This window comes from Chloroflexota bacterium, assembly GCA_016197225.1.
Classification (GTDB): Bacteria; Chloroflexota; Anaerolineae; order Anaerolineales; family VGOW01; genus VGOW01.
Genome location: JACPWC010000126.1, coordinates 1 through 57671 on the forward strand (window position 1 = coordinate 1; position 57671 = coordinate 57671).

Consider the following 57671-nt stretch of genomic DNA (forward strand, 5'->3'; position numbering starts at 1 on the left):
TATGCTATGATGAACATCGGAAGCCTCCAGGAATAGGTTTGGACACACCACTACCTTACTCCTGAGGCTTCCTTTATTGTAAATTGTTAAGTCGGGCTGGCGCTTGTCGCGCTAACCATTTCTTGGACACGAACTAGTTACAGCTTCGTTCAGCGCCGCTTCTTCGCTCTCGCTCACAGTGCGCGGATCAAACACAACCAGATCACCTTCGACGCGGGCGATGATAGGCGTCGCCAGACCCGCGAGGTCTTTAAGACCTCGCGGGTCTCTGAGGCGAGCCAGAAATTTGTTGGGCGATGACACAGATACAGCCGCCAGCTTGGTGGGAAGCGTCTCGCCGGGCAAACTGCCGCCGCCGACGGTGGATTGGCCGTCAATCACGGTTCCCCCCCAGGTGGCGGCCCAACGTTCGGCCCGAGTTTCAATCTCACTCAACGGCATCGAAACCATGCGCCAGATCGGAATCTTGCGCGCCGCTTCGTCTTTGAGGTAATGCAGGAGCGTGGCCGAGAGCGCGGCCAGTATCAACTTGTCGGCGCGGACAGCGCGGGCGAGCGGATGCTTTTTGAGTTTTTCGACGAGCGCCTTTCCGCCAACGATGACGCCCGCCTGCGGCCCGCCCAACAGTTTGTCACCGCTGAAGATAATGATGCCTGCGCCGCCCTTCACACTCTCTTGCACCGTTGGCTCGTGAGCCAGGCCGAAGGTTGCGGTGTCGAGCAATGCGCCCGAACCGAGGTCGTCAATGACGGGCAGATCGTGTTGGCGGGCAATCGCCGTCAGTTCATCCAGCGTTGGCTCGGTGGTGAAGCCGATGATTTTGAAGTTGGAGTGATGGGCGCGCAGGATGGCGGCGGTCTTGGGCGTGATCGCGTCGCTGATGTCGTGAGGATGAGTGCGATTGGTGGTGCCGACTTCCACGAGTTTGGCCCCGGACTGTTTCATCACCTCCGGCACCCGGAATCCGCCGCCGATTTCGACGAGTTGCCCTCGCGAAACGATCACCTCTTTGTTTTTGGCCAGCGCGGTGAGCGCAAGCAAGAGGGCGCAGGCGGCGTTGTTGACGACGAGGGCGGCTTCTGCGCCCGTGAGCCGCGTGAGCAGAGTTTCGGCATGAACACTGCGACTGCCGCGCGCGCCTTTGGTCAAATCGTATTCGAGGGTCGAATAATGTTGAGCGACGGCGGCGATGGCCGCCGTCGCTTCATCCGAGAGAAGCGAGCGCCCGAGGTTGGTGTGGAGGATGACGCCGGTGGCGTTAATGACGGGGCGCAGGCTGGGCGCAGCCAGGCTGGCGAGTTGAATCCGGGCCGTTCCCAGAATCCGATCGGGATCAGGAGTCGGTTGACCGGATCGAACGGCGGCGCGGGCCGAGTCCAATGATTCGCGAAGCGCGTCCACCACCAGAGGCCGTCCGTAGTCGTTGATGAGGTCAGTCGAAGATTGAAGCAGGCTCTCGACGCTGGGCAGGTCTCTAAGAGCCATCGGGCCTCCAGCGGCTTCGGGCGCGCAAGAGGAGGAAGATTTCGATGGCGACGAGGGCGGCGGCGAGGAGGAGGGCGGTGGCCCAGTTGAGGACGCGGCCCAACTGCAGCCAGGCGCACGTTGCCCCGAACAACCCGACCCAGATGGACTGGCGCAGAAGCACGCTTTCGGGCGGCAAGGTTTTGCCAAAGCGCAAATTGAGGTAGCGGGCGAACGGGATGGCCGTGCCGGTGAGGGCTGTGAACCAGACGGCGAAGAACAGCCAGCGCGGGCCGACGGTTGGGATGGTGAAGTTGGTGAGGTAGATCACGCCCGCCCAGCCGGCGAGGGCCAGAAACCAGGCGGCGAGGGTGAGGCTGAGGGAGGGTGAAGCCGGGGAGTCTTTCATTGGTGGTATTATACTTGCTTGAGAATATTGTATGGCAACCACTTCAAAGCTGAATCTTGAAAACATCCGCAGGAAGATCAGGCGTGGCAAGTTTACGGTTTATAAACACGCAGTTGAAGAAGCCATGAAAGACGGCTTGACAGGAGAATGACCTTTTATATGTAGCGCTCAATGGCGAAGTAATTGAAGATTACTCTGAGCGGCAACGTTGTTTATTGTTCGCCATTACGCCCAACGACCTGCCTGTTCACGTTGTGATAGATTACAGGCCCGAAGAGTTGGAGATAGTGACAATTTATATCCCGGACAAGCGTGAATGGATCAGTTTCAAACGGCGCAAAAAGCCTGTTAGAAAGCGAAGAAAATCATGAAAACACATACATGCCCTAAATGCGGTTCGGTTACTCGTTTACGAAAGACCACACTTAATTTTGAGCGCGAGGGCTTTCACGTTCGTATTGAAGGAGTCGCCGCCTATCGCTGTGTGGCCTGCGGCCACGAAACATTGCCCGGCCCGGTGGCGGTGGCAGTGATGAATCTATTCGACCAGGTCTTCAAAGCAACAAACGCCCTTCGCAAAGCGGGGGCGTTGCCTGCGCCGGACATTCGTTTGCGATTCCCGGCAAAAAGGGCTACGGCTTGAAGCTGTAGATGTCTCTCCTCACCTTCTCCTCTCTCTCCAAATCCTACGGCCCGCACGACATCTTCCGCGACCTGAGCGGGGCGGTGCCGCACGAGTCACGCGTTGGCATTGTCGGGCCGAACGGCATCGGCAAGACGACTCTGCTGAGACTCTTCGCCGGGCTGGAAGACCCGTCGGGCGGAGGCCTGCACCGGGCGCGCGGCCTGCGGGTGGGCTACTTGCCGCAAGAGGCCGTGACCGGCTTGCTCGAAGACGACAACACCCTCTGGCAGGAAATGCTCACCGCCTTTGCCAACTTGTTGGCTGATGAGGCCGAACTGCGAACTCTGGAGGCCGATATGGTCGACCCAGCCAAATTCGATTCGGCAATGGAAAAGTACGGCCACTTGCAGGAACAGTTCGAGCATGGCGGCGGCTACACTTACGAGACTCGCGTCAAGCAGGCCCTCGACGGCCTCGGTTTCGCCGCCGACGATTATGGGCGGCCCATTCAACAATTCTCCGGCGGGCAGAAGACGCGGGCGCTGTTGGCCCGCCTCCTGCTCGAAAATCCCGACCTGCTCATCCTCGACGAGCCGACCAACCATCTCGACATCGCCGCCGTGGAGTGGCTGGAGAAGTTTCTAAGCGAGTGGCCCGGCTCAGCCCTCATCGTTTCGCACGACCGCTACTTCCTCGACGAAGCGGTGAACAAAATCTGGGAGATCAGCCCGGCGCGCATTGACGAATACAACGGCAACTACAGCGCCTACATTCAGCAGAGAGCCGAACGGCGCGAGCGGCAGTTGTTCGAGTACGAAGCCCAACAAGCCTTCATCGCTAAAGAGGAAGATTATATTCGCCGCAACATTGCCGGGCAGAACACGGCCCAGGCCAAAGGCCGACGGCGGCGGTTGGAACGGCTGAAAGCCACCGAAGACGCAGTCGTTGACCGCCCGCGCGAACTCGATACACTCAAGCTGAAGCTTGACACCAGTTTGCGCTCCGGTGACCGGGTGCTGGAAACGCATGGCGTCGTCATCGGCTATCACGACGACGGCAAGCCGCTGTTCGCCGCGCCCGACCTGCTGTTGTGGCGGGGCGAAGTGGCCGCCCTCATCGGCCCGAACGGAACAGGCAAGACCACGTTCCTCAAAACTCTGCTCAACCCGCTTCGCGTGCCGCCGCTCAAAGGCAAAGTCCGGCTCGGCTCAAGTTTGAAGATCGGCTACTTCGCCCAGGCCCACGAGGGCCTGCAAATGGAGCGCACACCGATTGAGGAGATTCAGTCCGTGCGCGAGATGCCGGTCGGCGCGGCCCGCGATTATCTGGCTAAGTTTCTGTTCACCGGCGACGATGTGTTCAAGAAGGTGGCGGTGTTGTCGGGCGGGGAGCGGGGGCGGGTGGCCCTGGCGAAGCTGGCCCTGGAAGGCGCAAACTTCCTCCTGCTCGACGAGCCGACCAATCATCTCGACATTCCCTCGCAGGAAATTCTCGAGGCGGTGCTGGCCGACTTTGAAGGCACGATCTTACTCGTCTCGCACGACCGCTTCTTGATTGACGCCCTGGCGACGCAAATCTGGTCGCTGGAGGCCGGGCGGCTGGAGACGTTCAAGGGGAGTTATCGGGAGTTTGTGGAGTTTAGAAGCCGGAAGTCGGAGGTCGAAAGTCAGGAGACAAAAGACGACCGACGAAAGACGAAGGACGACAAAAAGAGAGCGGCGGTCGCCAATCGTCCATCGCCTGAAGAGCGTCGTCGGGCGCAGAAGACTGAGGAGTTGGAGCTAATCATCGAGTCGCTCGAAAAGCGGCTGGCCGAGCTTTCGGCGGAACTGGAAGCTGCCGGGGCCGATGTGGCTAAAGTGCGAACGCTGGGCGAAGAATACGCGCAGGTGGAAAGCGACCTGGCGGCCCGGCTGGCAGATTGGGAACGACTCTTGCAAGCAGTGTAAATGTTATAATCTTCCCCTGTTCTATGGAAACACGTCGCACCACTTCTAATCGCGCTCGCGTCGCGCCGCGTAAGCGCAGGCGTCCGACTCTGCCGCGCTGGGCGTTCGCCGCCCTGGCCGCGCTCTTCCTGCTCGCCACCGGCGTCTCAGCCCTCCTCATTTTCACCACCGTCCGCGACTTCGTCGTCGCTCTCGGCCCGTCCGGGCCGAACCTCAACCTCCCAGCGGGCACAACTGTCGCCAACGTTACCCCCGGCCCAAATGGGCCGGGTGGCGGCGGCCAGCCAGTGGTCATTCCGCCAATTCAGGCGCAACAATGGAACGGCACGGATCGCGTCACCGTGCTGGTGATGGGCATTGACCAGCGCGCCGGGGAAACCGACACTGCTTATCGAACCGACTCGATGCTACTCCTCACCCTCGATCCGGTGGGCCGCACCGCCGGCATGTTGTCCATCCCCCGCGACCTGTACGTGGAAATCCCCGGCTTCCCCGACCGCGACAAGATCACCACCGCCAACTTCAAGGGCGACGCTTATCACCTGCCCGGCGGCGGGGCGCAGTTGGCGGTAGACACCGTCCAACTCAACCTCGGCATCCGGGTGGACTTTTACGTCCGCGTCAACTTCACCGCCTTTGAATCGCTCGTCAATCAAATCGGCGGCATTGACATCAACAACCCGCAAGAGATCAACGACCCGGAATACCCCGACTGTTGTTTCGGGTACGACCCCTTCTACCTGCCCGCCGGGCAACAGCACCTCAACGGGGCCACCGCCCTCAAGTTTGCCCGCACCCGCCACACCACCGGCGACGACTTTGGCCGGGCCGAACGCCAGCAGATCGTCGTCATGGCCGTGCGCGACAAACTGCTCAGCGCCGACAACCTGCCGGCGCTAATCGCCAACGCGCCGCAGTTGCTGGCCACGCTCCAGGGTAGCTACACCACCAACCTGTCGCCCGAGCAAATGCTCAGCCTGGCCTTGCTGGCCAAAGACATCCCGCGCGAGAGCATCACCTCAGCCGTGATTGATCAGCAGTACATCGCCGACTTTTACACCACGGCTGACAACCAGCAAGTGTTGATTCTCAACATCGAAAAGTTCCGCGAATTGCGCGACACGATGTTCTACACACCCCTGCCGCCGCAGTTGAGCGTGCCGAACGCCTCCGGCTTGCTGGCCAACGAAGCGGCCAGGGTGGAAGTGCAAAACGGCTCGCTCACACCCGGCCTGGCCGCTTCGGCCTCTGATTACCTCATCGCTCAAGGGGTGAACGTCGTTCAGGTGGGCAACGCCGATCGTTCGGATTACGCCTCGACGATCATCATTGACTACACCGGCAAGCCCTACACGGCCAAGTGGCTGGCCGACACCTTCCACGTCTCGCCCTCCAGCATCCTCTCCGGCAACAACCCCGGCAGCCAGGTGGACGTGCGCCTCATCCTCGGCGCGGATTTTGTTTTGCCAGGCACTCCCTGACAATATCCAATACGCAATACACAATACCCAAGAGCATTCTGTTGGGTATTTGGTATTTGATATTGTGTATTGCTTAGGGTCTCGGCGTGCGCGAGGGCGTGAGGGTAAGTGTCTCCGTCGGCGGCGTGGTGGAGGTGGGCGTGTCGGATGGGGTGGGCGTCTCTGACGGGGTGAGGGTGATCGTCGGCGTCAGGGTGATCATGCCGGTTGGCACATACTGGCGGCTCACCACTTCGGCAAAGCCGCCCATCAGGCCCAGGTCGCGTTGATTGAGAATGACGCGCACGCCGGCCCCATTGCCGGTCGTCACTTCCACCACCGACTTGCCCGCAAAGTCCTGCCGGTCATCCGGCAGCAACAATCCCTCGAACGTCAGCGCCCCATCCACCACCACCCGCACAAACGTCCGCTGCGTGATCTCCAACGTGAGTTGAACGTCCGAGAAGCTCACCACCGGCGGCGGCGGCGTAAGTGTGGCGGTGATGTTGGCGATGAGGGTGGGCGTGGGGGTGTCGGTGGGGCCGATGAGTTCGGCGGTGGGCGTCGTCTGCGACGGGTTGGTAAAGTTGGCGATGAGGCGCGAGCCGCCCCAGGCAAAGAAGCCAACGATGACGACCAGGACGAACAGCCCGATGAGAATATCGGGGGTGAAGAGCCGCCGGGCGCGGCGGGCGGCGGCGAAGGGCGAGGCCGGTGTGGCTGAGGCGGCTTCCCCGGCTGGTTTTTGAATCTTTCTCCCGCCCGGCAGAATGGCCGGCAATCCCAACCGCCGGGCCGGTTTCAACGCCTCGTCCAATTGGGTGAGCGTCTGTTCGGGATTGAGGCCCAGGTGCCCGGCATAGTTGCGCAGGAAGCCTCGGGCCTGTAGCGGCGAGGGCAACGAATTGATGTCACCCGATTCAAGCGCCGCCAAATACCTGGCCCGGATCCGGGTGGCCCGTTCCACTTCTTCGAGCGTCCAGCCGCGAGCTTCGCGGGCGGCACGCAGGGTTGCGCCCAGTGCTTCAAGCATGGCAAGAGGGTAGACGAATTTTGCCCAACCCGCAAATCTGGTTAACCACAGAGACACAGAAAGCACAGAGAGAAAAAAGCAATGTTATCTCTGTGAACTCTGTGTCTCTGTGGCGCAGGGCAATTTGGTAAATTGCCCAACGGGCTTACTCGGCGGTAGGCGCTTCTTCTTCTGCCGGGGCAGGGGGTTCCGCTTCAAGCGCGGCTTCGACAACTGGGGCCGGGGCCGGAGCGGCGGGCGCTTCGGGAGCCTGGCCTTCGCGGTGGATGATCACGGTGACGTTGGGAACCAGGTCGGCGGTGAGGCGCACCGGCACTTTGAACGTGCCCAGTTCGCGCAGAGGCTGGTGGCCGACGTTGCGGCGGTCAACCTTCTCGCCGCTCTCTTTTTCAATGGCTTCGGCGATCATCTGGGTGGTGATGGAGCCGTAGAGTTTGCCGGTCTCGCCGGCTTTGGCCGGGAAGCGCAGGCTGAGGCCGTTGAGCTTTTCGGCCAGCCCGCCCAGTTCGGTGTTCAATGCTTCGCGGCGCTTGGCGGCGGCGGCCCGCAGAGTCTCAGACTTAGTCAGCGCCCCGGCGGTGGCCAGCGCCGCCAGGCCGCGCGGAATTAAGTAGTTGCGGCCATAGCCGTCGGCTACTTTTTTCACGTCCCCGGCGTGGCCGAGTTTATATACGTCTTTGAGAAGTAAGACCTTCATGGAGTCAAGCCCTTTCATTGCTTGGAGAGAATTTTCGGGCGAAGGGTACAACGCCCTGATTGGCAGGCCGGAATTCTACCACATTTTTGATTCGGTCGGCTAATTATTAATTATTAGGCGGCAATTCAAAGATGGCGGTGAAGTGGAAAGCGCTGCCCAGCCCTGGCTCGCTTTCCACCCACAAGTGACCGCCAAACTTTTTCACCAGTTTCTCCGAGATGGCCAATCCCAGCCCGGTGCCGCCGTACTTGCGGGTGGTGTGGCCATCGGCCTGAACGAATGGCGCAAAGATGAGGGCCTGCTTGTCTTTAGGGACGCCAATGCCGGTGTCTTTCACCACAAAATGGAGAACGATCTTGGCGGCAGATTCCCGTTCTACTTGAGCCTGCAGAGTCACTTCGCCCCGTTCGGTGAACTTGATGGCGTTATCCAGCAGGTTGAGCAGAACCTGCCGCAGGCGCGTCGGGTCGCCTACGAGGATCGGAGGCGTGTTGGCGTTTAGCGAATGTGAGAAGCGCAGGTTCCTGGCCGCGGCCCGCGAGGCCAGGGTGCTCATCACCTGCTCAAGCAGGGCGGGCAATTCAAATTTTGTATGCGCCAGCGTCAGCCGGTCGGCCTCGATACTGGACAGATCGAGAATGTTGTTGAGAAGCTCGAGGAGGGTTTCGCCGGAGGCATGAACTTGTTGCAGGCTCTCGCGCTGTTCAGGGTTCAGGTCGGTGTCGAGGATCAGTTCGGTGAGGCCAAGCACAGCCGTGAGCGGGGTGCGAATTTCGTGGCTGGTGTTGGCCAGAAATTCGCTCTTGGCGCGGTTGGCGGCCTGGGCGGCCACGGCCAGTTCGTTGGCGTTGAGCAGAGCACGCTCGAGGTCGGCGTTGGCGATGGCCAGCGCGGCCTCAGTTTGTTTGCGTTCGGTGATGTCCTCTTGCACCGCCAGAAAGTGAGTGATCGCGCCAGAAGCGTCCAGGATGGAGGAAATGGAGGCCAGTTCCCAATACAGTTCGCCGTTCTTCTTCTTGTTGTGAATCTCCCCCCGCCACTCGCCCCCGGCGGCGATCGTGTCCCATAGCTGTTTGTAAACTTCTGGCGGGGTCCGGCCCGACTTCAGAATGCGTGGATTCAAGCCCTGAACCTCCTCGAAGGTGTAGCCCGTCACGTGGGCGAATCGGGGGTTGACGTACTCAATGTTCCCAGCCGTGTCGGTGATTATCACCGAGGCCGGGCTTTGTTCGACGGCCCTGGATAATTTGCGAAGCTGTTCCTCGGCCTGCTTGCGCTCGGTGACGTCGCGATAGTTAAGGACGACACCGGCCACGCGCGGGTTGTCGGCAAGGTTGTGGCCGATCACTTCAAGATTTCGCCATTGCCCATTCTTGTGCTGAATGCGAATTTCCACCGTTTCAATTACGCCTGAAACCTGAAGGTTTTGGGCAAAGACAAGGGCAACCGGAAGGTCGTCGGGATGGATGAGGCTGGGCGCAAGCACATGTTGGCCCACATAGTCGGCAGGTGAGTATCCAAGTATCCGCTCAAAAGACGGACTCTGGTAGCGGATAACGCCTTCCTTGTCCACAATGGTGATGCCCTCGGCCGCATTTTCAATAAGCGCCCGGAAGTATTCCTCGCGGTGTTCCAGAGATTCAAACAGCCGGGCATTGACAATGGCGACTGCCGCCTGATCAGCAAACAAACTCACTAATTCCAGATCGGCCAGGCCGAATCGATTTGGGCGATTGTCATTGGTGGTGATCACCCCCAACACTTTCCCCTGCCACTTGATCGGCAGGGCCAGCACGGCCCGGAAAGGCGCTTGCTCATAAACGGCGGCCCGGCCTTCCCACTCATGATAGTCGCCGATGATCATCGGCTCGCCGGTTTGGGCCACCTTGCCGGAGAGTCCTTCGCCCAGACGCAGGCGATAGCCGGTGTAGTCACGATCGTTGTTATAGCTCACCACCAGTTCCAGGGTTTGCTCGTCGGGTAAAAGGAGATAGAAGCCGCCCATGGGCGCTTCCAACAGCCGCGCGGCGCGTTCGGTAATCGTCCGTAGCAAGGCCGGCAGGTCAAGTTGCGCGCTCAGGGCCAGACTGGTTTCGTGCAGGGCCGTAAGCGCCGCGACGCGCTGGCGGTTGGCCTCGAACAGCCGGACGTTCTCAATAGCCACTGCCGCTTGATCGGCAAACAGGCTGACCAGTTCCACATCCGCCGGGCTGAAACGATCCGGGCGATGATCCATGATGTTGATCACGCCCAACACCTTCCCCTGCCACTTGATGGGCACGCCGACCGCCGCCCGAATTGGCCCCGCCGCATAAGCGCCTACCCGGCCGGGCCACATCTGATAATCGCCCACTACCAGCGGGTTGCCGCTCTGAGCCACCTGGCCCGAAAGCCCCTCGCCCAGCCGCAGGGGGGTTGGCGCAATGTCAGGCTGAGGGTTATAACCGACGATTGGCGCCAATGTCTGCCCGTCGGGCTGAAGCATTTTTAGCTCTCCCATCGGCGCTTCCAACATCATCGCGGCGCGCTCGATAATCGTCCGCAATAAAGCCGGCAAGTCGAGTTGCGCGCTCAGGGCCAGGCTGGTTTCGTGCAGGGCTGTAAGCGCCGCGACGCGCTGGCGGTTGGCCTCGAACAAGCGCGCATTCTGAATCGCCACGCCCGCCTGCCGCCCGACCAGCTGGGCCATGGCCAGATCGCGCCGAATGAAACGCCGGTCCGGGTTCAGGTAAAACAGCCCCAACACGCCCAGGCAGGCCTCGCCGACGACGACGGGAACGCCGATGAAGGCGCGTATCCCGGCTGTCACCCAGTCTGGCAAGGCTTGCGGGTGCGCTCTGTAGTCGTCGAGCAACACCGGCTCACCGCTCAGGACAATTTGCCAGGCGATGCCTTTGCCCCTGGCCAGCGGTTGCAGGGTAAGCGATTCACGGAGGTTGAAGATAAAAGGAAAGGTGATCGTTTGGCCGTCGCCTGTGACCAGGGCCATCGCCCCGGCCTCGGCCCCAATCAGTTCGGCGGCCAGGCGCACGACGGTTGAAAGGACGGTCGAAAGCTCCAGCGCGCCGCTGATCAGGCGCGCTACTTCGTTGAGGCGTTGCTCCCGGGCCAGAATCTCGGCCACCTCGGCGTTGTAGTGAGCCAGCGATTCCTCCATTTGGCGGCGCGCAGTAATATCGAACACGTAACCGTCGTAGTGCGTGCCCGTCTCATCTCGAGTCACAAGCGTGAAATCGCCAACCCACCTGACTTCTCCATCAGCGCGGATGATGCGGTAGACCTGGCTGAACGATGGCGCGTCGGAAGCGTTATTAGCTCTCACCTCCAGCGCAATCCGATCCAAGTCGTCAGGATGGATCAGTCTGGCATAGGGAAGCCGGCCACTGGTGAAGTCTTCTGCCTGGTAGCCCCACTGCTCGGCCACATTCGGCGAGATGTATTTCACCGGCCAGTTTTCGTTAGCCGACCAACTTACCACGACAACCGGCCCATGCTCAAACAGCTTTTGTTCCCGTTTCAGCGCCGCCTCCGTCTGCCGGCGTTCGGCAACGTCTGCCTGCAACACGGCGTTGACGCGGGCCAACTCGGCCGTCCGCTCCCTTACCCGGCTCTCCAACTCGTCGCCCGCGCGGCGCAATGCCTCCTCGGCGCGCTGGCGTTCGGCGATCTGTTCTTTGAGAGCTTCGCGTTCGGAAATCAACTCGCGGGATTGCTGTCTCACCAGGCGGAGCAGGTCGCTCAGCCAACCGGTGACGACTCCGATCATCAATCCGGCCAGGATGCCGGGCCAGAGCCGGATCATTATTTCCGGGCCGGATTGCCCGGCCAGGTTGAATAACAGGCTGGTCAATGGAATGTTTAGCAATGCGGCCCAAAGTCCGCCACGCAGGCCAAAGAGCCAGGCCGTCACCACCACCGGCACTGTCACCAGCGTGGAGGCCGCATCGCCCGCAACAGAAAACGCTGGCGCAAATGCCAGCGTATATAAAACCCAGGCGCTCACCGCAAGTATCAGACGCATACGGAATAACAGAACTCTGGAGGGTGGAGAGCCGGGTTTCATACGTGCGTCATCCTTTGGACAAAACGGCTCTACCAGATTTAACGTGAAAAATTTTTTAGAGCATGGACGCTTTGCGTCCGCGCCCATTTCCCGCTAAAAACGGGAGAACTGATTTTAATTTTAGCACACCGGGAAGCGCCACAGCCGTCACGATTCTTGCGCGTGTGCAGGCAAAGGTTGATGCTGTCGGTTATTCTGACAGGCACTTAGCCTGTCAGCCGCTCGACCACATGATATAACTCTGAGGCTTTCACCGGCTTGGCGAGATAATCGTCCATGCCAGCCTGCAAGCACCGTTCGCGGTCACCGCTCATGGCAAAGGCGGTGAGGGCCAGAATGGGCACGTGCCCGCCGACGACCTGCTCGTGGGCGCGGATGGCGGCAGTGGCGGCCAAACCGTCCATGTCGGGCATTTGCAAGTCCATCAGAATCAGGTGAAAGGTTTCTTCAGCCGCTCGTTCCAGGGCCTCCCGGCCGGTGCCGACCAGCGTCACCTGCCAGCCGCGTTTTTTTAGTATGCTACTAAGAACGATCTGATTGGCCGGGTTGTCTTCCACCAATAAAATATTGAGGGGATATTCTTTGATTGGGCCGGCTTCCTCGACAGGCGCTTTTTCAACAGCCTCCGGTTGGCCGGGCCAGGCCGGCAACGCGAACAGGGCCGTGAAGTGGAATGTGCTACCTTCGCCGGCCCGGCTTTCCACCCACAGCAGGCCGCCAAATTCTTCTACCAGCCGTTGCGAGATCGTCAACCCCAGCCCGGTGCCGCCGAACTGGCGAGCAATGTGGCCGTCGGCTTGAGTGAACGGCTCAAAGATGATGGCTTGCTTGTCCTCCGGAATGCCAATGCCGGTATCACGAACGGTAAAGCGCAATGTAACTTCGTCGGCGGTCCGGGCTTCCACCCGCGTGCGTAAGGAGACTTCGCCGCGTTCGGTGAACTTGATGGCGTTATCCAGCAGGTTGAGCAGAACCTGCCGCAGGCGAACCGGGTCTCCCACCAGAACCCGAGGGGTGTCTACACCCAACGAGTAATTGAAATCCAATTGCTTGGCGGCGGCGCGGGCGGCCAGGGTGGTCGTCGCCTGTTGAATGAGGGCCGGCAATTCAAATTCCACCTTATCCAATTCCAACCGGTCGGCTTCGATCTTGGACAGATCGAGGATGTTGTTGATCAATTCCAACAGCGCCCGGCCCGAAGTGTAGACTTGCCCCAGCCAGGCTCGCTGTTCAGCCGTCAATTCGCTGGCCAGCGCCAGCTCGGTGAGGCCCAGCACGGCGGTGAGCGGGGTGCGAATCTCGTGGCTCATGTTGGCCAAAAACTCGCTCTTGGCCCGGTTGGCGGACTGAGCGGCCACGGCCAGTTCGTTGGCGTTGAGCAAAGCCCGCTCCAGGTCGGCGTTGACGATGGCCAGCGCCGCTTCGGTCTTTTTGCGTTCGGTAATATTTTCTTTCACGGCCAGATAATGGGTGATCCGGCCCTGCTCATTCTTGATCGGCGAAACGGAGGCTAATTCCCAGAACAGTTCGCCCCCCTTCTTCTTGTTGCAAAACTCGCCCCGCCACTCGCCGCCGGCAGTGATCGTGTCCCACAACTGCTTGTAGTCCGCCTCAGGCGCATGGTCCGCTTTGAGAATACGCGGGTTCTGGCCGATGGCCTCTTCGCTGGTGTAGCCGGTGACTTCGGTGAAACGGGAATTGACATATTCGATATTGCCCTCTTTGTCGGTGATGACAATGGAGACCGGGCTTTGCTCCACGGCGCGCGACAACTGGCGCAGTTGGACTTCGGCCTGCTTCCGCTCGGTGATATCTTGCGCCAGAGCGATCAGGACCTCCTGGCCGAAATAGGAGCCTTTGTACAAACGGACTTCTTTGGGGAAGGCCTCGCCGTTGCGACGCCGGCCCCAGAATTCAAAAAGCTGTGGTTCGCCGGCAAAAGCGCGCTTAAACAACTCAATTATTCTTTCCGGGTCATTCTTGCCGGGAGCCGACAAGAATTCGGGCGTCTTGCCGATGAAAAATTCTCTGGGATAGCCATACATTTCAACCGCGCCCTGATTCACGTCCAGGAAGCGCCCGTTCCAGTCTTGGATGTAAACGGCTTCGGCGACGCTGTCGAAGAGGCCGCGATAGCTGGCTTCGCTCTCGCGCAAGGCCTCTTCCACTTTCTTGCGTCCGGTAATGTCTTGCATGACACCAATGGAGCTTTTGGGCTTTCCGGCCTCGCCTAAAGCCAGCGAGGCCCGGTTGCGGATCCAAACCGCGCGGCCATCGCGGGTGAACACCCGGTACTCCAAGTCCAGCGAACGTTGTTCAGCATCATTTTGCCTGACGTTTGCCAGAACATGGTCCCGATCGTCCGGGTGAATCTGTTTGAGCCACAACTTCTGGTCGGTCAGCCACTCCTCGGGCGTGAACCCGAGAATCTTTTCTACTTGAGGACTGATGTAAGTGGTGCGGTTGACCTCGCCAAACTCGACGATATAAATGATGGCCGGCATTTGCTCGACCAGGGTTCGGTATTTCAGTTCTGCCTCGCGCAGGGCTTCCTCGGCGCGCTTGCGTTGTGTAATGTCTCGGACAATGGTCAAAACCAGGCCCGACTCGCCGAGAGGCGCGGCGGCAATTTCCACCGGGATTCGCCTGCCGTCGCGATGCGCATCCAGGCCTTCAAAGGGTTGCCCGGCTCTGGATCGCGCCACCTGCTCTGGAACTACAGTGGCGAGTGGCCGCCTGGCTTCCGGCGCCTGCAGGTCTGGCACCTTCAAGGCCAGCAGTTCCTCCCGGCTGTAGCCGTGCATATCGCAGGCGCGTTGATTCACGTCAATAATATCGCCCTGCAGGTTCTCCAGATAAATGGCGTCGCCGGCTTGCTCAAACAACTGCCGATAGCGAATTTCGCTATCCTTCAAGGCCGCCTCAGCCTTTTTGCGCCCGGTGATGTCCTCGATTGAGACGAGCACCTTAGACAGGTTTTGTTCGTGGCCCGGCATCACCGACCAGCGCAGGTTGATGTCAATTCGATTGCCCGCCAGATCAAGATTGACGCCCTCACCGGCAAATTCCGTCCGGCCCTCAGCCAGGGCCATTAGCTCTTCGACAAATATAGATTGGGTCTCGGCGACAAAAACGCGGCCAGCCTGGGCCAGGAGAGTCTCCTTCGTGTCGGCCTGATACAGTTTCACCGCAGTTCGATTCACGTCCACAACCCGAATGCAAGACATGGCCTGGGCAACCTCTGCCGGGTGTTCGCTCAAATAGGCCTTGAGATCAACGCCGCTTTGCGCCCGGAAAACATCCAGGTATTGATTGACGGCAGAGAAATCCTCTTCCCACAGAGCCACCGGCGAATCTTCAAAAAGGCCGCGATAGCGTTCTTCATGATTGCGCAACGTTTCTTCGGCCCGCTTGCGCGCAATCGTAAATGCGATCTGACCGGCAATGGTCTCAGCCAACTGCAAATCTGCTTCGGTGAACTGGCGCGGGTTGTTGTAGTACAACATGAACTTGCCCAGCAACTGTCCCTGGTGCGCCAGCGGGAAGAAGCCCAGGGCGCGCACACCTTCGGCCAGGATGACGTTGCGAAGGCGGCCCAGGCTGGCGTCTGCTTCAACATCGGGAACGAGAATGGGGCGGGCGTTCTGCTCGTCAACCTTCCAGGGCGAGTGGCCATCCACCGCCTGCCGATAAGCGTCCGACAAACCGGCCCAGGCTCGGAAGCGCGCCACCCCTTCCGAATCAAACAACAAAATTGAGGCGCGATCCACATTGAGGACTCTCTGCAAAGCGCACAATGCTTCTTGATAAATCTCCTCTTCGGATTCAGCCTGGCTGACGAGGGTGGTCATCGTGTGAACAGCGCCCAGTTGATCGAGGCGCTTCTGCAGAGTTTCTTCTACTCGTTTGCGTTCGGCCAGTTCGGTTCGCAGTTGGTCGCTGATGTTCGCCAGTTCGGCGGCGCGCCGGCGCTCGGCGGCGTATAGCCGCGCGTTTTCAATGGCAGTGGCGGCCTGGCCGGCGAAAACAGAAAAGGCCGGCACACTGTCTTCTGTTAAATAAGCTCCCCACACTGCCAGCAGGCCTATCACTTCTTCGTTGACGATCATGGGCAGATAAATGGAAGGGGACTGGGGCGCAACGTTGAACAGGCGAATGCTTTGCTCCAGGGCCGGGCGCGGAAGGTGGCTGAGCGCGGCGGCGACAAACGACACCGTGTCTGGCATGAACAAAGGCCGCCTGTGGGCCGGCGTCTCCTCTGCCGGCCAGTTCTCGCGCGGCACTCGATAGCCATAAATTTTGAACCCCAACAGTTTTTCAGCCGCTTCGACCCTCTCCGGTTGAATGGATGTGTAACGCACGATCAAGGTGTCAGCATCCGGCTCCGCCAACGCAATCGCGCAGAACACATCCAGTCGCTTGAGTTCGTCGCCCAGCGCAACCATTGCCTGATCCGGATCCGAGGTGGCGGCGATTCGGGCTGTAGCCTGGCTGAGGGCGGCGATGAAGTGGTTGGCTTTTTCCAGTTCGCGAGTCCGTTCCTGCACCCGGGTTTCGAGGTTGGCGTTCATTTCAGTCAGGGCCAAAGTGGTCGCCGACAGTTCTTCCCCCAGCATATTCAGCCCGGCAATGATGCCGTCCAGTTCGTCGTTTTGGTTAGAGGGCGCGCCCCGGGCCTGTAACCGACCGGCGGCAAGTTGCATGATCTGTTCAAAGATGGATTCGATGCGGGGATCCGGCGCGGGCAAGGCGGTTAATTTCATGGCAAAAACTCCTTGAGCCACGCCAGGGCCTCTTCTTCAGAGGCGAACAGGGCAATCGGAATTGATGGCCGATTGAGGCCGATAAAAAAGTTGCCAATGATCCGGCTGACTGGCGAACCCACCAGCAAGGCGCTGGCTTGCCTGAAGTCTTGAAATTCCGGATAAGAAGATTGCAATCGCGCTTCGCGATCCACGGCCCTAACCAGGCGGATGTCGGCCAGCACCGGGGGTTGGCCGTCATAGCTTTGAACAGCCAGCACCATCTCTTTGGCGTCTTTCAAAGTGATGTGCGCGTTGGGAAGTATCTCCAGCCGGACGATACTGTCTTCTTCCTGCCAGACACGGGCTTTGGAAGTATGAATGACCTTGCTTTCCATAAACGCTCCCTCTGATGCTTCAAATGGCAGAGCATCTGTCAGCCATTTGGGAGAATTGCGATAGGCCACTGGCAACAAGAGCGAAACTGTTCCGTTTTATAATGCTCGATTCTCGCTCACTGACTAAGACTTTACCAGTAATAAAGGTCAGATTTCAATGCGTACTATGTCACTGGGCTTATCCGAATTCTAGCACCTGACAGGCCCGGCAAGTTTTATGTTCTCCTTCGTGGCAAAGAATCCCGTTCAGGCCGGAAGGCCCAAAATTATTCCGGGCGCGGCGGCCCCTGTTTAATTCGCTTGAGAATAACCTTCAGCCCTTTTGCGCTTCGCGGCGCGCCCCACATCGCCTCAATCCACCACGTCGCCCCGGCCTTCGCCCACTCGCGGACGATGACTGTCGCCTTCCCGGGATCGTCGCCCGGCGTTTCGCCCTCCATCACAATTTCAAATCGCCCTTTCGCTTTGCGATTGGCCTTCACGTAAGCCTTCATCTCACGAATGTCGTCGAGCGCGGGCGGGCGGTGCTTGCCCTCGTCGGTCATCACGTTTGGCAATAAGCCATCATAGCGCAAAACACGTTGCATTGACTTCAAGCGCGGCCATGCGCCCACGACCCAAATTGGAATGCGCGGCTTTTGCCTGGGATGCGGCGGCACGGCAAATGTAGCCGGCTTGATTTTGTAATGCTTGCCTTCGTAGCTAAATGGCTGGCCACGCCACAGGCCGGTGATGATGTCCAGCCCTTCGTCGAGCAGTTCGGCCCGAGTCTTGCGGTCAGTCACTTCGCCGAATGACTCGAAGCCGGTATCGGTCGCGCCCAGCCCGACGGCCAGAATGACGCGGCCTTTCGAGAGATTATCGAGCGTGGCCGTCTTGCTGGCCAACTCCCAGGGCCGCATTCGCGACACGGGTGTGATCATCGTGCCTAGCCGGATGCGCTCGGTGCGCATGGCCGCCGCCGTGAGCGACACCCAGGCCTCAATGCCCCACACCGGCTCCCACACAAAGAAGCCGTCCCAACCTGCTTGCTCGGCCTCGTAAGCAAAGTCTGCCGCGGTGCGGGCGTCGCCGTAAGGAAGAACAAAGCCGAATTTCATGCGAAGCCTCCTTCAAAGACTCAATCGCCCCGACTCAGCGCCGGGGCGATTGTTTTGATTCTAACATCTGAAGGACGAGTTGCAAGGGAATTGTGGCGGCCATTACACCTCAGGCGTCGTCAGAAGCCAGGCCCAGGAGAAAATCGCGCAGGGTTTCATGGCGGTCGAGGGCGGCCTGCAACAAGGCGCGGTTGCCCATATTGAGTGAGCGGGCATATTCCAGGTGCGCCTTAATGCCGTCGCGAAGCGTGCTCAGTTCGCGGGCGGTTTGACGATCCATGTGGCGCAAAATCTCATCGAAAGAGATATGGTCAGAGGCCAGGTTATGCTCAGCCGCCCAGGCCGAGGCCGCCTCGTCGCGCGCGTTCTCCAGCGCGGCCAGGTCGGCCAACTGTTCCTCTTTCTCACGAATTACGTCAGCCAGCGCGGCCAGGTCGTCGTCTTGCAAGGCGCTCCGTTCGCGGTCGGCCAGGGCGGCGATCACTTGCGTGGCGCGCAGTTCGGCAGTGAGAGCTTCTTCGAGGGCGGCAAAGGTTGGGTCGGTCATGCGTCGAGAATGAGAGCCAGGCCGGTGAGGAGGGCGACCGTCATGCCGCCAATTTGCGCCCACTCAGGCTTCCCGCGACTGGGAGCCGGAGGCCGGTGTCTCTTCTTTCTCTTTCGGTTTCAACGTGTTGAGCAACCACAAAAATAAATTGGCGAGCAGGTAGATGGCAACCCAGCCCAGCAGGCCAATGGCAAACAGCGCCGTCGCGGCTCGCGTCCCGGCAGCGAACGGCTTCAGGCCGTTAAGCAGGCTGATGACAAAAATAATGAGGGCGAACAAGATGGCCCCCAGCTCGACCAGATAGCGCACGGCGTCGAGCAACCACGGCACAGGCAGGTAAAGCTCTTTGGTCGGCACCGTGTTCTTTTCCGGTTCGGATTGTTTAGCCATAACATCACCTCAACAGTCATTCGCCCCGCTTCCCGGCAGAGGCCGGTTTTATATTCCAAAGCACACGCGGCCCGGAGCGAAATCTGAGTTGGTGAGCCGCGTTCCACCAGTAAGGCGTCCATGGCTCGTAGCGTGAGTTGCCAACTCGCGCTACATTCGGAAGCGATCAGGAGCGATGGAAACCGGCATGTTGCCAGTCTACAACGCGGGCGCAGTTTAATCAGTAAATTGGCCGTGAAGGAGAGGTAAAGAAAAAATGAAGAGTTGGGGCAAACGCCGGGGGAACCGGAGGTGGCGGCGGCCCGGTTGACTCTACATCTTGCGCGCTAACGGCAGGCGGATGTGAAACGTCGTGCCCTGCCCGGCCCGGCTCTCGAACGAAATCTCGCCCTGATGGTTCTGCACGATGGACTGGCAAACCGACAGGCCCAGGCCGTTGCCGCGTTCGCGGCCTTTGGTAGTGAAGAACGGGGTGAAGATGTTCATCCGATCGGCTTCGGGGATGCCGCGCCCGTTATCGCTGATTTCGACTTCGACAGCGCCGCCGTTCTGGCCGACGCGCGAGGTCAGGGTAATGATGCCGGGCCGGTCATCAATCAGCGCGTCGCGGGCGTTCATCAGCAGGTTGATCCATATCTCTTCCAGTTGGTGGCTGTTGGCCGGCGTCTGGGGCAGGTCGGGCGCAAGGGTCACCTGCAAATCCACACCGCCGCGTGTGAGGTGCGCGCCCACCAGGTCGAGAGCCTCGACGATGCTGGCGTTGATATCAGCCGGAGCATACTGGTCATCGTCGGGGCGCGAGAAGTTGAGGAGACGTTGCACAACGCGCTGGGCGCGCCACCCGGCCTGAAAGATGGCCGCCGCCGAGGCATACGCCGGCGAATCGGGGCTGACGAATTTAAGAAGCAGTTGGGCGTCGGCGATGACGGTGGTGAGCGGGTTGTTGATCTGGTGGGCCACGCCGGCGGCCAGTTCGCCGACGGCGGTGAGACGGGCGGCCCGCACCAGGTGCATTTGCGCGTCGCGCAGGGCGTTGATCGAGCGTTGCAAACTATCGAACAGAGTGGCGTTGTCAATGGCAATGGCCGCCTGCGCCGCCAGCGCCTGCAAAAAGGAATCCATCATCTTGCCCTCGAGGTCGAGCGGCGTGCGATGGAAGATTTCGAGCACGCCCTCCAACTGGCCTTTGGCAATGAGGGGCACGCTGTAATAAGTGACGAAGCCTTCTTCAGCCAGCAAGGGCGCGCGCTCCAGGTCGCCGACGGCTTCGAGCAGATTGGGGATGTTGACCACGCTCTGCTGCAGGGCCGCGCGCCCGGCGTAGCCTTCGCCGAGTTGCAGGCGCGTGTGCTGAAGGGCGGCGGTACGAAAGCCGCGCGCGGCGGCATATTCCAGCGTTTGCGTTTGCGAGTTGAGCAGGAGAATGTCGGCGGCGTCTACGGTGAAATGGGTCGCCACCTGATCGAGAATGGCGTCGAGGGTCGTTCGCAGATCGAGGCTGGCCGTGATCGTCATGTCTATCTTGCGCAACGATTGAAGTTGCTTGAGGTGCCGGTCGGCCTCCTGAAACAGCCGGGCATTGTCGAGCACAATCGAGGCCAGTTGAGCGAACCGCTCCAGAATTTCAATCTCGCTGTTGGAGAAGTTGCGCCCTTCTTCCAGATGCGACACGCCCAGCACCCCCACCACCTGGGCGCCGGATTTCAAGGGCCAGCCGACGATAGAATGGAGGCCGTTTTCAACAAACTCACTTGGATGCTCCGGCCAGGCGGCGTAATCGTCCAGGATCAACGGCTGGCCGGATTGCCAGACCTTGCCCGCCAGTCCTTCGCCCAGTTTCATGCGGCGGCCAATGTGGCCGGCGTGGACGCCGATGGCAAACTTGACTTCGATCTCGTCCTTGTTGCCGCTACTCAAATAGATAAAGCCGTTTTCGGTGTTCATCAACTGCGCCGCGCGCGCCAAAATGGCCTCCAGCAGGTCCCACATCTCCAGCCGGTTCATCAGCCCCAGCGTTGTCTCGTAAAGCGCGGTCTGATATTCATTTTGCCGGCGGAGCGCCTCTTCAATCCGGCGGCGCTCGCCAAGCTCGCGTTGAACGGAGGTGTAAAGCTGGGCGTTGCGCAAGGCCAGCGCCGCCGACCCGGCAAAAGCCGCCATCACTCGCCGGGCGCGCTCGTCGAAGGCCTCAAGTTCGGGACTCTCAAGATTGAGGACGCCAATGACTTTTTCGCCGATGCACAATGGTATTGCCAGTTCAGAACGGATCGCCGGGTCACCCGGCAAATAGTGGGGGGCCGCCGTCACGTCCGGGGCGTAGATCATTTCGCCGGCGCGGGCGGCGGCGGCGACGAGGCCCGGGCCGTTCAACGGCAGTGTTGTTGGCGCGCTACCCGGCGCGCCAATCGAGGCCAATACTTCAAGGGCCGTCTTGTCGCTGTTGAAAAGTAAAATGCCGCAATAGTCGAAAGAAAACTCTTTGTGGACGGCGTGGACAATCTGCCGGGCCAGGTTGGGCACATCGCCGCCCAGCGCAATCAACTGAGTCGAGGCGCGGTAGAGCGAAGCCAACTCATCAATGTTCCGGTCCATCTCGGCCTCTGTCTTCTTCAGAGTCGAGCGCACAGCCCGGGCAAGGCGGGGCGCTGGCCGGGCCGATTTGACGACGTAGTCGTCCAGGCCGGCCTTCATCGCCTCGACGGCGAACTCTTCACTGCCCGCGCCGGTGAACACAATGACGGAACACTGAGGCCAGCGGGCTTTGGCCGCTTGCAGAACTTGCAAGCCGTCGAGCTGGCCGGCGCCGTGATCGGTGATGACCAGATCAAAGCCCCCGTTCATCAACGCCCGGTTCAACCCTTCCTGCCCGGCAATCTGTTCCAGGTGCAGGCCCGGAAATTCCCGGCCCAGGGCATCGGCCACCAGAGACCGATCTTGTGCGTTGCCGTCAACGTGGAGGATACGCAGGGGAGACGACATGATTCGAAACGTCAGGCGGAGATGGTGTAACCATGCCCCGGCACGGTGACGATGTAAGCCGGGTTGCCGGGATCGGCCTCGATCTTTTCACGGACGTTCTTGACGTGGACGCGCACCAGATCCGGTGAGCCGGCGTCGAAGGGATAATCCCACACGTCGTGCAAAAGCTTGGCCGGCGAGAACACTTCACCGGTGTGCGTCATCAGGAAGTACAGCAAGTCGAACTGCACCGGCGTGAGGGCGGCTGAACCACGCGGCGAGGTGGCCGTGAACGATTTGCAATCCAGGGCCAGTTCGCGCACCACGATCCGGCTGGGCGGCGCGTCGGTGGCCTGTTTGGAGAGGCCGCGCCGCAGGATGGCGCGAATGCGGAGAATCAGCTCGTCCACATTGAAGGGCTTGGTCAGGTAGTCGTCGGCCCCGGTCCGCAAGCCCATCACTTTGTCTTCGATTTTGCTTCGCGCAGTGAGGAACAGCACCGGCAGGTCGGCCAGGATCGGGTCGGCGCGCAGTTGACGGCAAACCTCCAGGCCATCCATGCCCGGCATGAGCACGTCCAGCACCACCAGGTCGGGCCGGTGGCGGCGGGCCGCGCCCAACCCTTCAACCCCGGAGGTGGCCACAGTGACGCTGAAGTCGTGGGCGCGCAAGGTGCGCTCAATAGAGCCGGCCACAATCTCCTCATCATCCACAACCAGAATATGCGATTTGCCAGGATCACTGTTCATAAGTTCCTCCGTTCTCTGATTTGCGAACCAGCGGCAACTTCACCAAGAACGTTGTGCCCCGGCCCGGTTTTGAATTAAAGGCGATGTGTCCGCCATGATTTTGAACCACCGACTGGCAAACCGACAGTCCCAGCCCATTGCCTCGCTCCTCGCCTTTGGTGGTGAAGAACGGGGTAAATATTTGATCGAGGTTGGCTTCGCTGATCCCGCGCCCGTTGTCGGCCACTTGCACTTCAACGGTTTCCCGGTCGTCACCCAGCCGAGACATCAGCGTAATGAGGCCCGGACGATTTTCGGCCAGCGCGTCACGCGCATTCATCAGCAAGTTAATCCAAACCTCTTCAAGCTGGTGGCTACTGGCCGGAACGTAAGGCAGGTCGGGCGCAAGGTTGATCTGCAATTCAATGCCGCCGCGCTGAATGTGAGCGCCGATCAAGTCCAGGGAGTCGATGATGGTTTCGTTGACGCTGGTCGGGATAAACTGGCCTTCGTCGGGGCGGGAGAAATTGAGCAGGCGCTGAATCACGCGTTGGGCGCGCCACCCGGCCTGGTAGATGGCCGAGGCCGAAGCATGGCCGGGATGAGCGGGGCTAATGGATTTGAGGAGAAGTTGCGCGTCAGCGATGATGGTGGTGAGGGGGTTGTTGATCTGGTGAGCAATGCCGGCGGCCAGCTCGCCCACCGCCGTCAGGCGGGCCACCCGCACCAGTTGCGCCTGCGCCGTTTGCAAGGCCTCCAGCGACCGTTGCAAATCTTGAAAGAGCCGCGCATTCTCCGCCCCCATTTCCTTGCGACGGGTGATGTTGCGAACAAAGAATTGCGTGAAGGCGGGATGATTCGGGCCGCGCGCGGCCACCAGGCGGGCGCTCACTTCCACCGGCAGGGTGGAGCCGTCGCGGCGACGATAGACGGCTTCGTAAAAGAGCGATCCTTCGGCGGCCAGGTTTTCGCACAACGCCCGGACATCTTCCGTCTGTTCGGAGGCCAACAACCGGGCCATGGATTGACCGGCAAGCTCTTTGAGCGAAAAATCGAGCCAGCGGCAAAGCGCCGGGTTCGCATCCAGGATCGCGCCCTGGCCGTCGCACACCAAGATGCCGTCGCTGGCCTGCTCGAACAGATCGCGATGACGGCGTTCGGCCTCGGCCAGCGCCCGCTTTAACCTGGCTCGTTCGATCACCCGGGTGAGGACTTCGGGCAAGGTGTCGAGGTAGTTGCCGGTTTTGATAACATAGTCGGCGGCCCCGGCCTGCACGGTTTTAGCCGCCACCCGTTCGTCGCCTCGCCCGGTGATCATGATCGCCGGAGTCTTGATTCCCTGATCGGTCAGCTTTTCGAGAATTTCCAAGCCGTTGCCGTCAGGCAGATTGTAATCGAGAAGGAGCGCGTCATAGTCCTCAGCCGCCACTTGACTCCAAAAATCGGAGACGTGGGCCACGGTGTCAACTTTGTAGCCGCCCTTCATCTCCAGGTATTCCTGGGTAAGCTGGGCGACATCGGGGCTGTCTTCGACAAGCAACAGACGGGTAGGTTGCATAGAGTTTATGGTTGGCCTAAGTTCTGCTGATATTCTTCTGAATTTCCAAATCTGTGCGGCGATTGTAGCACGCCTGATTTTTCAAAGCCGTAAAGAAAACGTAAAGAAGCCGTATAGCGGGAATAAAGAATAAAGGGTGCATAAAAGATACCTCACCCTGGCAGTTTGAAATATAGGGGAAAAGTAACTGGCGGCACGGGCGACAGACAAACAAAAAAGCCTTCATCAGAAGGCTTCTGGTGGGCGATATAGGACTTGAACCTACGACCTCTTCAATGTGAATGAAGCGCTCTAACCAACTGAGCTAATCGCCCGGAGTGGCGGCATTATAGCCGAAACCTGAAGGGTCTTCAAGACCCTTCAGGTTTGCCTTTTGTACATGATAGAATTTTGACCATGACGGCAACCCCTGTTTCCGATCACCTCCAAAGCATCCTCGACACCCTGCCTAACAAGCCCGGCTGTTATCTGATGAAGGACAGCGCCGGCGAGATCATTTATGTGGGCAAGGCGGTGAACCTGCGCAACCGCGTCCGGTCGTACTTTCACGGCCAGGTGGATTCGGCCAAGACGGCCCAACTCGTCCGCCGCATCGCCGACATCGAAACCATCGTCGTCAACTCCGAACTCGAGGCCCTCATCCTCGAGATGACCCTCATCAAAAAGCACCGGCCCAAATACAACGTCCGGCTGAAAGACGACAAACGCTACCCTTACGTCAAAGTTCACTGGGCCGACCCCTTCCCCAAAGTGACGGTGACTCGCCGCATGGATCAGGACGGCTCGCGTTACTTCGGGCCGTATACCTCGGTGTGGGCCGTCCATCAGACCCTGGGCCTTCTGCGAAAAATTTTCCCTTACCTCACCTGCGACCGGGTCATCACCGGCAAAGACCCGCGCGCCTGTTTGTACTACGACATCAAACTGTGTTGCGCGCCCTGCATCGGCGTCGCCTCTCAGGACGAATACCGGGCGATGATTGACGACCTGTGCAAGTTCCTGCAGGGCCGCACCGAGCCGGTGGTCAAACGTCTGAAGGCCGAAATGATGCAGGCCTCCGACAACCTGGAGTTCGAGAAGGCGGCGGCCATCCGCGACCAGCTGCTGGCAATCGAGCGCGTGGTCGAAAAGCAAAAAGTGATCTCCAGCGAGCAAGTCGACTCGGACGTGATCGCTTTCGCCCGCGACAAGGGCGACACCTGCGGCCAGATTTTCTTCATCCGCTCCGGCAAGCTGATCGGGCGCGAAACATTCATGCTGGAAGGCGCGGAGGACGAAGACCCGCAAAACATCGTCGCCCAGTTCATCACCCAGTTCTACGAAGAAGCCGCCTTTGTGCCCCAGGAAGTGCTCCTGCCCAACGACATCGCCGAAGTCGAGATCGTCTCCCAGTGGTTGCGGAACAAGCGCGGCGAAAAAGTAACGCTGGCCGTGCCGAGGCGCGGCGCGAAACATGATCTGGTGGAACTGGCCGCCGAGAACGCCGCCGAGGCCCTCAAGCAGTTCCAGACCCAGCGCGAGAGCGACGTGTCTAAACTGGTCGAAGGCATAGCCGAACTGCAAGCCGCCCTCGGCCTGCCCCGGCCTCCGGCCCGCATCGAGTGTTTCGACATTTCGCACACCCAGGGCGTGCAAACCGTGGCCAGCATGGTCGTCTTCACCCAGGGCGCGCCTGATAAAAAGCACTACCGCTCGTTCAACATCCGCTCGGTGAGCGGCCCCGACGATTTTATGAGCATGACTGAAGCCCTCACCCGCCGCTTCCAGCGTTGGAAGGACATGCAGGAATTAAAACTCGCGCCGGGCAAAAAGCCGGACGAGTCTTTCACCTTGTTGCCCGACTTGTTGTTAATTGACGGCGGCAAGGGGCAGTTGGGAATGGCGATTGACGTGTTGAAGGAATTCGGCCTGACCGACCGGGTTCCGGTGGCCTCGTTGGCCAAACAACGAGAAGAAATCTTCCTTCCCGGCCAGTCCAACTCCATCATGCTGCCGCGCAGTTCGCAGGGCCTGTTTCTGGTTCAGCGGGTGCGCGACGAAGCCCACCGTTTCGCCATCACCCATCACCGCCAGCGGCGCGACAAGGCCGGCGTGGCCTCGCGGCTGGACTCGATTCCGGGCATTGGGCCGGGCCGCCGCAAGGCCCTGTTGAAAAAGTTTGGCGACGTTGAGGGCATTCGCGAGGCCAGCGTTGAAGCCCTGCGAAGCGTGCCAGGGATCAGTGAAGAAATAGCACGGGCGCTCAAAAACAATCTGTAATTCGAGAGTCTTTAAGATGACACAGCGCGAGGCTCAATGAGCCTCGCGCTGTTGTTTTTGTCCACACCGCGCCCGGTTTGGGGGGGGCCTGACACGGTATGAAGGAGAGGAGGGAAATGCAATTGTTATTTTAGCCAACCGCCTGAGCCTGGCATGAAAACCAGATAAGCAGTCGGTGAGCAGAGCCGAGTCAACGGCTTGAACGTATTCAACGAATTTTTGTAGCCGACAAATTACGAAAGCCCTTGAAGTTCCTGTTGCCACAGAAGCTCAATCACGCGCTCGACGCCCGATTTGAGGTGACGGCGAAAGGTGCTGAAGGGCAAGTCAAGCAGTTCGGCGGCCTGCTCCTGGGTCGGCGCGGGTTGCAGATAAGTGTGATGAAGAGCGCGATAAAACTTTGATTCGCGGGGCGAATTTTGCAGTGTCTCGGCAGTCTTTTTGAGAAGGCCCTGCAGGATCGCCGCCCGCTCTTTGCGGCCCGTGCTGACCCCGGCGCGCTCGATGACCAGCCGCGACTGCAAGAGCGGGTTGCTCTGCAAAACATCGGAGCGGGTGTAATCTCGCAGAGCATCCTGCACGGCGGCGGCAAATCCCGGTTCGCTCAGCACCACGACCGAGTCGGAGGCCGGGGTGGCCGGGGCCGATTGGGGGGCCAGGCCGATTTCACGTTCGGCCATGAGAGCCAGCCACGAGGAGGACGGCATAGCCCGCCAGTTGTGGCCATACACCCCGTAACGGCGGCCACCCACTTCAAAATCAACTTCGAGGATGCGATTGACGTCGGCGTAGCTGAACATCGGTTGCCAAAAATCCGGATCGGCATTGGGGAAGAAGGTGAAGACCAGGCCGGGCGTAGTCAGATAATAACGAACGGCGGTGACAAAGATCAGGCTTTGCACCGGCGAGACGGCCTGATAGGTCTCACGCGCCATCCAGAAGCGGAAGTAGAGCGCGGCCTCGCCGGGCCGGAGCGGCGCATGTTTTTGCAAGTGCCGCCAGGCGGCGTCGGTGGCCGGGTCGGCGGCCAACTCGTCGGGGCCGGCCTGGTGCAAGGCCACCATGCCCAGCAAGCCGTCGGGCCGGCCATTCGAGTCGCGAAAGACCAGCACGTTGCGGGGCTGGCTCTTGAACCAGCGCTCAGCCAGTCTGGCCGACTCAGCGCCTTCATGTTGCGCCACTATCTCAACCAAAGATGAAATCTCTCCCTCGCCGGCGCTGGTGGGGGCGCTGCCGCTGGCCTGCCATTCCAGGAACGGTCGCACCATTGAATTATCGCGATGCAGAAAGATCAGATCAAAAAGGTGGCGTTGCTGATCGTAGCCGGTGGATTGTTGAATGCGCCGGTTATAGTAGTTGCGGGCGCGGCGGTGCTGTTCGGCGTACCAATCCGGGTTGCGCCAGCGCACGTCGGCCACCAGCGCCTCGCGGGCCAGGTCGTGCGGAAAGAGTCCGAGCGGCGCAAACTCCACAAACGACAAACCGCGCAACCACTCGAAGAGTTCGTTGGCGTCGGGCACGCCCAGCATCTCGGCCAGCAAAGACTCGGTGGTGAGCCGCACCAGGGCGCAAGCCTCGAGCGCGGCGCGGTGCGCCGGGCCGGGCAATTTTTGCACCAGCCGTTCCAGGAGAGTCTTGACGATATCGGGCGCGGACTCGGGCTGGAAGCTGGGCAGGGCTTCGGGCCGCTGGGCAAAAACGTCGGCCACCAGCGACAGGGCCAGCGGGTGGCCGTGGGTGAAGTTGAGGACGGCCTGATGTTGTTCGGGCGGGATGTTTTGTTTGGCGAGATAGGCCCGGCTTTCGTCGGGCGACAAATTGCGAAGCGGGATGATGCGAACCAGGGACTGCCAACCAGGGTCGGCCCGCCACGCCGGGGATGGCGGCTCGCGGCCCGCCATCACCATCAATACATTCTCCGGCAGTTGCGGCAGAAACGTTTCGCGCAACCAGTTGTCGAGCGGGGCCAGAATTTCGTAAGTGTCAATCAGAATGACATGAGGCGTTGCCCGTTCGGCGATGAGCGAGAGCGGCGACCCGGAGGGCGGAGAGCCAAGCGCCAACCCGAGCGCCTCCAGGAACGAGTCGGCGGCGGGTTCGATGTTGCGCGCGTCAATGAAAATGGCCGGGATGCGGGCTTCTTCGCAAACGCCTGTGAACTCGTTGAGCAGGGTGGTTTTACCCACACCGCCCGGGCCAAAGACGTAGACGATCTGAACCGATTGCTCGGCTTTGCCAAGCGCGGCCAGCGCCGACTCAAAAAGAGTCTGCTCGGCGGTCCGGCCCACAAAACGGCGGCGGCGCGACGCGCTTAGTCTATCCGATAACTTTGCTGGCATGTGTGCTTAACGGTCCATCAAGTGGCTGTCCCTGGGCCGCAAGCGGCCCAGTGACAGTCACCTCAAGCCCAATCTGCTGGGAAGGTGACGTAGAAGAAGCGGACTCCGCCGGGCGTGCCGAAGGTGATAGTGGAGCCTTTGGGAATGAAGATGCAGTCGCCCGGCCCGCCGCGCACGCGCTCGCCCCCGCGGGTGATCACCAGCTCACCTTCCAGCACAACGTCAACTTCATCATAGTTCAATGTCCACGGAAACTCGCCGCGCTCCAGCGACATGTAGCCGGCTCCCATCGGCGAGCCGTTGCCTGAGGTGATCACGTCTCGGAGACGGGTGTTGGCCGAGGCGCCCGGCTCGAACGCCTCCAGCACCACGTTCGCGCCGCGAACAACTTTGAGCGGCGGCAGGGTTGCGGGCGCGGGAGCATTGCTCGCGGCCTCTTCGCGCCGAATTTGCACGCCAAGCTCGCGGGCCACGTCCTGCGCCTCAGGCGTGATCAGATCGTCGGGGGCCACGATCAGCAAATTGGATTTTTGATCGTTGGCGAGGCGGCGGATGTCGGAGGCAGTGAAGAGTTGACGAGTCATAGTCAGTTGATCAACCCATCCACTCGATACATCTCCATCTCGCCTTTGCCCTTCACCTGCACCCGGCCAATGCCCTGGGTGTGGCAAAGGTGAGCGATGCGCTCCCAGGCCGCCTGGCTGACGTTGACGGCGTTGGGCAGGCCCAGGGCTTCCACGCGGGCGGCGGTGTTCACCGTGTCGCCCCAAACGTCAAATAGATATTGCCGCTTGCCCACCACGCCGGCGATCACCGGGCCAATGTTCACGCCCACCCGCAGTTGCCACCTCGGCGGCACGGTGGGGGTGATGGCTACCATCTCCAGGCCGCACTTCACACAGTTGAGCACCGGGTTTTCCACCGGCTCCAGCAATCCGGCGGTAGCCATAAAGGCGTCGCCGAGAGTTTTGATCTTTTCCAGTTGATAGCGTTCGGCGATTTCCTCGAAGATGCCGACCAGGTTTTGCAGGTAGTCCAGCACTTCTTCCGGCTCGCGGCGGTCACAATAGTTGGTGAACTCGACGATGTCGCAGAACATGACGGCCACGTTTTCGTAGCGGCGCGGCCTGACGGCGTTGGTGGCCTTTAGCTCTTCGACAATCGTGTCGGGCAGGATCACTCGCAGAAGGTCGTCGGCCCGCTTTTTCTCGGCGGCGATGGCCTGCATGTGGGCCTGCTCCTGATCGCGCAGGCGCTTCTTTTCCAGGCAGGCGCTGACTCTGGCCTTGAGAAGAACAGGATTGAACGGTTTGGGCAAGTAGTCGTCTGCGCCCAGCTCGATGCACCGCACCACGCTGTCCACTTCGTCCACCGCCGAGACCATGATCACCGGAATGTGGCGCAGGTCGCCGTCGGCCTTCATGTGCTCCAGCACCTCGTAGCCGTTCATTTCCGGCATCATGATGTCGAGCAGAACCAGGTCGAACGATTCGGCCTTGAGTTTGTCCAGCGCCTCACGCCCATTCTCGGCCAGGGCAAAGTTATGCCCCAACTGTTTGAGTCGGCGCGAAAGCATGTCGCGGTTCATTTGGTTGTCGTCAACTACCAGCATGTAGCCGGGCGTCGAATTCATGCCGCCTATTTTACAGTGATTTACAAAAAAACCGGCTCCCGTTCAAACATCACGGGAGCCGGTTTTCAAACCTGTTTTTGAGAGCCTTCAAGCTGGCAACATCCCCGTCACCCGCGCCCAAAGCTCGCGCAGGTTGATCGGCTTGGGCAGGTAAATGTCACAACCGGCGGCCAGGGCTTTGTCGGCGTCGCCCTTGAGGGCGTTGGCAGTGAGGGCGATGATGGGAACGTAACGAAGCGTCTCGTCCGACCGTAATCGGCGCGCCACTTCGTAGCCGTCAATGTCGGGCAGGTTGATGTCCAGCAGAATCAGGTCGGGCTTCTGGCTTCGCGCCATTTCAACGCCGGTCAACCCGTTCGCCGCCCAGACGATCTTGTAGCCACGCGCCTCCAGCGCCCGTTGAACCAACAGCAAATTATCAGCGTTGTCTTCAATGTAAAGAACGGTGCCGCTCATCCTGGCCTCCCTTCGCGAGGCGGCTTCTCACCCAGAACCTGCACCACCTGCTCCACAAAAGCTCGCGGCGAGAGCGAGCCTTTCTGATAAAGCGCCTCAATATGTCCCCGCAACCGGCGGCGCTCCTCGTTTGTAATATCTTTGGCGCTGACGACGACAACCGGAATGTGCGACGTGCGTTTGTCCTGGCGTAATTCCTGCAGAAGCGAGAATCCATCCAGGCCCGGCATCATCAAGTCGGTGATGATCAGGTCTGGCCGACTCTGCCGGGCCAGCGCCAGCCCGTCAACCCCGTCGGCGGCCCGGAATACCCGGTACGACTTTTTGGCTTCCAGCAAACGTTGAATGAGCAGAGCATCGTCGGGGTTGTCGTCCACGATCAACACCGTCGTCGCCCGCTCGTCCAAATTATCCAGCGCGGCCAGCAGGCCCTCGCGCGGCGCGGGCGTTTGATCGTTGCTGAGATGAACGTCCACACCCCACTGATCGCCCAGCACGTGCTTCTCTACCGGAAAAGTATGGCCGGTGCAATTGACGACTACTAACGCCTCGCCGCCGATCTGCCCCTGCCGGATCAATTTTTCCAGCCCGGCAAAGGCCACCGCCGTCGCCGGCTCCACCGCCAGGCCTTCGGCTTTGGCCAGCGCCCGCATCGAAGCAAACGCGTCAGCATCCGACACGCTTTCCATCGCCCCGCCATATTTTTGTAATACGCGCCAGAGATAAGTGTAGGTCTGGCCCGGGTCGCCGGTGGACAGGATCGCAATCCGGGTTTCGGGGACGACGGGCGTAGCCGTCTCGCGCCCGGCCTTGAAGGCTTGCGCCATCGGCGAACAACCTGCGGCCTGGATCACGGCGATCTTCGGAATGCGATCAATCAGGCCCATGTCCAGCATTTCCCGGAAGCCCTGATAAACGCCCAGCGGCCCGAGGCCGCCGCTCACGGCTTGAATATACCAATCGGGCGCGCGCCAGCCGAGTTGCTCCACAATCTCGTAAGCAATCGTCTTCATAGACTCTCGCGCAGCCAGACTCTTCGCCCCGCGATCCAACAGCAGGCCGCGTCGTTTGGCGAAGTCGGCGGCGATCTGCTTGGTCTGATCGTAATTGCCGCTCACCTTCACCACTTCCGCGCCGAATAGGGCCGCCTCACGCAGTTTCTCCTGCGGCACCAGGCTGGTCATAAACACCCACAGTTTGATTCCGGCGCGGGCGCAGGCGGCGGCGTAAGCCACCGCCGCGTTGCCGGTCGAGGCAATCACGCACTCGCGGATCCCGGCTTCCAGCATCGCCGCCACCGACACGGCGGCCTGGCGATCTTTGAAAGAGCGGGTCGGCCCATAACGCTCATCTTTGATATACAACTGGTTGTGTTCCACCGACTCGGCGTAGCGCCGCGAGAGTTGCAGGGGCGTGCCGCCGGCGCTAATGACATTGCGGCTGTCCGGCTCGTCCACTGGCAGAACATCGCGATAGCGCCACAGGTTGAGAGGGCGTTCCGACAGGCCGCCCAAAATTTCGCGCTTGAACGAGGCGTAATCGTAATGCGCCTGCATCCAGTCCGAGCCGCAAACGTCGCACGTCGGCCCAAACAGCGTCCGGCAGGGTTGCTGATGGCCGCACTCCATGCATGACAGGAAAAGTGGTTTGGTCATTGTTGGAATTTGCTCAGACACTTAAATGCCTGGTTGCAGGCCGTTCTACTTCCGCTTTGCGCTCTTTGCATCCGGGTGATATTCCGAACGGATCGGCAGTTCGACGTAGAAGATTGAGCCGCCGTCCGGGCCGGAGAGGCCGCCGCTCTCGGCCCACAACCGGCCATTGTGCAGTTCGATCAGGTGGCGGCTGATGGGCAAGCCCAGGCCGGTTCCGCTCGCCTTGCGCGTGGTGGAACTATCCACCTGGTGGAACTCCTGGAAGATCGACTCCAAGTGGTTGACAGGGATGCCGACGCCCGTGTCGCGGATCGCCACCAGAATGCGCGACTTCGATTTGACGGCGTTGATAGACACCGACCCGGCCTCGGTGAACTTGATGCCGTTGTTCACCAGGTTGATCATCACCTGGCGCACACGGATGCGGTCGGCTTCCAGATCAAATTGATCAGTTGCCTGGGTCTCCAAACGAATCTCAAGCGACTTGTTCTGGGCTAGCGGGCGGGCGAGTTCGACGACCTCTTCCAGCACTTCCTGAAGGTTGAACGGCTCAATCGTCAACGCCATCTTCCCGGCCTCGATCTTGGCCATGTCGAGAACGTCATTGATCAGGCTCAACAGGTGCTGGCCGTTCTTGTGGATCACCCGCAAATCGTTGTCCATGCGGTCGGTCAGGTCGCCGTCAATGCCTTCGAGCAGAACTTCGGCGAAGCCCAGGATGGAATTGAGGGGCGTGCGAAGCTCATGGCTCATGTTGGCCAGGAACGACGACTTGAGCTGGTCGAGTTCGCGCAGGCGGGCCACCGTCGCCGACTGTTCGGCATAGAGCCGGGCATTTTGCAGGGCCACGGCCACCTGCCCGGCCAGCGTCAGTTGAATACGGAGGTCGTCGTCGGTGAAGCGGTTGAGGGCATCGGACTGCACGTCGAACACGCCCAACAGTTTGTCGCCGACCACCATCGGGATCGCCATTTCCGAGCGCGTGTTGAGCAGAAGGGGGTTGGGCAGAAAGTCCGGGGCCAGAGTCACATCGTTGACGACCACACCTTGCCGGGTGCGGGCGGCGCGGGCCACCAGCGAGCCTTCATGGCCGAGCAAGATGCGCCGCCCGCCGGCGGTCATCTTCCGGCCCGCATCACCTGCGCCCGCCGCCAACACCAACGTGTCGCCGGTTTCGTTGAGCAGGTAAATGTGGGCGTGATACAAATTGAAGCTGGACTTGGTGAGATCCACCACTTCCTGCAGCAGAGCTTCCGCCTGCAACACCGACGAGGCCGCCGTGCTCACCCGGGCCACTGTCTCCAGTTCAACCGCGCGTTTGGCCAATATATTTTCGGCGCGCTTGCGCTCGGTAATATCGCGGGCGATCCAGAAGACCTTGTCCTCGCCCAGCGGCGACACAGTGGCAAAGAACCACAAATCGTTTCCGTCAATTTGGAGTTGATATTCGGCGTTGACCGGTTGATGAGTCTCCAGCGCCTCGCGAATCAGGGCATGCAACTCGTCTGCCTTTGGTTTTGGCATCACTTCGTAAAGAGTCTTGCCAAGCATGTCTTCCGGCAATTTGTACAGAAGCGACGGGTTGGTCGGCGCGATCTTCACGTAACGGCCATCTTTGTCGTAGACCAGCACCACGTCGGTCATGGCGGCGAACAGCGCGCTCAACTCAGTCGCGTTGTGCTCAACCTCCTCAAACAAGTGGACGTTCTCAATCACCCCGGCCAACTGACCGGCAATCGTTTCGACCAGCGCCGTCTCATCGGGCCTGAAGGCGCGGGCCGGGTCGGTGGTGTCAACGCCAATGGTGCCGATCACTTCGCCGCGCGCCAGCAAAGGCACAATCATCAAACATTCTGTCTGGCGCTGGCGCAGAAGATCATGGATGGGTTCGGTGAGCGGGTCGGTTTGGGCGTGGGCAATGACGAGTGAGCGCCGGGTTTCGATCACATGGACTGAAGACGGGTTGTTGTCAAGCGGAATAGATACGCCGACCGAACTTGGCTCGTCGGGCGAAGTGTTATGATCGGCGACGACGTTGAGGTATCTTCGTGTCTCGTCCAGCAGGGCAATGCCGCTGTTGCGGGCTTTGAGCACCTCGACAATTTCCTTCGCCGTGGCCTGCAAAATGGATGGCAGGTTAAATGACGAGGCCGCCACTTCAACCACGCGGTTGAGGGTCGCCAGCTCTTCGTTGCGGCGGCTGGTTTCGGCCAGCGCCTTCTGGGTCTGGTTGAACAGGCGGGCGCTGACGATGGCGTTCATGATCGAGATGCTGATCGTTTGCAGGAGATTGACTTCGTAAGCGCCCCAGGCCCGTTCGCGGGCGCAGTCGTCGAAGCCGATGAAGCCGTAAAACTCCTTCCCGGCAAACATGGGAATGACCAGGATGGCGCGAGCGCCTTGCGGTTCCAAAACCCTGCGCTCGGTGGCCGGGAAGTCGTGCACCAGGCCGTGAATGATCTCGCCCCGGCCCAGCGCGGTTTGCCAGCGCGGCAAGGTGGTGGCGTAAGGCAGGTGTTGCAACTCAGGGTTATTAATCTGCGGGGCAATTCCTTCGGCGGCCCATTCGTGAGTCTGGCGAATGCAGAACAGGCCATCAGCGTCAATAAAGTTTTCAAAGATGTAGGCGCGGCTCACATCGCTAATGTTACCCACGCGAGCCAGAACTTCCGGGATGGCGGCGGGGCCGTGCTGGAGCAATTCAACTGCGGTGTCGGCCACCGCCGACACGGCGCGCTCGCGCCGGGTGAGGTCGGCCAGGGCCTGGCGGGTCTGGTCGGCGAGCCGCAGGTTTTCAATGTGGGCGCTCAACTGCTCGGCCACGGCGGTCACCAGGTCAGCCGTTTCAACATCTTTCTCGCACAGGCCGGCAATGGCCAGCTCGCCGATCGTCTCCCCGCGCACCGACAGGGCCTGGGTGAAAACCAGTTCATCAACAGAGGCGGCATCCACTTTGTTCAACGGCCTGACTTTGTCGTGATCGTAAGTGTAGCCATCGTCGGCATCTTCGATCTTCTCCAAATAGTCCTGCCAGCCCTCGCGAGTGAGCTGGCGCGCCGCCTTCTCGGCTTCGAGGCGATAGTTTTCAGCCTGAGCCAGCAGGCGCAGATTCTCAACTTGCAGGGCCACGCGGCGGGCAATGGCATTGACCACTTCGATTTCATCATCCGTCCAGGATTGATCGCGGCTACCTTCGAGTCGAATGGCGCCGATCGGTTCGCCAGAGATAGTAATGGGAATGGCCAACGAGGGCTGATCGGGTGACGGGACGCCCGCCTCTTGAATGGGCAACAGGCCGCCCGCGTCAAAGGTGTAACCGATTCGTTCACTACGCTCGACGGCATTGAGGAAATCGGCCCAGCCGGCCTGGCTGAGGCGGCGAGCCTGAGCTTCAACCTCGGCGCGGGCTTGTTCGGCCTGGGTGAAGAGAGCGGCGTTGCGAATGGCAATAGCCAACTGCCCGGCCACTGCTTCAAAGGCCGGCAGGGTTTCGGCGGTGAACGCGTCGGGCTGGCTGTGCTGTAAGTCCAGCACGCCCACCACCCGGTCGCCCACCACCAGCGGCATCGCCATTTCGGAGCGGGTGAGAGGCAAAAGAGAATTGGGGCGGAAAGAAACGCTTGTGGCAGTATCAGACACAATGACGGCCTGTTTTTCGGCGGCGGCCCGGCCATTCAGAGAACCAGGGCCAACCGGCAGGCGGTGGCTGCGCCGGAACAGTTCGGCGCCGGTAGAGCCAGTGCCAGCCCGCAAGGCCAAAATGCGGCCGGTAGAGTCGGTCAAATACACCTGAGCGTAGTACAAATCAAAACGCGAGCGGATCATCTCGACGGCTTCAGACAGCAGGCCGTCCAGGTCGCGCACTTGCGAAATGCTATGGCTGATTTCGGCGGCCAGGGCCAGGCCGTGCGCGCGGGCGGCGACGTTTTCTTCCAGCGAAAGGCGGACCGCCTGCAATTCCTGATTACTTTCGCGAAGGCGCTTGACCATTTCATTGAGGTTGCGGACAAACAGGCGCAGGAGCACCGCCGTGATCAGAAAACCAACGGAGAGTCCAACCAGATAACTCGCCGGATCAGAAGTTGCCGGCGGCGGCAAATACCCTTGCCGTTCCAGGTAAAAAGCGGCACTGCCGGCGACAAGGCTCAACCCGGCGATGCCCAGCGCCGGGCGGCTTCCGAGCAACAAGCCGGCGGCGACGACGACAACGGTGTAATTGGCAAACGCAGGAGCCTGAACGCCGCCAGAGGCAAAGACGATCAGAGTCAGGCTGGCCCAGGCGGCTAGAAGATAGAAGATGCTGGCCAGGCGGACTCGCTTCAGGCGCAGAAGAATTTGAGCCAGTACCGGCACTGCCATCGGCAGCATAAATCTCAGGATGGCGGTTCGGGCATCAATGGCTTGCCTTGCCAGCGCAAGCCCGACGGGCACGGCTAAAGCAATAATGCCCAACGAGGCCAGGGTAATGATGTTGAGCAGGCGAGCGGTTCGTGTTTCATCTTCGTTTTTGAAAACCGGCGGCGCGAGAAATTGGTGGAGTGATTGAAACATATTCGGCGACTCTCAAGCTACTTGGTTTTGAGCGCGGGCTTCTCTGCCCGGCTCAACAGGACGCTGGCGCGTTGCGCGCCCAACACCTGCCCCAGTTCGCGGGCGGCAATTTGCAGAACGCTTTCAACGCTGGTCGCGCTTTGAATCTTCTGGCCGATGAGGTTGATGAGCGTTTCGCGATCGGCCTGGCTTTGCAGAGCGCGATACAAACGCGCGTTTTGCAGGGCCACCGCCACCTGGCGGGCAATGGATTGCAACAACTCAACGTCATCCTGCTTAAGGCCGCCGACGTGGTTGTGTTGAACGTCCAGCACGCCCAGCACCCGGTCGGCCAGGGCAATCGGCGCCGCAATTTCAGATTTCGTGTCGGGCAGGAGCGGGTTGGGCAACCAGGCCGGGTTCTGGGATACGTCCGGCGCCAGAACGGCGGCGTTGGTCGCGGCGGCGCGCCCCACCAAACCATGCCCTTTTGGAATGTGATGGCCGCGAGCCAGCATGGCCGCGCCGGCTTCACCTGTGCCGCCCACCATCAGCAAATTTTCGCGCTTCTCGTCGAACAGATAAATCTGGACGTGATAGTAGTCAAAAACAGAACGCACTTGCTCCACCACTTCCGACACCAGTTCCTTTTGATTGACGATGGTGGACAACTGGCGGCTGACTTCGGCGCTGGCGGTCAGGGCTTTGGTGCGCTCGGCCACGCGCTCTTCCAGCCCGCCCACCAATTGCCGCAGTTGGGCCGTCATACTGTTGAACGTCGTCGCCAGGATGCCAATCTCGTCGGCGACCACGGCTGGGGCCTGGGCGGTCAAGTCGCCGGCGGCCACCCGCTCGGCGGCGGCGGTAAGGCGAGTGATGGGGCCGGTGAGCAGACGGGCCACGATCAGAGACACGGTGGCCGCCAGCGAAGCAATCGCCAGCGTCACCAGCAACGTGGTTCGCGTCTGTTGCTCAACGGGCGCAAGGCTTTCCTGCCGGTCTTGATGCACAATCAGAGTCCAGCCTAGATCAACATCACTGCCCGGGCTTTCCGTTTGGCTCACGCCGTGCACCTCAATCTGCGCCGAGGTGATCAGGCTGGGCCTGCCTTCGTAGATGAAATCGCCAAAAGATTCGCCTTTCAGGCTGCGCGCACTGGTCAGGGTTTCAGCGTCGAGGGAGGTCAGGCCTTCGCTAAATTCCGGGGCCAGCAACTGGCCGTCGGGCAACAACACTTCGCTGTCGCCGGTCTTGCCCAGCGTGGCCGAGGCCAGAATATGGGTGATGGCAGCCAGCCGGAATGTGGTGCGAAGCACGCCGACCACTTCGCGAGTGCCGTGCGCGAAGAGCGGCACGGCGATGTTGCTGGCAAAGGTGTCGCTACTTTCGTCGAACTCCGGCTGGCCGATGAAGATTGCGCCCTGGCCGCCGTTGTAAGCCGTTTGCCACCATGTTTCATCGGCCTGGAAATAGTCTGAGGTGCGGTTGGTGGCGGCGATGTTGGCCCCGTAACGATCGGTGACGAACACTTCGACGTTGTCGGGGAAGGTGTCTTTGTACTCGCGCAACTCGCTCGCCACTTCATTGTCCAGCCGCGATTGAACGAGCGGGTCGTCGTTATTGTCCGCCGCGTCGGCGGCCCGCCATTGTTGATCCAGTTTATCAATCTCGATCTGGATGGAGGCCGGGTCGCCGGTGTAGCCGCCGTTGGCGGCTTCCACCGTGTCTTGAACTATCTTGCTTAAGCCGAACGCCTGAAGCGAGTTCACTTGATTATCGAGCAAACTGCCAATGGCCAGCGCCTGTGACCGGGCGATGCTGTTCAGGCTTGCGCCTGCGTTGGCTGTCAAAATCGAGCGATTGGCGCGGTCGTTGAGGTAAGCGACGGCGCCCACCGAAAGCACTGTCAGGCTCACGAACGTTACAATCATCTTGGTCTGCAGAGAGAAAAAAGGAAACCGACGAACTTTAACAGTCATGAGTCGCAACCTCTCCTCGATCAGGCTTTATGGCCGTTCAAGTCGTGGCCGTTTGCAGGCGCAACCGCCTTTAGTTTCACTCGCGTTTGTTTTGCGCCGAGCGCCCGCCCCAGTTCGCGCACTGCCACTTGCATGGCGGCTTCCACCGTGTCTGAATTCTGAATGCGCTGGTTGATGGCGATCATCAAAGCTTCGCGAGCCACCTGCTGTTGCGTTTGGGCGAAGGAGCGGGCGTTGCGTAAGGCCACCGCAACCTGGTTGGCAATGGCTTGCAGGAGTTCGGCGTCTTCCGGGGTGAGGCCGCCAACGGTGTTTTGTTGAACATCCAACACCCCCAGCACCTGCTCGCCGAGGGCAATCGGCACGGCCACTTCCGATTTGGTGTCGGGCAGGAGCGGGTTGGGCAACCAGCCGGGGTCGCTGGCAGTGTCGGCGGCCAGCACGGCGGTGTTCGAGTCGGCGGCGCGCCCCACCAGCCCGCGCCCCCTGGGAATTTTGTGCCCGCGCGCCAGCAAAGCCTTTCCGGCTTCTCCGGTTCCGCTGGTCATGACCAGCTTCTCGTGTTGCGCGTCGAACAGATAAATATGGGCGTGGTAGTAGTTGAAGGCCAACTGCACCTGCTCTACCACTTCGGCCACGAGTTGCCCTTCGTTGAGGATGGTGGACAGGCGGCGGCTGACTTCGGCGCTGGCGGCCAGGGCTTTGGTGCGGTCGGCCACGCGTTGCTCCGCTTCCTCATTCGCATTATGCAGAGCCGCTTGCATCTTAACGGCGACCTGGATGGAATTGCGGTGATTCTCGCAAAGCGCAGTGGTGAAGATAGCCGTCCCCAAGACCGGGAGGGCATGGGCGAGCACGGAAACAGCGTTTTCGCCGTAGAAGTATACCCACTGAGGTTCAACATAATTCAGGACGCCATGATGGAGCGCCGTTAAGACGAGCACGATCCAATTCAGTCGCCAATCGGCGTAGACCACTAACAGGGCCATGAGCATGAAAAAGTGAAAGTGCATCTCAATGGAGCCGCCGCTAATAAACACAAACAGGTAAGAAAACATCGTCAGATTGAGGGTGACGAAGATGCGCCAAACGTAGTGGCGGTTGTCCACTTTGCCTCGCAGGAAAGTGGGGCCTAAAGTGATAACCAGGGCAACGAGCATGGCCCCCAGCGCCTCCGGCCCGCTGATCACCCGGTAGGAAAACGGGGAAGAAAAATAGCGCGCCGGTTGAAAGATGAAGATGATAATCGTCAAGAGGGCGAATGCCGCAAAATTTCCCCATAGCGCCCAAACGATAAGCCGGTCTATACGCGGGTAGTTCATCGCGGCCAGGTAGGCCTTATTGATGTCGGAAGTGAAATCTATCTTCCTCAGCAGTTCGTGGAAGGTTTGCCGCCGCGCCTGAGGCGCCTGTCTGGCGAGTGAAGGATTGGTTAACGTCGTCATATCAAAACCCTTGGGAGATTATCGCTTTATAGCTTCGGCGGAAACGAGCGGCAAGCTGAAGCTGAAGCAACTGCCCTGCCTCTCTTCGCTCTTGACACTAATCGCGCCGCCATGCTGTTCGACGATGGACTTGACAATGGCCAGGCCCAGGCCGTTGCCCTCGATCTCTTTTAAATCGCCGTGTTGCGCCCGGTAGAATTTCTCGAAGATGTAAGGCAGGTCGTGTTCGGAGATGCCGGGGCCGGAATCTTGAATCTTGATTTGCACTGCGCCCTCGCCAATTTCCGCGCTGATGGTGATCTGGCCGCCGTCGGGCGTGTATTTGAGGGCATTGCCCACGAGGTTGCGCGCAACCTGCCGCAAGCGTGGGGCGTCGCCCAGCACTTGCGCCTGGCTCGCAAATGGCATGAGGGTGAGCGTTTGCTGTTTGTTGGCGGCCTGTGTTGTAAATTCGTCGGCTACGCCCGTAAACAAGTCGAGCACGTTGCAGGGTTCCAGCTTGAGGCCTACGCCCATGTCAATGCGAGCCATCTCCAGCAGGTTCTGCACCAGTTCGTTCATTTGCTTGGTGGCCTTGTCAATGCGGTCCAGGTATTCGTGTTGTTGCAATGTGAGCGGCCCAAGCTTGGTGACCAGATAGCTGTAGCCCATGACGGCGGTGATGGGGTTTTTGAGGTCGTGAGAGGCGGTGGCAATAAACTCGTTCTTCACCCGATCCAGGTCTTTGAAATGGCTCACGTCGTGCAAAACTGCCACCTGCCCGCCTTCCTCGATGGGCGTGATGACGGTGGCAAAGGTTCGTTTGTCGGGCCAGACGATCTCGCCCTGCTCCGGCTGGCCGGAGAGGCGGGCGCGCTCAAGCATGTTGACCAGCGCATCGTAGCCTTTGCCGAGCGGGAGCGAAGCGCCGAGCCGGGTTTCAACATCGGCGAACAGTTTTTCGCCCGCCGGATTCATTAACTGCAAACAGCCTTCGGCGTCAATCACCAGAATAGCGTCGGCGGCGCTGCGCAAAATTGCCGAGAGCCGCCGCTCTTCCTGTTCCACCGATTCAAACAACCGGATGCGGTCGAAGGCGGTGGCAATTTGCGAGGCCAGGTTTTCCAACACTACCCGGTCGCTTTCCTGAAAGGCGTGCGGCCTCATGCTGTGAATGGCTAGCACGCCGCTCACTTTAGAGTCCCAGATCAAAGGCACGGCAACCGCCGACAGGGTGGGCGGTGCGCCGGGTCTTTCACGCGGCCTGGCGCGTTCTTCCACCGCGCCGGAGAAGTGGGCGGGTTGGCCGGTGGCGGCAACCTGTTGTGGGGCCAGGGCTAGTAGTGAAGGGCGCAGGCCGGTTTCAGCGCCGGCGACATTGCACAATTGAGGCGATTCGCCGTCGGTGAGCCAGAGCGACACGACAGGGTAGTCGAGTGTCTGGTGAATTAAGTCGGCGGTTCGCTCAAAGAGTTCCGTCGAGCGGGTGAAGAGGCTGATCTCGCGAGTCAAGCGGTTGAGGGCCACCAGTTCGGTGACGCGCTTGCGCTCAATGGCGTAGAACTGGGCGTTCTCGATGGCAATGGCGGCCTGACCGGCAATGGCTTGCAGGAGGGTAAGATGATCCTGCGTGAAGTAAGCCCGCTGGGAGTGATGCAGAGTCAGCACGCCGATGACGCCGCGCCGGCTGAGAAGCGGCACGGCGATGGCCGAGCGCGTGGGATCGTTAGTCAGTTTGAGCCAGCGAGGATCGGTGAGGGTGTTTTCGATGATCATGCCTTTGCGGGCCGAGACCACGTATGGCGCTACGCCTTCGCTGACCAGTTTCTCTTTGGCAACCTGCCAGCTCCAGGGCGAGAAGTCGGCAGTGGTGTGTATTTGGTGAAGCACACTGCCGTCGGGCTGGAAGATGACGATATAACCGTTGATGGCTTCCAGGGCCGGCACGCTCCGGCGCAGGGTGACAGTCGCCAGTTCTTCAATGTCCATTCGAGCGCTAAGGTCCTGGCCGATCTCAGGCAGGAGGCCAAGCTCGCGGTTGCGGCGGCGCAGGGCGTCTTCGGCAAGCTTGACGCGCAGTTTGGAGCGGACGCGGGCGGTCAGTTCACGCCAGTCGAAAGGTTTGGTGACGTAGTCGTCAGCGCCCAGGCTGAGGCCCTGGCGCACGTCGCGCGGCTCGATGCGGGCGGCGGTGATGATGATGACGGGGATGTGGGCGATGCGCGGGTCGGCCCGCATCTCGGCCAACACCTCAAACCCGTCCTTCTTGGGCATATTGATGTCCAACAGCACCAGGTCGGGCAGTTCGGCGTAGATCTGAGCCAGGGTTTCTTCGCCGTCGGCGGCGGTGATGAAGTTGTAGCCTTCACTGCTCAGGCGGGTGGAAAGAAGCTGGACGTTATCCGAGCGGTCGTCGGCGATGAGGATTTTGAACTGGGTGCGGTTGAATGTCTGGGCCGCCGCCGCCACCTGGGCCGGGTGGAGTCCTTCCAAAGCCTGGCTGACGATGGTTTGAATTTTTTCCGGTTGGACAGGTTTGACCAGGTAGTCCTTGATCCTCAGCCGACGGGCAGTGGCGGCTAAACCGGGGGTGTCGTAGGCAGTGATGAGAATGGTGTGGGCCGGTTCGTGTCCGCCCTGAAGTTTTTCGATCAGTTCCAGCCCGTTCATGCCGGGCATCATAAAATCGGTGATGAGCACGTCAATGGCGTTGTTGCCAATCGTGTCGAGCGCCTCCTGCCCGCTACGGGCGGTGAGGACTTCGACGGGTGTTTTAAATTGACCGAGGGCCCGGGCCAGCATGGAAGCTGTGTTGGGGTGGTCGTCAACGATGAGGATGCGTGCTTGATGGGAAGTGGAAGCAATCGAATCGGCCATGCTCCCATTATCGGCGCAAAGTGTCCAGAAGAACTGTTTGAGACTGGGCGGGTTGGTTGGGGTAAGTTGGCGGCCTTAGTCCAAAATTAACCGGTACCCGGTTCCCCTGATGTTGAGAACGTGGCGAGGGTGTTTGGGGTCTGGTTCAATAGAGTCGCGCAATTCGTGAATGTGCCATTTGGCAAGTTCCTGCGCCTGCTGGCGGTCGGTCTGGTAGCCTTGAGCCTCGGCGACGAGGGTCTGGTAGCTGACGGTGTCGGGCGAGTGGCGGGCCAGGACGAGGAGGTAATCGAAGGCGGCGGGCGGCAGGGAGAGCACTTTGTCGCCAAAGGTGGCCCGGCGGGCTTGCAGGTCGAGGATGAGCGTGCCGCGTTTGAGGAAGCGGTCGCCGGTGGGTGAGGTGAGCGTGGGTGGCAGGGGCGCGGCCAGCGTGTTGACGTTGTCCAGGCTTTGCAGTTCGGTTTGCAGGGCTGTAATCTGCTCCTGGATTTCGCGCCGCCGACGCTCGATGGCCTGCTCGCCCAGCACAACGCGGGTTCGGGCGATGAGGGTTTCGGGGTCAATCGGCTTGATGAGGTAATCAATTGCGCCGAGGCGCATGGCCTGCAGGGCCGACTGCAACGAGGCGTGGGCGGTGAAGAGAATGACCGGCGGGTGTAACGGTTGGCGGTGAATTTCCTGCAGGACTTGCAAGCCATCCATGCCCGGCAGGTGGATGTCGAGATAGACAAGATCGTACGAGGTGGAGCCAAGCAGGCGCAGGGCTTCGAGGCCGTCGGCGGCGGCGGTCACTTCGCATCCGGCCTGTTTCAACACCCGAACCAGCGTTTGCCGCAAGTTGGCTTCGTCGTCAATGATGAGGATGCTGCCTGAAAGAGTCATAAGCAAAAGTGTTATCGCCCAGCCGGCAGTTTCAATGGGCCGGTTTCGGGTTTTTCGTCGGCGGGGAGCCAGATTTTGAACGTGGTTCCCCCGCCAATCTTGCTGTCCACTTCGATGTGGCCGTTGTGGCGCTGGACTATATCATAAGTGATCGCCAGCCCCAGCCCGGTGCCGCCCTGCTTGGTGGTGAAGAACGGGTCGAAGATATTATCCTTGTTTGCCGGATCAATGCCAATGCCGGTATCGGCAATGGTGAGCAAAACTTTGCCGTCGGGCCGGACGTGGCTGGCGTTGAGGGCAAGTTGCCCGCCGTCGGGCATGGCCTCAACGGCGTTGAGGCACAGGTTGAGGACAACCTGCTTGAGTTGATCGCGAACGGCAGGCACGTAAGGCAGAGACGGGTTGGGGTTGAAGATGAATTCGATGTTGTTGTGGCGCAGGTGAGTGTTGATCAACCGTTGCACCTCGACGATCAACGAGTTGACGGACTCCAACCGGAACTCTTCACTGATGGTGGGGCGGTAGGTTTCGCGCAGGCGGCCAATCAGATCGGCCATGCGGTCGGCTTCGGTGAGGGCCACGCGCAGGTCGTCGTGGGCCTGGGCGCTCAAAGCCGGTTCCTGCCGCACGAGGAAGAGCGCATTCTGAATGGCTTGCAGGGGGTTGTTGAGTTCGTGGGCCACCGAGGCCACCAGGCGGCCCATAGCGGCCAGCTTTTCGGTTTGCACCATTTGGGCGCGGGCGGCCTGTTCCTGTTTGAGAGCCTTTTCCAGATCGGTGACCAGGCGCGCGTTTTCAATGGCCACGCTCAATTGCTGGCCGATGCTGATCAACCAGTTAAAGTCACTGCGATCCAGAAGCCGCTCGACGCCAGATTCGACGATGAGCACGCCCAGCGTTTGCTCGGCCCGGATCAAGGGGACGCCGACGAGTGATTGCACCCCGCCGATGACTTCCACGTAGTCCGGGTCTTTCGTCACGTCTGGCGCAAACACCGGCTGGCCGGTGCGAGCCACCCGGCCACGAATGCCTTGATCGATCCGAACGATTTGAAGCGGCGCCTGATAGCCTTGTTGCACTTGCAACACCAGCATATCTTTGCTGAGGAGGTAAACGCTCACGCCTTTGTAATTGGCGATGGAGGCGATGGTGGCTACTACCGCTTCCAGCATTGCCGACAGGTTGAGGCGGCTGATGAGGGTCTGAGTCACCTTTTGCAGGGCTTCGGCTTCTTCGGCCCGGCGGCGTTCCACTTCAAACAGGCGGGCGTTTTCGATGGCTAACGCGGCCTGCACCCCAAGCGTGGTGAAGAGTTGCTCGTCATCGGTGGAGAAGGTGCGGGGCGCGGCGCTACTGGCGCTCAGCGTGCCCAGGCGGCGGGTGCCGCTTTGCACCGGGGCCACCAGCAGGGAGCGCAAATGAATCGCCACGCCGAGTCGCAGGTAGCGCGGGTCGGTGTGTGTGTCACGGACGTTGATGACCACCCCTTCTTCGATGACGCGCCCGGCAATGCCTTCGCCGGGGCGCATTGAAAAATCGGGGCGGCCCAACACATCCACCAGGCCGGCGACCGCCGCCGGGCGCAGGGCCTGACTCTCTTCGTCCAGCAAATGGATCACCGCCCGCTCCACTTTAGGGATGATCTGGTGAACCGAATCGACGATCAGTTGAAGAATCTGATCAAGGTCGAGGGTGCTACTCAGGGCGCGGCTGATGGCGCCAATGGCTTCGCTTTCCTGCAGGCGGCGGCGGGTGCGTTCGTGCCGCCGGGCGTTGCCAATGGCAATGGCCGCCCAGCTTGAGGCGGCTTCCAACAAACGCTGGTCGTCGTTGGAAAAAGTTTCGGGCTTGAGGTTGATGGCTTCCATCACGCCGATGATTTCGTCGCCCAGCTTGAGCGGGACAGCCAGGAAGGACTGGGAACTGTGGCCGTTGCCATCGTCAATTCCGGGGTCGGGCGTTTTCTGTTCCGGCCCGTCCGTCATCCAAACCGGGTGGCCCGTTTGCACCACTTCGCCGGCGATGCCAATGTTGGCCGGGATGCGTTGGCCGCGCAGGCGCTCGGCGCGCGCGCCGCTCACTCCGGCAAACACCAGCTCATCCTCTTCCAAAAGCAAAATGGAAATCTCTGTGCCCAGCAGGGGAACCAGCTTATCAATAAGCTGGCGAAGCACGGTTTCCAGTTCCAGGCTGGCGGCTACTTCCTGGCCCACCTGGCTGAGAACGGCGAGGTGGCGGGTGACACGGTCGAACAGGGTTTCGCTCTGTCGCAAAGCGTGTTCAGCCTGTTGTTTGGCGTCGCGCGAGGCGCGGGCGCGCCAGGCCCGGCCCGCCGCCGCGCCCAGCCGGGCGGTATCGTCTTTCGAGGCCACGTCATCTGCGCCGCGCCGCAAACATTCGGCGATGGTTTGGTCGTCGGCATTCTCGGCGATGACGAGGACGGGCAGGTCAATGTTGTGCTCGCGCAAGAGGTCGAGCGCGCGCAAAGAACCGGGTTGAGAAGTTGAAAGGGGGGAGAGGATTAAGTCGGGGGCCTGGGCCAGCCCGGCCAGGTAGCCGGCTTCATCGGTCGCCGAAAAGCAAGCGGTGTCGAATCCGGCCTGGCGGAGGAGTGATGCGCCGTCGGCAATTTGATCGCCTAGAATAAGAACTCGAAGAGGGTCGGCCATGTCGGGTGATTGTATTGTAGATCGCCAATTTTTGCGCCGGGGTTTTAAAATCGTTTCAGCTTCCTTGCGGCGGGTGGTTGAGCGACAGCCAATATTGGCCCACCTGCCGCACAGTTTCGGTGAAACTTTCGAAATCCACTGGTTTGACGATGTAGCTGTTCGCGCCCAGTTCGTAACTTTGAGCAATGTCGCGCGCTTCGCGAGAGGTGGAAAGCATGATGACCGGAAGCTGGCGGGTGCGGGTATCCGACTTGAGGCGCTGTAGAACTTCCAGCCCGTCTACTTTAGGCAGTTTGAGATCCAGCAAAATCAGTTTTGGAAGGCGGCCTGGCGGGCGAGGGTCTTGAGGGTCAGAGCCGAAAATAAAATCAAGGGCTTCGGCTCCGTCCCGCGCAACTTCGATGCGTTTGACCAGTTGAGTCCGTTTCAGGGCGCGCAGGGTCAACTCCAGGTCGTTCGGGTTATCTTCTATCAACAGAATTTCCACTTCATCATGCCGCATAAGCAACTCTCGCTTCAGATTGTGAAGTAAAAGGTTGCGCCCTCATCCAGCCCGGCTTCGGCCCAAACCCGTCCGCCGTGCCGCTGGATGATGCGTTGAACGATGGCCAGGCCGACGCCCGTGCCTTCGTAATCTTCGGCGCGGTGCAGGCGCTGGAATACACCGAAGAGTTTGTGCGCGTACTTCATGTCGAAGCCCACGCCGTTGTCTTTGACGAAGTATACGGTTTCGCCGTCTTCCCGGCAGGAGCCGATTTCGATGCGGGCCGCTTCACGCTGGCGCGTAAATTTGATGGCGTTGGATAATAGATTGACGACGACTTGTTTAAGCAGAGGCGGGTCGCCCTGGGCGGGGGGCAGGTCGCCGACCACAAATTCCACCTGGCGGCCCTGATAGTCCAGCCGCAGATCGTCAATCGTCTGTTGCGCCAATTCATTCAGGGCGACGGTTTGCTTTTGCACCGGCTGGCGGCTCAGGCGCGAGAAAGCCAGCAAGTCGTCAATGAGTCGGCCCATGCGCCGCGCATTGTCCGTCACCAGGCGGGCGTAGCGTTGCGCTTCCGGGCTGAGTTGAGGCGCGAAGTCTTCGAGGAGGATGCGCGAGAATCCGTCAATGGCCCGCAGTGGGGCGCGCAAGTCGTGAGACACCGAATAGCTGAACGCTTCCAGTTCTTTATTGGCCGCCTCCAGTTGGGCGGTGCGCTCCTCAACCCGCCGCTCCAGTTCTTCGTTGAGTTTGCGAATCTCTTCCTCGGCCAGCTTGCGTTCAGTGATGTCCACCGCCTGGCCAATAATGTATTTGGGCTGGCCGCCGGAATCGCGCAGGAGCGTGGCTTGAATAAGAATGTGGGCGATGTCGCCGCTTTTGCGGATGTAGCGTTTCTCAAGCTGATAGAGCGGAATTTCATTTTGAGCCAGCCGCTTGAACAGAGAGACGTCCGCTTCCACATCGTCCGGGTGGGTGATCTCGACAAATGTCCGGCGCTTAAGCTCTTCCAGAGAATAGCCCACCAGATCGCAGTAGGCCCGGTTGGCGTGGATATAGCGCCCGTCTAAGGTGGTGACAGCCTTGCCGGTGGGCGCCAGATCGAAGAACTGGCGCAGTTGCTCTTCGCTCTCGCGCAAAGCGTCTTCTGTTCGTTTGCGGTCGGTGAGGTCGGTGACGACGGCGATGGCGCCGACAACTTTGCCTTCCTGCCAGCGCGGCGCGCTGGTGGTAAGGGCGTGAATCAGGTTCCCGTCCGTTCGCCTCAGCCTGGCCTCGTAAGAACTGGTTTCGCCGGCTTTGCGCCGGGTATAAGCGTCGAACAGAATCGGATAATCTTCGGGCAGGGTGATGTCTTGCGGCGTCAGGCCGAGCAGGTCTTCGGGCGCGTAGCCGAGCATGTGAGCAAAGGCCGGGTTCACGTAGTCGAAATGTCCGCCGGGGCCGGTGACGGTGACCCCTTGCCCCAGGTTGTTCATCACCGTGAGGGCAAAGTCGCGCTCTCGTTGTAATGCTTCTTCGGCCTGCTGTCGTTCGGCCACCAGCGCCCGGAGAGTCTGGGCCGTTTGCTCAAGTTGCCGGGTGCGTTCGGCCAGCCGCCGCCGTATTTCTTCCACGCGGCGGCGCTCGCTCACTTCTTCGATGACCTGCTGATAGAGCGTTTGTTGGCGGCGCAAGGCCAGGTAAGCGCCGAAAGTTACGGCGAAACCGGTGAAGAGGGTGGTGAGCGCATAAGATTGCCAGGGGGACAAATTCGGTTTCACCAACTCTGTTATCAGTTCAAAGATAAACATGATGATGACGGTGATCACCGTCACTGTCAGCAGGGTGGCTCTCAGCCGGATTTGGGGCGCGACTTGTTCGGGGAGGTCGTCGTGTTCCAGCGGCGAGGGCGCAGTTTGTTCCAGCGATTTGAGGCGCTCGATCAACAACTGCTGAGCATCAACGGCGTGTTTGCGTTCGCGGGTGGCGGCGGCTAAAAGCATGGACACTACGGAGACGGCGTTGACATAGGCCCAAAGGAAGATCAGGTTGGGCTGAGGCGTTTCGCCGGCAAAAGCGCCGTGGCTGTGTGTTGTTCCAAAAATGGCGAGGCCCGATACAATGAAGCTGACGGTGGCCGTTCCACGCGGGCCGAACCGGAGTGCCACCCATATCAAAAACACAAACAGGGCGTAGGCGGCCAGTTGGAGAAAAGCCACAGGAAACAATTCTGAGTCAAAGGCGATTTGACTCAAAACGATCAGTAGGGTCACGAGCGCGCCGGCTTCGATGATTTGCCGGGGCCGCCAGCGAGGCGCGGGCGAAGCGCCCCAGGTGAGCAAGACCGGGGCCATGACCAGAGCGCCCAGTGCGCCTCCCAGCCACCACACCAGCCAGGTGGAGCCAAAAGCAGCCCAGGGCGCCATGCCGGTCAGGCCAATGCTGAGCGCGCCAATAGTGGCGCTGAGAGTGGTGCTAACGACGGCTGAGAAAAAGATGAAATAGAGAACGTCCTGGATTCGATCCAGGGTGTTGTGGAAACGGACGCGGCGAAGCAGGGCCGCGCCGGCCAGAGCTTCGAGGGTGTTGCCGAGGGCGACGCCTATCACAAACCCGGCTGGCGCGCCGGTTGAGGCGTTAGCGAGAAGAGAACCGAGCGCAATGCCCGGCCACAGGCGGTTGCCGTTCAACAGCAGGGCGGCCAGGGCAATGCCGGTTGGCGGCCAGATGAGGGTGACGTTGCCGGAGGCAGTCGCAAACTGCAATCCGAGTTTGGCTGAGACGTAATAGATGACGGCCAGAAGCCCTACACCTCCAACATAGCGCCACGTCGAAAACTTCATCGTCGTTCTCCGAATAAGGCCGGCCTGCGATACAAAATCAGCAGAGGACGAGGCAATTGTGGGTGGAGGAACTGTGGGCTACAGAGTCGAAGGCAAAGTCCGTGGGTAGAGGCCGCTCGTGAACGTCGGCCTGAAGTGCGGCATCCGAGAGCCATGCCGCACTTTTTGATCGCAAGAGCCTTGTTGGAAGTTTTTTATTTGCCCTTGCCGCCAAAACTGCCTTTGGTGTTTTGGGGCAGGATCATTTCCACGTCGGAGTGGGGGCGGGGGATGACGTGGACGGAGACGAGTTCGCCGACGCGCTTGGCGGCGGCGGCCCCGGCGTCGGTGGCGGCTTTGACCGCGCCCACGTCGCCGCGCACCATCACCGTCACGAATCCGCCGCCTACGTATTCACTGCCAATGAGGGTGACGTTGGCGGCTTTGACCATCGCATCCGCGGCTTCCACTGCGCCGATCAGGCCTTTGGTCTCGACCATTCCTAAAGCAATCATTGCGACATCTACGGGCATTTTGGTGTCTCCTTGCGTGTTGGTTAGAAGTTAGAGATTAGAGATTAGAGGATTGGAGATTAACCAATCTCCAATCCTCTAATTCTCTAATACTTGATCGGGTCTCTCGCCACTTCCAGCACCGTTTCGCGGAAGGCGACGGTGGCGGCTTTGCAGGCCGGTTGATCGCCGGTGAGCATGACGCCCATGTAGTTCGTCTCGGAGGGCGGCATGGTAAGGGCGACGATGCGCACGGCGGCGGCCTTGAGGGCGGCGTCGAGGGCGTACACACCCTCGAGCGGCGGCGCGATGAGGTAAGCGATCGGGTCGCCGAGCGGGATGTTGCACACTTTAGAAAGATAAGTGCCGGTGCGCGAGATGAGATGCGGGAAGAAGGCAATTGAAGCATCTTCGTTGGCCGAATACCAGATGGCCTCATTCTTCATGTAGCTCAGGGCGGCGCTCAGTCCGGCGCGGACTTCGGCGGGGTTGGGGCCGGCAATGACGGCCAGAATCTCGCCCGACAGCAAACCCGACGCATGTTTGGCTCCGGCGTAGAACGAGCGGGCGTACACCACTTCCACATCGGCCATTTTGGTAGCTTCGTCAACCGAGACGTAAGTGGCGTCGTCGTTGTCGGCCGTGATCAAGCCGATGGATTTTTGCTCCGGCCTGAGCTTCAACTGCTCGGCGAAGTTCGGGTCAACGTTCGGGATCATGCGAACGGCGAGAGGGGTGGCGTAGATGGGATCGAGAACGGCCATAGAATCTCCAGAGAATAGAAGTCAGAGGTCAGATTGTTGGATGGTTTGGCTGGAATAGTCCGCCAGTTTTCAATGAGACGATAGAGCATTTTGCAAATGACAACGTAGTCTTCAGTTAGAATGTTGCAGGTCTCTACTTTGGCATATTCGAGTTCACAAGCAATTTCAATATGCACAACCATTTCGTTCGCTGAACCAAGCGCCACGGAGAGGAAATGCTTGAAATCTTTAGCCGATTTACGCCCCTCTGACTTCCGGCCTCCAACCTCTATTTCGCCGCCAGCTTCAACTTCACCCCGCTGGCCTGATGCTTGATCATCTTTTGCGCGATCTGGATGGTGAAGGCCGCGCCTTCGAGCGGATTGGTGCCGCCGTTGTTGAAGATGTTGCACACCACGTCGCGGTCGGCGTCGGTGTCGCCGCCTTTTGGACGATAAGCCATGTAGGCGCTCAACGACTCGGCCCGGCCCAGGCCGGGGCGCTCGCCGATGAGCAGAATGACCACATCCGGCTTGAGCAGGTCGCCGATGTCGTTCAGCACGCCCACCCGGCAATATTTGATGAAGAACGGCGTGCCGACCGTCAGCCCGGCAGACTTCGCGCCCTGCATGATGACCGGGAACATTTCACGGGCGTTGGCTTCCACCGCCGCCGCGCTCAACCCGTCGCCGACGACGAGTTGAATGTTGGGCGACTTGGCGCACTTTTCACTGATTGCTTTTTTCGCCTCATCACTCAACTGTCGCCCTAAGTCTGGTCTCAGCAAATACTCCTGCTTGCCGCCCGTGATGTTGGTTTGCACGGTGAACAGGCCCAGGTCGTCGAGCAGTTTCTGATCGACGTCGCGCATTAGGGCATCCTGGGTGATGGCATGGTCGCCCTGAAAGAGCAGGAGCGAGAAGGTGTTGTAGTGCGGTCCGGCGCGGCCCACGCCAATTCGAGACGTCGTCGAAGCGATGAGAGCCTTGACAGCGTCGGCGTCTTTTGGATTCTTGACTCGCGGCTTGTAGCGATGTTCGGGCAGGGTGGGATCGGGAAGATCGATGTTGAGACTTGCCGCCGAGGGCTGTCGAGAAGGGGACGCCGCCACTGGAGGGGCGGTTTCCGCTGAGGCGGGCGGCGTTGCAACTTTGGCCGCCGCCAGTTCTTTGACAACGGCTTCGATGATGGCGTTCAGTTGGGCTTCATCCATGGCGGGCGGCCTCCAGTTGCGCAACGCGGGCTTCAAGTTCTTCTATTCGTTCTTGCAGAGTTATTTGATCGACACGATGTCTTTTGGTGGTAACGGTCAGTTCGGCAATGTTATCGCTAGTCTTTTCCAGGCGGCTAAAAGCGTTTCCCACATCGTTTTTCAGAAGTCTCGTCGCTTCTTCCAGTTTGGCGACACGGGCTTCCAAAGCAGTGATGCGTTGGTTGATCTGGCGGAATTCTTGTTGAATGAGCGCGGCCTGATGGTCGAAAGCGGCATCAAGCTTTTCGTCAGTAACAGTCTTTGCCAGACGGGCCTCAACAGGCGCGAGCGCTTCCTGAATTACTTCGCGCACAACCTTTCTAATTTCATTCTGGTTTTGTGTTTCCATCACTGCCTCTTCAAAAAGAACGTCGGGTCTCCCGCCTTCTCAGTCAGCACCCCGTTCTTCATCAGGCCGATGTCTACCATCCAGGCTTCGAACTCGGGCGCGGGGCGCAGGCCGAAGAGTTGACGCAAAGTCGGGGCGTCGTGGTAGCTAGTGCATTGGTAGGAGAGCATCGAGTCGTCGCCCATCGGCACGCCCATGAAGTAGTTGCAACCGGCGGCGGTGAGCATCACCGCCAGGTTCTCGATGGCGTTCTGGTCGGCGCGGGCGTGGTTGGTGTAGCAGGCGTCAACGCCCATCGGGATGCCGGTCAGCTTGCCCATGAAGTGATCTTCGAGACCGGCGCGCTGAATCTGGCGGGCGTCGTAGAGATATTCGGGGCCGATGAAGCCGACGACGGTGTTGACCTGATAAGGATGCCAACGTTTGGCGAGGCCGTAATTGCGGGCCTCGAGGGTGAGTTGATCCCAGCCGTTGTGCGCTTCAGCCGAGAGGGCCGAGCCTTGCCCGGTTTCAAAATACATGAAGTTGGGGCCGGCGGGGAAGCAATATTTTTTGGCGAGAGCGTAAGCTTCATCCAACATGCCGACGGAGATGCCGAAGGAGTCGTTGCCCTTCTGCGACCCGGCGATGGATTGAAAGACCAGGCCGACCGGCGAGCCGGATTGCAGGCATTTCATCTGGGTGGTGACGTGAGAGAGGACACAGTTCTGGGTCGGAATGTTCCACGTCTTGATCACGTCGTAAGTCATGTCGAGCAGGCGGGCGACGGAGCCGTACGAGTCGTCCACGGGGTTGATGCCGATGACCGAGTCGCCGGAGCCGTAAGACAGGCCCTCGTAAATTTCGGCGCGGATACCTTCGGGCGAGTCGGTGGGGTGGTTGGGCTGGTTGCGGCTGGAGAGCGTGCCGGGCGCGCCGATGGTGTTGGCGCAGTGGGCGGTGCGCGGAATCTTTTTGGCGCAATACATCAAGTCCAGGTTGGACATGAGTTTGGTGACGGCAGAGATCATTTCGGCGGTGAGGCCGGTGGAGAGGCGCTGGATCATGCCGCTGGTGGTGGTGTCGGCCAGAAGCCATTCGCGCAGTTGCCCCACCGTCCAATCCTTGATCTCGTTGTAGGATGTTTCGTTCACGGCGTCCTGAATCACCCGCGTGACTTCATCTTGATCGTAAGGGACAGCCGGGTTTTCGCGCAAGACCTGCAGTGGCACTTCGGCCAGAACGAAACGAGCGGCCACCCGCTCGGCGGTCGTCTCGGCGGCCACCCCGGCCAGCCGGTCACCGCTCTTTTCCTCGTTGGCCTTGCCCATGAGGAGACGGATGTCGGGGAATTCGTAAGTCTTGCCGTGAAGTTTGGTGCGAAGGAGCATGAGACCTCAATTCAATAAAGGACTACTCTTCACAGTCGGCACAGTTGGGTATGCTTGCTCAAGCCGGTGGCCGGTTGGGAGGCACAAAGTATAGCCGAGAGATTGATCTCCCTCAAGCACAAATTTTGAACCATTTGCATCTACAAGTTTACGCGCAAACTCAAGGCCTCGCCGCCTGGCTGGGCGTCTTTCACCCACTCGCCGGAAAAGCGCATGGACTCGTTGACGATCAGGTGGCGGAACGTTTGAGTGTGCAAGAGACGTTCGCCCTGATAGACTTGCACCTGAGCCTCACGGCGAAATTCGCGGGCGCGGAAAAGGAAACTGCTTGAAGGCGAATCGGCGGCCACGATGTTGGGGGACACCCACGCAAGAGGCGGCTCCACCTGAAGCGACAGGCCGTGTTCCGGCCACTGTCCGCCGCGCAGGAATTGGGCGATATGATGCGCGGCGCGTCTGCCCTCCAACGCGGCCCAGTCCGCTGTCTCCGCGCCGCGCAGGAGGTTGCCCGCCGCAAACACGCCGCGCTTGGACGTATGAAATGCGCCGTCAATCTGTGGCCCGCGCGTCCCCGGATCCATTTCCAGGCCGCCGAGGCGGGCGGTTTCGTGTTCCGGAATCCAGTCCCCGGTAAAAACGACGGTGTCACAGTCAATCCTTTCGATGCGGCCCGAGTCGAGATGGGTGAGTTCGATGCCCTCGACGCGCTTGTAGCCGATGATGTTGCTCACCTTCGCGCGCGGCACAACCGGCGTGCGCGTGAGCAGGTCGGCCAACAACCACTTCATGGGCCGATACGGAAAATAGAGTTGAGGCTCAGGCAGTTCCGTGACCATCATGGCAACCGGAATCTTTATGCTCGTCAGAGTCATCAAAGCTGAAAGACTGACCAACTCCGCGCCGACGATGACCGCCCGCCGCCCGACTCCGGCGCTGCCGAGATGATGCTCGTGGGCAAAGCGCTGCAACGAGCCGGTGGTGAACACGCCCGCTGGCCGACTGCCCGGAACCAGCCGCGCCGAGCGCGGGCGCTCGCGACAGCCTGTGGCGAGCAACACGGCGCGGGCTTCAATCTCGCCCAGGCCCTGTGGGCTGGTGAACGACAGCCTGTTTGGCCCCTGCCAGCCAGTGAGGGTAGTGTTAGTGTAAACAGGGACGCCCGCCTCTTGCACCAGACGATGATAGCGTCTTGCATAATCGGGACCGGAGAGGAGGAGGCGCAGATCGCGCAGGCCAAAGCCGATGTGATGACACAATCGCGGGATGCCGCCAGCTTCCGGCTCACGGTCGGCCACGACAACATCGCCCACGCCGAGTCGCTTCAACTCAATAGCCGCCGCCAGCCCGGCCGGGCCGGCGCCGACAATGAGGACTTCGGCGTGCTCAGGCAACATGATCCTGCTCCAGCATCATCAGTTGGCTCGGATTTTGATTCGTTTCACGCGCCAACAATGACACGACTGCGCCGTGACAGTTGAAACCCTGACAACGCCCTTGCAGAACACGGGTGCGCCGCCTCAAGCCGTCCACCGTTCGCGCTGGAATAACCGTTCGAGTCGCGGCCAGAATTTCGCCAAGCGTCACACGCTCGCAATGGCAAACAATCTGACCATAGGTTGGGTTGGCCGCGATCATCTCGGCTGATTGATACGGGCGCGTGGCTGCTTCGCCAATGTTCGGCATGCGAATTGATTTGAATTGCAGCTTGGGCTTCAATGTAAGCCCTGCCTCTTGCAGAAGTCCGGCCACATATTCCGCGATGCCGAGTGAGGCCGACACGCCCGTGGAGCGGATGCCGCCCACGCACACGTAGCGTTGTCCGGCGTGCAACCGAATTTGATAGTCGCTATGCTCGGTGGCGGCGCGCAGTCCGGCGTAAGTAGCCGTCACTTCTTCGTTCAGCAACTCAGGTAGAATGGCCCGGCCTTTCTCCAACAACGTCTGCAAGCCGCTGGCGCTTGTGCTTGTGGCGGTCTTGTCGGGCAGGTCTTCGGCAGTAGGGCCGAGCAGAACGTTGCCGTACACGGTTGGGCTGATGAGGACGCCTTTGGTTTTGGCAGTAGGGACAGGCAACAAAATGTGATTGATCAGCGAGCGGGCGAATTTGTCGAAGACGATCAGCTCGCCCCGGCGCGGAGTGACGATGAAATCATGATGACCCAGCAGGCGATCAATCTCATCTGAATAGAGTCCGGCGGCGTTGATGATCCAGCGGCACTCGACACTGCCGCCCGGCCCGCCGAGGACGTGGAAGCCGTCTCGTGACTGGATGGCCTTCACCGAATGATTCAGTTTGAGTGTTATGCCGTTGACAACGGCTTGGGTGGCGCAAGCCAGCGGAACGGTGTAGGTGCAAAGCACGTGCTCACCAGGGACAAGCATGCCGCCCAGCGCGCCGGGGCCGAGGCGAGGTTCAAGGCGGTAGACTTCGTCGGCGGCAATTAAATATACGTCGGCGACCCCGTTTTGTTTGGCTTTATCGAGCAGGGCGGGCAGAGTCGCAAGTTGCTCTTCGCTCCAGGCGATCAGCAATCCGCCCGTGCGCTCAATGGGAATGCCGGCCTCGGGCGCAAACTGCTCCATGAGGGCGTAACTGCGGCGCATGAGCCGCGCTTCGAGCGAGCCGGGCTTGGCGTCAAAGCCGGTGTGCCAGATGGCAGTGCTGGCTTTGGACGTGCCCATGCCCACGTCGGGCGCGGCTTCGAGGAGGGCAATGTTTAGTTCGTAACGGGAAAGTTCGCGGGCAATCGCCGAGCCAACTGCGCCCCCGCCGATGACGGCGACATCGTAGATCATGCCCAACCGTGATAGCGCCCGAGGGCCGCCAGCGCCTTTCCCCATCGTTCCAGCCGTCGCTGACGTTCACCGTCGTCTATTTTTGGGCGATACACCGCCTCGGCCTGCCAGCGGGCGGCCAGCTCTTCGAGTGAGAGGCCGAGGGCCGAATGCCCGGCCAGGTTGGCAATGCCAATGGCCGTCGCTTCACGGGCGGCAGACACGCGGACTTCGAGGTTCAACAAGTCGGCGATGGCCTGCATGAGATACGGATTGCCCGACGGGCCGCCATCTACTTTAAGATGTGCCGGCGACTGACCCGCGTCCTGGGCCATGGCCGTCACCACTTCGTAAACGCGGCAGGCGATGCCATCGAGGGTGGCGCGGGCGATGTCGGCGGGCGCCGTTCCACGGCTGAGACCGAAGATCGCGCCGCGAGCATCGGCCCGCCAGTGCGGGGCGGCTAAACCCTGCAAGGACGGCACAAAGACAACGTCAGAGTCTGTGGATTGAGAGGCGGCCTCGGCGCTGGCGGCTACGTTCGGCAGGAGGCGC

The 57671-nt window shown here is 60.3% G+C and carries 39 protein-coding genes and 1 tRNA gene (1 of these 40 running past the window's edge); 5 read left to right on the forward strand and 35 right to left on the reverse strand.

Annotated features, from left to right (window positions below):
- Nucleotides 1-111: 111 nt before the first annotated feature.
- Together HYZ49_21100 and HYZ49_21105 are read right to left on the reverse strand one after the other, a co-directional pair.
- On the reverse strand, nt 112-1485 hold the full coding sequence (locus HYZ49_21100; GenBank protein ID MBI3244784.1) for an L-seryl-tRNA(Sec) selenium transferase: 1374 nt from the start codon (nt 1483-1485) through the stop codon (nt 112-114).
- Nucleotides 1475-1873: a hypothetical protein gene (locus HYZ49_21105; GenBank protein MBI3244785.1), complete on the reverse strand. Its 399-nt coding sequence runs from the start codon at nt 1871-1873 to the stop codon at nt 1475-1477. Before HYZ49_21105 ends, HYZ49_21100 begins: the two co-directional genes overlap by 11 nt.
- 182 nt (nt 1874-2055) lie before the next feature.
- Here HYZ49_21105 and HYZ49_21110 point away from each other — a divergent pair, with 182 nt between their 5' ends.
- From HYZ49_21110 to HYZ49_21125, 4 genes are read left to right on the forward strand one after another with little or no spacing between them, the layout of a single operon-like run.
- Entirely contained in the window at nt 2056-2244 is a 189-nt protein-coding gene (locus tag HYZ49_21110) for a hypothetical protein (protein MBI3244786.1), read from the forward strand.
- The gene (locus tag HYZ49_21115; protein ID MBI3244787.1) at nt 2241-2516 is read left to right on the forward strand and encodes a YgiT-type zinc finger protein; all 276 of its coding nucleotides are present in this window, start codon (nt 2241-2243) and stop codon (nt 2514-2516) included. The genes HYZ49_21110 and HYZ49_21115 overlap by 4 nt, the downstream gene beginning before the upstream one ends.
- An 8-nt stretch (nt 2517-2524) precedes the next feature.
- Nucleotides 2525-4447, forward strand: a complete 1923-nt coding sequence (locus HYZ49_21120) for an ABC-F family ATP-binding cassette domain-containing protein (protein ID MBI3244788.1) — start codon at nt 2525-2527, stop codon at nt 4445-4447.
- 23 nt (nt 4448-4470) lie between these two features.
- On the forward strand, nt 4471-5928 hold the full coding sequence (locus HYZ49_21125; GenBank protein MBI3244789.1) for an LCP family protein: 1458 nt from the start codon (nt 4471-4473) through the stop codon (nt 5926-5928).
- 73 nt (nt 5929-6001) lie between these two features.
- Here the strand turns inward: HYZ49_21125 and HYZ49_21130 are convergent, their stop codons facing one another.
- The 12 genes from HYZ49_21130 to HYZ49_21185 all read right to left on the reverse strand — a co-directional run bounded on the left by HYZ49_21130 (nt 6002) and on the right by HYZ49_21185 (nt 24435).
- A complete protein-coding gene (locus tag HYZ49_21130; protein MBI3244790.1) occupies nt 6002-6940 on the reverse strand; it encodes a DUF4115 domain-containing protein in 939 nt (312 codons plus the stop codon).
- A gap of 145 nt (nt 6941-7085) precedes the next feature.
- Nucleotides 7086-7637: a 50S ribosomal protein L9 gene (locus tag HYZ49_21135; protein MBI3244791.1), complete on the reverse strand. Its 552-nt coding sequence runs from the start codon at nt 7635-7637 to the stop codon at nt 7086-7088.
- Nucleotides 7638-7743: 106 nt separating this feature from the next.
- A complete protein-coding gene (locus HYZ49_21140; protein MBI3244792.1) occupies nt 7744-11658 on the reverse strand; it encodes a GAF domain-containing protein in 3915 nt (1304 codons plus the stop codon).
- 248 nt (nt 11659-11906) lie between these two features.
- Complete coding sequence (locus HYZ49_21145; GenBank protein ID MBI3244793.1) at nt 11907-16463, reverse strand: PAS domain S-box protein; 4557 nt, start codon at nt 16461-16463, stop codon at nt 11907-11909.
- Nucleotides 16460-16840, reverse strand: a complete 381-nt coding sequence (locus HYZ49_21150; protein ID MBI3244794.1) for an STAS/SEC14 domain-containing protein — start codon at nt 16838-16840, stop codon at nt 16460-16462. The genes HYZ49_21145 and HYZ49_21150 overlap by 4 nt, the downstream gene beginning before the upstream one ends.
- Before the next feature lie 266 nt (nt 16841-17106).
- Nucleotides 17107-17940 (reverse strand): LLM class flavin-dependent oxidoreductase, encoded by an 834-nt coding sequence (locus tag HYZ49_21155; protein ID MBI3244795.1) that lies wholly within the window; start codon nt 17938-17940, stop codon nt 17107-17109.
- A gap of 109 nt (nt 17941-18049) precedes the next feature.
- Nucleotides 18050-18487, reverse strand: coding sequence for a flagellar export chaperone FlgN (gene flgN, locus HYZ49_21160; GenBank protein ID MBI3244796.1), 438 nt, complete (start codon nt 18485-18487; stop codon nt 18050-18052).
- Between the two features lie 63 nt (nt 18488-18550).
- Nucleotides 18551-18877, reverse strand: a complete 327-nt coding sequence (locus tag HYZ49_21165) for a hypothetical protein (protein MBI3244797.1) — start codon at nt 18875-18877, stop codon at nt 18551-18553.
- 312 nt (nt 18878-19189) lie between these two features.
- The gene (locus tag HYZ49_21170) at nt 19190-21856 is read right to left on the reverse strand and encodes a GAF domain-containing protein (GenBank protein MBI3244798.1); all 2667 of its coding nucleotides are present in this window, start codon (nt 21854-21856) and stop codon (nt 19190-19192) included.
- Between the two features lie 11 nt (nt 21857-21867).
- A complete protein-coding gene (locus HYZ49_21175) occupies nt 21868-22584 on the reverse strand; it encodes a response regulator transcription factor (protein MBI3244799.1) in 717 nt (238 codons plus the stop codon).
- On the reverse strand, nt 22574-24121 hold the full coding sequence (locus HYZ49_21180; protein MBI3244800.1) for a response regulator: 1548 nt from the start codon (nt 24119-24121) through the stop codon (nt 22574-22576). The genes HYZ49_21175 and HYZ49_21180 overlap by 11 nt, the downstream gene beginning before the upstream one ends.
- A 237-nt stretch (nt 24122-24358) precedes the next feature.
- Nucleotides 24359-24435: transfer RNA gene (locus HYZ49_21185), tRNA-Val, on the reverse strand.
- Between the two features lie 82 nt (nt 24436-24517).
- Between HYZ49_21185 and uvrC the strand changes: the two genes are divergently transcribed.
- Nucleotides 24518-26380 carry an excinuclease ABC subunit UvrC gene (gene uvrC / locus HYZ49_21190; GenBank protein ID MBI3244801.1) on the forward strand — a complete coding sequence of 621 codons (1863 nt, stop codon included), beginning with the start codon at nt 24518-24520 and terminating at the stop codon, nt 26378-26380.
- A 233-nt stretch (nt 26381-26613) separates the two neighbouring features.
- Here uvrC and HYZ49_21195 read toward each other — a convergent pair whose 3' ends face one another.
- From HYZ49_21195 to glpK, 21 genes are all read right to left on the reverse strand, one after another.
- A complete protein-coding gene (locus HYZ49_21195; protein ID MBI3244802.1) occupies nt 26614-28719 on the reverse strand; it encodes an ATP-binding protein in 2106 nt (701 codons plus the stop codon).
- A gap of 62 nt (nt 28720-28781) precedes the next feature.
- A complete protein-coding gene (locus HYZ49_21200) occupies nt 28782-29303 on the reverse strand; it encodes a DUF861 domain-containing protein (GenBank protein MBI3244803.1) in 522 nt (173 codons plus the stop codon).
- Between the two features lie 2 nt (nt 29304-29305).
- Nucleotides 29306-30352, reverse strand: coding sequence for a response regulator (locus tag HYZ49_21205; GenBank protein ID MBI3244804.1), 1047 nt, complete (start codon nt 30350-30352; stop codon nt 29306-29308).
- 87 nt (nt 30353-30439) lie between these two features.
- The gene (locus tag HYZ49_21210; protein ID MBI3244805.1) at nt 30440-30808 is read right to left on the reverse strand and encodes a response regulator; all 369 of its coding nucleotides are present in this window, start codon (nt 30806-30808) and stop codon (nt 30440-30442) included.
- Complete coding sequence (locus HYZ49_21215; GenBank protein MBI3244806.1) at nt 30805-32463, reverse strand: pyridoxal-phosphate dependent enzyme; 1659 nt, start codon at nt 32461-32463, stop codon at nt 30805-30807. The genes HYZ49_21210 and HYZ49_21215 overlap by 4 nt, the downstream gene beginning before the upstream one ends.
- 45 nt (nt 32464-32508) lie before the next feature.
- Complete coding sequence (locus tag HYZ49_21220; GenBank protein ID MBI3244807.1) at nt 32509-37014, reverse strand: GAF domain-containing protein; 4506 nt, start codon at nt 37012-37014, stop codon at nt 32509-32511.
- A 17-nt stretch (nt 37015-37031) separates the two neighbouring features.
- Nucleotides 37032-38924, reverse strand: a complete 1893-nt coding sequence (locus HYZ49_21225; GenBank protein MBI3244808.1) for a GAF domain-containing protein — start codon at nt 38922-38924, stop codon at nt 37032-37034.
- Nucleotides 38925-38992: 68 nt separating this feature from the next.
- On the reverse strand, nt 38993-40417 hold the full coding sequence (locus tag HYZ49_21230) for a GAF domain-containing protein (protein MBI3244809.1): 1425 nt from the start codon (nt 40415-40417) through the stop codon (nt 38993-38995).
- An 18-nt stretch (nt 40418-40435) separates the two neighbouring features.
- Nucleotides 40436-43273, reverse strand: a complete 2838-nt coding sequence (locus HYZ49_21235) for a response regulator (GenBank protein ID MBI3244810.1) — start codon at nt 43271-43273, stop codon at nt 40436-40438.
- A gap of 75 nt (nt 43274-43348) precedes the next feature.
- A complete protein-coding gene (locus HYZ49_21240) occupies nt 43349-44155 on the reverse strand; it encodes a response regulator transcription factor (protein MBI3244811.1) in 807 nt (268 codons plus the stop codon).
- An 11-nt stretch (nt 44156-44166) separates the two neighbouring features.
- Nucleotides 44167-46824: a GAF domain-containing protein gene (locus HYZ49_21245; protein MBI3244812.1), complete on the reverse strand. Its 2658-nt coding sequence runs from the start codon at nt 46822-46824 to the stop codon at nt 44167-44169.
- Between the two features lie 55 nt (nt 46825-46879).
- Nucleotides 46880-47326, reverse strand: a complete 447-nt coding sequence (locus tag HYZ49_21250; GenBank protein ID MBI3244813.1) for a response regulator — start codon at nt 47324-47326, stop codon at nt 46880-46882.
- A gap of 14 nt (nt 47327-47340) precedes the next feature.
- On the reverse strand, nt 47341-50136 hold the full coding sequence (locus HYZ49_21255) for a PAS domain S-box protein (protein MBI3244814.1): 2796 nt from the start codon (nt 50134-50136) through the stop codon (nt 47341-47343).
- 194 nt (nt 50137-50330) lie between these two features.
- The gene (eutM, locus tag HYZ49_21260; protein ID MBI3244815.1) at nt 50331-50648 is read right to left on the reverse strand and encodes an ethanolamine utilization microcompartment protein EutM; all 318 of its coding nucleotides are present in this window, start codon (nt 50646-50648) and stop codon (nt 50331-50333) included.
- Between the two features lie 86 nt (nt 50649-50734).
- Complete coding sequence (gene eutL / locus HYZ49_21265) at nt 50735-51391, reverse strand: ethanolamine utilization microcompartment protein EutL (GenBank protein MBI3244816.1); 657 nt, start codon at nt 51389-51391, stop codon at nt 50735-50737.
- A 268-nt stretch (nt 51392-51659) separates the two neighbouring features.
- Complete coding sequence (gene eutC, locus HYZ49_21270) at nt 51660-52583, reverse strand: ethanolamine ammonia-lyase subunit EutC (GenBank protein ID MBI3244817.1); 924 nt, start codon at nt 52581-52583, stop codon at nt 51660-51662.
- Nucleotides 52576-52971 carry a hypothetical protein gene (locus HYZ49_21275; protein MBI3244818.1) on the reverse strand — a complete coding sequence of 132 codons (396 nt, stop codon included), beginning with the start codon at nt 52969-52971 and terminating at the stop codon, nt 52576-52578. Before HYZ49_21275 ends, eutC begins: the two co-directional genes overlap by 8 nt.
- Nucleotides 52971-54341, reverse strand: coding sequence for an ethanolamine ammonia-lyase subunit EutB (locus HYZ49_21280; protein ID MBI3244819.1), 1371 nt, complete (start codon nt 54339-54341; stop codon nt 52971-52973). The genes HYZ49_21275 and HYZ49_21280 overlap by 1 nt, the downstream gene beginning before the upstream one ends.
- Nucleotides 54342-54481: 140 nt before the next feature.
- Nucleotides 54482-55735 carry an NAD(P)/FAD-dependent oxidoreductase gene (locus tag HYZ49_21285; protein ID MBI3244820.1) on the reverse strand — a complete coding sequence of 418 codons (1254 nt, stop codon included), beginning with the start codon at nt 55733-55735 and terminating at the stop codon, nt 54482-54484.
- On the reverse strand, nt 55725-57182 hold the full coding sequence (locus HYZ49_21290; GenBank protein ID MBI3244821.1) for an NAD(P)/FAD-dependent oxidoreductase: 1458 nt from the start codon (nt 57180-57182) through the stop codon (nt 55725-55727). The genes HYZ49_21285 and HYZ49_21290 overlap by 11 nt, the downstream gene beginning before the upstream one ends.
- Nucleotides 57134-57671, reverse strand: the end of a protein-coding gene (gene glpK, locus HYZ49_21295; protein MBI3244822.1) for a glycerol kinase GlpK. It continues 935 nt past the right edge of the window; only the last 538 of its 1473 coding nucleotides appear in the window; its start codon lies beyond the right edge, outside the window — the gene reads right to left on this strand; it ends in the stop codon at nt 57134-57136. The genes HYZ49_21290 and glpK overlap by 49 nt, the downstream gene beginning before the upstream one ends.

Coding starts and splice junctions, on each gene's coding strand:
- HYZ49_21100 (MBI3244784.1), bottom strand. CDS start 1,485: ATGGCTCTTAGAGACCTGCCCAGCGTCGAGAGCCTGCTTCAATCTTCG.
- HYZ49_21105 (MBI3244785.1), bottom strand. CDS start 1,873: ATGAAAGACTCCCCGGCTTCACCCTCCCTCAGCCTCACCCTCGCCGCC.
- HYZ49_21115 (MBI3244787.1), top strand. CDS start 2,241: ATGAAAACACATACATGCCCTAAATGCGGTTCGGTTACTCGTTTACGA.
- HYZ49_21120 (MBI3244788.1), top strand. CDS start 2,525: ATGTCTCTCCTCACCTTCTCCTCTCTCTCCAAATCCTACGGCCCGCAC.
- HYZ49_21125 (MBI3244789.1), top strand. CDS start 4,471: ATGGAAACACGTCGCACCACTTCTAATCGCGCTCGCGTCGCGCCGCGT.
- HYZ49_21130 (MBI3244790.1), bottom strand. CDS start 6,940: ATGCTTGAAGCACTGGGCGCAACCCTGCGTGCCGCCCGCGAAGCTCGC.
- HYZ49_21135 (MBI3244791.1), bottom strand. CDS start 7,637: ATGAAGGTCTTACTTCTCAAAGACGTATATAAACTCGGCCACGCCGGG.
- HYZ49_21140 (MBI3244792.1), bottom strand. CDS start 11,658: ATGCGTCTGATACTTGCGGTGAGCGCCTGGGTTTTATATACGCTGGCA.
- HYZ49_21145 (MBI3244793.1), bottom strand. CDS start 16,463: ATGAAATTAACCGCCTTGCCCGCGCCGGATCCCCGCATCGAATCCATC.
- HYZ49_21150 (MBI3244794.1), bottom strand. CDS start 16,840: ATGGAAAGCAAGGTCATTCATACTTCCAAAGCCCGTGTCTGGCAGGAA.
- HYZ49_21155 (MBI3244795.1), bottom strand. CDS start 17,940: ATGAAATTCGGCTTTGTTCTTCCTTACGGCGACGCCCGCACCGCGGCA.
- flgN (MBI3244796.1), bottom strand. CDS start 18,487: ATGACCGACCCAACCTTTGCCGCCCTCGAAGAAGCTCTCACTGCCGAA.
- HYZ49_21165 (MBI3244797.1), bottom strand. CDS start 18,877: ATGGCTAAACAATCCGAACCGGAAAAGAACACGGTGCCGACCAAAGAG.
- HYZ49_21170 (MBI3244798.1), bottom strand. CDS start 21,856: ATGTCGTCTCCCCTGCGTATCCTCCACGTTGACGGCAACGCACAAGAT.
- HYZ49_21175 (MBI3244799.1), bottom strand. CDS start 22,584: ATGAACAGTGATCCTGGCAAATCGCATATTCTGGTTGTGGATGATGAG.
- HYZ49_21180 (MBI3244800.1), bottom strand. CDS start 24,121: ATGCAACCTACCCGTCTGTTGCTTGTCGAAGACAGCCCCGATGTCGCC.
- uvrC (MBI3244801.1), top strand. CDS start 24,518: ATGACGGCAACCCCTGTTTCCGATCACCTCCAAAGCATCCTCGACACC.
- HYZ49_21195 (MBI3244802.1), bottom strand. CDS start 28,719: ATGCCAGCAAAGTTATCGGATAGACTAAGCGCGTCGCGCCGCCGCCGT.
- HYZ49_21200 (MBI3244803.1), bottom strand. CDS start 29,303: ATGACTCGTCAACTCTTCACTGCCTCCGACATCCGCCGCCTCGCCAAC.
- HYZ49_21205 (MBI3244804.1), bottom strand. CDS start 30,352: ATGAATTCGACGCCCGGCTACATGCTGGTAGTTGACGACAACCAAATG.
- HYZ49_21210 (MBI3244805.1), bottom strand. CDS start 30,808: ATGAGCGGCACCGTTCTTTACATTGAAGACAACGCTGATAATTTGCTG.
- HYZ49_21215 (MBI3244806.1), bottom strand. CDS start 32,463: ATGACCAAACCACTTTTCCTGTCATGCATGGAGTGCGGCCATCAGCAA.
- HYZ49_21220 (MBI3244807.1), bottom strand. CDS start 37,014: ATGTTTCAATCACTCCACCAATTTCTCGCGCCGCCGGTTTTCAAAAAC.
- HYZ49_21225 (MBI3244808.1), bottom strand. CDS start 38,924: ATGATTGTAACGTTCGTGAGCCTGACAGTGCTTTCGGTGGGCGCCGTC.
- HYZ49_21230 (MBI3244809.1), bottom strand. CDS start 40,417: ATGACGACGTTAACCAATCCTTCACTCGCCAGACAGGCGCCTCAGGCG.
- HYZ49_21235 (MBI3244810.1), bottom strand. CDS start 43,273: ATGGCCGATTCGATTGCTTCCACTTCCCATCAAGCACGCATCCTCATC.
- HYZ49_21240 (MBI3244811.1), bottom strand. CDS start 44,155: ATGACTCTTTCAGGCAGCATCCTCATCATTGACGACGAAGCCAACTTG.
- HYZ49_21245 (MBI3244812.1), bottom strand. CDS start 46,824: ATGGCCGACCCTCTTCGAGTTCTTATTCTAGGCGATCAAATTGCCGAC.
- HYZ49_21250 (MBI3244813.1), bottom strand. CDS start 47,326: ATGCGGCATGATGAAGTGGAAATTCTGTTGATAGAAGATAACCCGAAC.
- HYZ49_21255 (MBI3244814.1), bottom strand. CDS start 50,136: ATGAAGTTTTCGACGTGGCGCTATGTTGGAGGTGTAGGGCTTCTGGCC.
- eutM (MBI3244815.1), bottom strand. CDS start 50,648: ATGCCCGTAGATGTCGCAATGATTGCTTTAGGAATGGTCGAGACCAAA.
- eutL (MBI3244816.1), bottom strand. CDS start 51,391: ATGGCCGTTCTCGATCCCATCTACGCCACCCCTCTCGCCGTTCGCATG.
- eutC (MBI3244817.1), bottom strand. CDS start 52,583: ATGGATGAAGCCCAACTGAACGCCATCATCGAAGCCGTTGTCAAAGAA.
- HYZ49_21275 (MBI3244818.1), bottom strand. CDS start 52,971: ATGGAAACACAAAACCAGAATGAAATTAGAAAGGTTGTGCGCGAAGTA.
- HYZ49_21280 (MBI3244819.1), bottom strand. CDS start 54,341: ATGCTCCTTCGCACCAAACTTCACGGCAAGACTTACGAATTCCCCGAC.
- HYZ49_21285 (MBI3244820.1), bottom strand. CDS start 55,735: ATGTTGCCTGAGCACGCCGAAGTCCTCATTGTCGGCGCCGGCCCGGCC.
- HYZ49_21290 (MBI3244821.1), bottom strand. CDS start 57,182: ATGGGGAAAGGCGCTGGCGGCCCTCGGGCGCTATCACGGTTGGGCATG.